General features: G+C 37.7%; 56 protein-coding genes (1 of these 56 only partly in view). 11 read left to right on the top strand and 45 right to left on the bottom strand.

From position 1 onward, the window contains the following. The 20 genes from rplF to OQZ33_RS10880 all read right to left on the bottom strand — a co-directional run. A protein-coding gene (gene rplF / locus OQZ33_RS10785; protein ID WP_265799050.1) for a 50S ribosomal protein L6 crosses the window boundary here: on the bottom strand, positions 1 to 504 show its 5' portion. It extends 54 nt beyond the left edge of the window; the window shows 504 of its 558 coding nt (coding positions 1-504); its start codon is at positions 502 to 504; its stop codon lies off the left edge, out of view. A gap of 18 nt (positions 505 to 522) precedes the next feature. Beyond that, entirely contained in the window at positions 523 to 924 is a 402-nt protein-coding gene (gene rpsH, locus OQZ33_RS10790; protein ID WP_235527300.1) for a 30S ribosomal protein S8, read from the bottom strand. 146 nt (positions 925 to 1,070) lie between these two features. Further along, positions 1,071 to 1,340 carry a 30S ribosomal protein S14 gene (rpsN, locus tag OQZ33_RS10795; protein ID WP_025145214.1) on the bottom strand — a complete coding sequence of 90 codons (270 nt, stop codon included), beginning with the start codon at positions 1,338 to 1,340 and terminating at the stop codon, positions 1,071 to 1,073. Further along, on the bottom strand, positions 1,340 to 1,906 hold the full coding sequence (rplE, locus tag OQZ33_RS10800; protein ID WP_086547740.1) for a 50S ribosomal protein L5: 567 nt from the start codon (positions 1,904 to 1,906) through the stop codon (positions 1,340 to 1,342). Before rplE ends, rpsN begins: the two co-directional genes overlap by 1 nt. Beyond that, positions 1,903 to 2,244, bottom strand: a complete 342-nt coding sequence (rplX, locus tag OQZ33_RS10805) for a 50S ribosomal protein L24 (RefSeq protein WP_265799051.1) — start codon at positions 2,242 to 2,244, stop codon at positions 1,903 to 1,905. The genes rplE and rplX overlap by 4 nt, the downstream gene beginning before the upstream one ends. A 1-nt stretch (position 2,245) precedes the next feature. After that, positions 2,246 to 2,614, bottom strand: coding sequence for a 50S ribosomal protein L14 (gene rplN / locus OQZ33_RS10810; RefSeq protein ID WP_010599900.1), 369 nt, complete (start codon positions 2,612 to 2,614; stop codon positions 2,246 to 2,248). A gap of 1 nt (position 2,615) precedes the next feature. Beyond that, positions 2,616 to 2,870 carry a 30S ribosomal protein S17 gene (gene rpsQ / locus OQZ33_RS10815; RefSeq protein ID WP_010599901.1) on the bottom strand — a complete coding sequence of 85 codons (255 nt, stop codon included), beginning with the start codon at positions 2,868 to 2,870 and terminating at the stop codon, positions 2,616 to 2,618. 13 nt (positions 2,871 to 2,883) lie between these two features. After that, positions 2,884 to 3,096, bottom strand: coding sequence for a 50S ribosomal protein L29 (gene rpmC / locus OQZ33_RS10820; protein ID WP_025145217.1), 213 nt, complete (start codon positions 3,094 to 3,096; stop codon positions 2,884 to 2,886). Positions 3,097 to 3,167: 71 nt separating this feature from the next. Beyond that, positions 3,168 to 3,590, bottom strand: coding sequence for a 50S ribosomal protein L16 (gene rplP, locus OQZ33_RS10825; protein ID WP_010599903.1), 423 nt, complete (start codon positions 3,588 to 3,590; stop codon positions 3,168 to 3,170). Between the two features lie 40 nt (positions 3,591 to 3,630). After that, a complete protein-coding gene (gene rpsC, locus OQZ33_RS10830; protein ID WP_056848530.1) occupies positions 3,631 to 4,476 on the bottom strand; it encodes a 30S ribosomal protein S3 in 846 nt (281 codons plus the stop codon). A gap of 9 nt (positions 4,477 to 4,485) precedes the next feature. Continuing rightward, complete coding sequence (gene rplV, locus OQZ33_RS10835; RefSeq protein WP_056848529.1) at positions 4,486 to 4,845, bottom strand: 50S ribosomal protein L22; 360 nt, start codon at positions 4,843 to 4,845, stop codon at positions 4,486 to 4,488. Positions 4,846 to 4,852: 7 nt separating this feature from the next. Then, positions 4,853 to 5,119, bottom strand: coding sequence for a 30S ribosomal protein S19 (rpsS, locus tag OQZ33_RS10840; RefSeq protein WP_010599906.1), 267 nt, complete (start codon positions 5,117 to 5,119; stop codon positions 4,853 to 4,855). Continuing rightward, complete coding sequence (gene rplB, locus OQZ33_RS10845; protein WP_056848528.1) at positions 5,119 to 5,943, bottom strand: 50S ribosomal protein L2; 825 nt, start codon at positions 5,941 to 5,943, stop codon at positions 5,119 to 5,121. The genes rpsS and rplB overlap by 1 nt, the downstream gene beginning before the upstream one ends. Positions 5,944 to 5,963: 20 nt before the next feature. Beyond that, positions 5,964 to 6,254 (bottom strand): 50S ribosomal protein L23, encoded by a 291-nt coding sequence (gene rplW, locus OQZ33_RS10850; protein ID WP_056848527.1) that lies wholly within the window; start codon positions 6,252 to 6,254, stop codon positions 5,964 to 5,966. A gap of 1 nt (position 6,255) precedes the next feature. Next, positions 6,256 to 6,885 carry a 50S ribosomal protein L4 gene (gene rplD / locus OQZ33_RS10855; RefSeq protein WP_010599909.1) on the bottom strand — a complete coding sequence of 210 codons (630 nt, stop codon included), beginning with the start codon at positions 6,883 to 6,885 and terminating at the stop codon, positions 6,256 to 6,258. A gap of 4 nt (positions 6,886 to 6,889) precedes the next feature. Continuing rightward, on the bottom strand, positions 6,890 to 7,507 hold the full coding sequence (gene rplC, locus OQZ33_RS10860) for a 50S ribosomal protein L3 (protein ID WP_056849254.1): 618 nt from the start codon (positions 7,505 to 7,507) through the stop codon (positions 6,890 to 6,892). A gap of 172 nt (positions 7,508 to 7,679) precedes the next feature. Beyond that, entirely contained in the window at positions 7,680 to 8,075 is a 396-nt protein-coding gene (locus OQZ33_RS10865; RefSeq protein WP_056848526.1) for a DUF1634 domain-containing protein, read from the bottom strand. A gap of 1 nt (position 8,076) precedes the next feature. Further along, a complete protein-coding gene (locus OQZ33_RS10870; protein ID WP_265799052.1) occupies positions 8,077 to 8,910 on the bottom strand; it encodes a sulfite exporter TauE/SafE family protein in 834 nt (277 codons plus the stop codon). Positions 8,911 to 9,157: 247 nt separating this feature from the next. Further along, positions 9,158 to 9,700, bottom strand: coding sequence for a hypothetical protein (locus OQZ33_RS10875; RefSeq protein WP_265799053.1), 543 nt, complete (start codon positions 9,698 to 9,700; stop codon positions 9,158 to 9,160). A gap of 38 nt (positions 9,701 to 9,738) precedes the next feature. Next, positions 9,739 to 10,995 (bottom strand): prephenate dehydrogenase, encoded by a 1,257-nt coding sequence (locus OQZ33_RS10880; protein ID WP_265799054.1) that lies wholly within the window; start codon positions 10,993 to 10,995, stop codon positions 9,739 to 9,741. Between the two features lie 173 nt (positions 10,996 to 11,168). On the opposite strand from OQZ33_RS10880, the gene OQZ33_RS10885 reads away from it, so the two are divergent. Continuing rightward, positions 11,169 to 11,780, top strand: coding sequence for a hypothetical protein (locus OQZ33_RS10885; RefSeq protein WP_265799055.1), 612 nt, complete (start codon positions 11,169 to 11,171; stop codon positions 11,778 to 11,780). 58 nt (positions 11,781 to 11,838) lie between these two features. Here OQZ33_RS10885 and OQZ33_RS10890 read toward each other — a convergent pair whose 3' ends face one another. Further along, positions 11,839 to 13,182, bottom strand: a complete 1,344-nt coding sequence (locus tag OQZ33_RS10890) for a deoxyguanosinetriphosphate triphosphohydrolase (protein ID WP_265799056.1) — start codon at positions 13,180 to 13,182, stop codon at positions 11,839 to 11,841. A 115-nt stretch (positions 13,183 to 13,297) separates the two neighbouring features. Between OQZ33_RS10890 and OQZ33_RS10895 the strand changes: the two genes are divergently transcribed. Further along, a complete protein-coding gene (locus OQZ33_RS10895; RefSeq protein WP_265799057.1) occupies positions 13,298 to 13,660 on the top strand; it encodes a hypothetical protein in 363 nt (120 codons plus the stop codon). Positions 13,661 to 13,670: 10 nt separating this feature from the next. Further along, on the top strand, positions 13,671 to 13,865 hold the full coding sequence (locus tag OQZ33_RS10900; RefSeq protein WP_265799058.1) for a YtxH domain-containing protein: 195 nt from the start codon (positions 13,671 to 13,673) through the stop codon (positions 13,863 to 13,865). Positions 13,866 to 14,128: 263 nt separating this feature from the next. On the opposite strand, the gene OQZ33_RS10905 is transcribed toward OQZ33_RS10900, so the two are convergent. Continuing rightward, positions 14,129 to 14,398 (bottom strand): hypothetical protein, encoded by a 270-nt coding sequence (locus OQZ33_RS10905; protein WP_265799059.1) that lies wholly within the window; start codon positions 14,396 to 14,398, stop codon positions 14,129 to 14,131. A gap of 307 nt (positions 14,399 to 14,705) precedes the next feature. Here OQZ33_RS10905 and OQZ33_RS10910 point away from each other — a divergent pair, with 307 nt between their 5' ends. Beyond that, the gene (locus tag OQZ33_RS10910) at positions 14,706 to 15,365 is read left to right on the top strand and encodes a response regulator transcription factor (protein ID WP_265799060.1); all 660 of its coding nucleotides are present in this window, start codon (positions 14,706 to 14,708) and stop codon (positions 15,363 to 15,365) included. 3 nt (positions 15,366 to 15,368) lie between these two features. Here OQZ33_RS10910 and OQZ33_RS10915 read toward each other — a convergent pair whose 3' ends face one another. The 10 genes from OQZ33_RS10915 to ahcY form a co-directional block, all read right to left on the bottom strand. After that, positions 15,369 to 15,614 (bottom strand): hypothetical protein, encoded by a 246-nt coding sequence (locus OQZ33_RS10915; protein ID WP_265799061.1) that lies wholly within the window; start codon positions 15,612 to 15,614, stop codon positions 15,369 to 15,371. Between the two features lie 229 nt (positions 15,615 to 15,843). Continuing rightward, positions 15,844 to 16,149, bottom strand: a complete 306-nt coding sequence (gene rpsJ, locus OQZ33_RS10920) for a 30S ribosomal protein S10 (protein WP_008244591.1) — start codon at positions 16,147 to 16,149, stop codon at positions 15,844 to 15,846. A 131-nt stretch (positions 16,150 to 16,280) separates the two neighbouring features. Beyond that, positions 16,281 to 18,395, bottom strand: a complete 2,115-nt coding sequence (gene fusA, locus OQZ33_RS10925) for an elongation factor G (protein WP_265799062.1) — start codon at positions 18,393 to 18,395, stop codon at positions 16,281 to 16,283. A 131-nt stretch (positions 18,396 to 18,526) separates the two neighbouring features. Then, positions 18,527 to 18,994, bottom strand: coding sequence for a 30S ribosomal protein S7 (gene rpsG, locus OQZ33_RS10930; RefSeq protein ID WP_056848515.1), 468 nt, complete (start codon positions 18,992 to 18,994; stop codon positions 18,527 to 18,529). A gap of 17 nt (positions 18,995 to 19,011) precedes the next feature. Beyond that, the gene (gene rpsL, locus OQZ33_RS10935) at positions 19,012 to 19,425 is read right to left on the bottom strand and encodes a 30S ribosomal protein S12 (protein ID WP_010599925.1); all 414 of its coding nucleotides are present in this window, start codon (positions 19,423 to 19,425) and stop codon (positions 19,012 to 19,014) included. Between the two features lie 191 nt (positions 19,426 to 19,616). Continuing rightward, a complete protein-coding gene (locus tag OQZ33_RS10940; protein WP_265799063.1) occupies positions 19,617 to 20,027 on the bottom strand; it encodes a RidA family protein in 411 nt (136 codons plus the stop codon). 400 nt (positions 20,028 to 20,427) lie between these two features. Then, complete coding sequence (locus tag OQZ33_RS10945; RefSeq protein WP_265799064.1) at positions 20,428 to 20,886, bottom strand: hypothetical protein; 459 nt, start codon at positions 20,884 to 20,886, stop codon at positions 20,428 to 20,430. A gap of 94 nt (positions 20,887 to 20,980) precedes the next feature. Next, positions 20,981 to 23,794, bottom strand: coding sequence for a TonB-dependent receptor (locus tag OQZ33_RS10950; RefSeq protein WP_265799065.1), 2,814 nt, complete (start codon positions 23,792 to 23,794; stop codon positions 20,981 to 20,983). 135 nt (positions 23,795 to 23,929) lie between these two features. Further along, the gene (locus tag OQZ33_RS10955; protein WP_265799066.1) at positions 23,930 to 24,265 is read right to left on the bottom strand and encodes a DUF6370 family protein; all 336 of its coding nucleotides are present in this window, start codon (positions 24,263 to 24,265) and stop codon (positions 23,930 to 23,932) included. 342 nt (positions 24,266 to 24,607) lie between these two features. Further along, positions 24,608 to 25,924 carry an adenosylhomocysteinase gene (ahcY, locus tag OQZ33_RS10960; RefSeq protein ID WP_265799067.1) on the bottom strand — a complete coding sequence of 439 codons (1,317 nt, stop codon included), beginning with the start codon at positions 25,922 to 25,924 and terminating at the stop codon, positions 24,608 to 24,610. 318 nt (positions 25,925 to 26,242) lie between these two features. Here ahcY and OQZ33_RS10965 point away from each other — a divergent pair, with 318 nt between their 5' ends. Next, on the top strand, positions 26,243 to 26,671 hold the full coding sequence (locus OQZ33_RS10965; protein ID WP_265799068.1) for a CBS domain-containing protein: 429 nt from the start codon (positions 26,243 to 26,245) through the stop codon (positions 26,669 to 26,671). A 140-nt stretch (positions 26,672 to 26,811) separates the two neighbouring features. Here OQZ33_RS10965 and OQZ33_RS10970 read toward each other — a convergent pair whose 3' ends face one another. The 3 genes from OQZ33_RS10970 to OQZ33_RS10980 form a co-directional block, all read right to left on the bottom strand. Continuing rightward, positions 26,812 to 28,260 (bottom strand): M20/M25/M40 family metallo-hydrolase, encoded by a 1,449-nt coding sequence (locus tag OQZ33_RS10970; RefSeq protein WP_265799069.1) that lies wholly within the window; start codon positions 28,258 to 28,260, stop codon positions 26,812 to 26,814. A 498-nt stretch (positions 28,261 to 28,758) separates the two neighbouring features. Next, positions 28,759 to 29,808, bottom strand: coding sequence for a TerC family protein (locus tag OQZ33_RS10975; RefSeq protein ID WP_265799070.1), 1,050 nt, complete (start codon positions 29,806 to 29,808; stop codon positions 28,759 to 28,761). Further along, a complete protein-coding gene (locus OQZ33_RS10980; RefSeq protein WP_265799071.1) occupies positions 29,808 to 30,779 on the bottom strand; it encodes a polyprenyl synthetase family protein in 972 nt (323 codons plus the stop codon). The genes OQZ33_RS10975 and OQZ33_RS10980 overlap by 1 nt, the downstream gene beginning before the upstream one ends. 282 nt (positions 30,780 to 31,061) lie before the next feature. Between OQZ33_RS10980 and OQZ33_RS10985 the strand changes: the two genes are divergently transcribed. After that, positions 31,062 to 32,093 (top strand): alpha/beta hydrolase, encoded by a 1,032-nt coding sequence (locus OQZ33_RS10985; RefSeq protein WP_265799072.1) that lies wholly within the window; start codon positions 31,062 to 31,064, stop codon positions 32,091 to 32,093. Positions 32,094 to 32,116: 23 nt separating this feature from the next. Next, positions 32,117 to 32,929, top strand: coding sequence for an alpha/beta hydrolase (locus tag OQZ33_RS10990; RefSeq protein ID WP_265799073.1), 813 nt, complete (start codon positions 32,117 to 32,119; stop codon positions 32,927 to 32,929). Here the strand turns inward: OQZ33_RS10990 and OQZ33_RS10995 are convergent. Both OQZ33_RS10995 and OQZ33_RS11000 read right to left on the bottom strand, forming a co-directional pair. Next, the gene (locus tag OQZ33_RS10995; protein ID WP_416338749.1) at positions 32,926 to 33,834 is read right to left on the bottom strand and encodes a YpdA family putative bacillithiol disulfide reductase; all 909 of its coding nucleotides are present in this window, start codon (positions 33,832 to 33,834) and stop codon (positions 32,926 to 32,928) included. The two genes, OQZ33_RS10990 and OQZ33_RS10995, sit on opposite strands and share 4 nt — an antisense overlap. Positions 33,835 to 34,105: 271 nt before the next feature. Further along, a complete protein-coding gene (locus OQZ33_RS11000) occupies positions 34,106 to 35,518 on the bottom strand; it encodes an MBL fold metallo-hydrolase (protein WP_265799075.1) in 1,413 nt (470 codons plus the stop codon). Between the two features lie 114 nt (positions 35,519 to 35,632). On the opposite strand from OQZ33_RS11000, the gene OQZ33_RS11005 reads away from it, so the two are divergent. Next, a complete protein-coding gene (locus tag OQZ33_RS11005; RefSeq protein WP_265799076.1) occupies positions 35,633 to 35,800 on the top strand; it encodes a hypothetical protein in 168 nt (55 codons plus the stop codon). A gap of 49 nt (positions 35,801 to 35,849) precedes the next feature. Here OQZ33_RS11005 and OQZ33_RS11010 read toward each other — a convergent pair whose 3' ends face one another. The 6 genes from OQZ33_RS11010 to OQZ33_RS11035 form a co-directional block, all read right to left on the bottom strand. Next, entirely contained in the window at positions 35,850 to 36,869 is a 1,020-nt protein-coding gene (locus OQZ33_RS11010) for an asparaginase (RefSeq protein WP_265799077.1), read from the bottom strand. A gap of 490 nt (positions 36,870 to 37,359) precedes the next feature. Beyond that, complete coding sequence (locus tag OQZ33_RS11015; protein WP_265799078.1) at positions 37,360 to 38,127, bottom strand: TatD family hydrolase; 768 nt, start codon at positions 38,125 to 38,127, stop codon at positions 37,360 to 37,362. 120 nt (positions 38,128 to 38,247) lie between these two features. After that, positions 38,248 to 41,175, bottom strand: coding sequence for an excinuclease ABC subunit UvrA (gene uvrA, locus OQZ33_RS11020; protein WP_265799079.1), 2,928 nt, complete (start codon positions 41,173 to 41,175; stop codon positions 38,248 to 38,250). A gap of 112 nt (positions 41,176 to 41,287) precedes the next feature. Beyond that, positions 41,288 to 42,196 carry a hypothetical protein gene (locus OQZ33_RS11025; protein ID WP_265799080.1) on the bottom strand — a complete coding sequence of 303 codons (909 nt, stop codon included), beginning with the start codon at positions 42,194 to 42,196 and terminating at the stop codon, positions 41,288 to 41,290. Between the two features lie 758 nt (positions 42,197 to 42,954). Beyond that, the gene (locus tag OQZ33_RS11030; RefSeq protein WP_265799081.1) at positions 42,955 to 43,998 is read right to left on the bottom strand and encodes a ferredoxin--NADP reductase; all 1,044 of its coding nucleotides are present in this window, start codon (positions 43,996 to 43,998) and stop codon (positions 42,955 to 42,957) included. Positions 43,999 to 44,305: 307 nt separating this feature from the next. Then, the gene (locus OQZ33_RS11035; protein ID WP_265799082.1) at positions 44,306 to 45,088 is read right to left on the bottom strand and encodes a lytic transglycosylase domain-containing protein; all 783 of its coding nucleotides are present in this window, start codon (positions 45,086 to 45,088) and stop codon (positions 44,306 to 44,308) included. Between the two features lie 265 nt (positions 45,089 to 45,353). Between OQZ33_RS11035 and OQZ33_RS11040 the strand changes: the two genes are divergently transcribed. The 3 genes from OQZ33_RS11040 (at position 45,354) to OQZ33_RS11050 (ending at position 48,689) form a co-directional block, all read left to right on the top strand. Beyond that, positions 45,354 to 46,943: a pseudouridine synthase gene (locus OQZ33_RS11040; protein WP_265799083.1), complete on the top strand. Its 1,590-nt coding sequence runs from the start codon at positions 45,354 to 45,356 to the stop codon at positions 46,941 to 46,943. A 138-nt stretch (positions 46,944 to 47,081) separates the two neighbouring features. After that, positions 47,082 to 48,191: a lactonase family protein gene (locus tag OQZ33_RS11045; protein ID WP_265799084.1), complete on the top strand. Its 1,110-nt coding sequence runs from the start codon at positions 47,082 to 47,084 to the stop codon at positions 48,189 to 48,191. 3 nt (positions 48,192 to 48,194) lie between these two features. Further along, positions 48,195 to 48,689 (top strand): SRPBCC family protein, encoded by a 495-nt coding sequence (locus OQZ33_RS11050; protein ID WP_265799085.1) that lies wholly within the window; start codon positions 48,195 to 48,197, stop codon positions 48,687 to 48,689. A gap of 191 nt (positions 48,690 to 48,880) precedes the next feature. Here the strand turns inward: OQZ33_RS11050 and OQZ33_RS11055 are convergent, their stop codons facing one another. Both OQZ33_RS11055 and OQZ33_RS11060 read right to left on the bottom strand, forming a co-directional pair. Next, positions 48,881 to 49,327, bottom strand: coding sequence for a KTSC domain-containing protein (locus tag OQZ33_RS11055; RefSeq protein WP_265799086.1), 447 nt, complete (start codon positions 49,325 to 49,327; stop codon positions 48,881 to 48,883). Between the two features lie 379 nt (positions 49,328 to 49,706). Continuing rightward, positions 49,707 to 50,486: group II intron maturase-specific domain-containing protein (locus tag OQZ33_RS11060; protein ID WP_265799087.1), on the bottom strand; the 780-nt coding region annotated here is incomplete at its 5' end.

Here is a 50,486-nt window from a genome sequence, read left to right on the forward strand (position 1 = left end):
CTTGATACCTTTACCTTTGTATGGCTCTGGTGCACGTAACGAACGGATTTTAGCTGCTACCTGACCTATCAATTGTTTGTCAATACTTTCTAAAATGATTTTAGGAGTTTGACCTTTTTCTGAAGATGTAGTTACTTTAATCTCTTCTGGTAATTGAAATACATAATGGTGAGAATAACCTAAAACTAGATCTAGTGTATTACCTTGGTTTGTAGCACGGTAACCAACACCTACTAATTCTTGAGTTAATTTATAACCATCTGTAACACCAACAACCATGTTGTTAAGCAGTGAGCGATATAAACCGTGTAATGCTTTATGTTTCTTTTGTTCTGATGGACGTTGAACTGTTAAAATTCCATCTTCTTGACTTACAGTGATATCTGAATCTACTGCTTGTGTTAATTCACCTTTAGGGCCTTTTACACTTACTACGTTATCTTTCGATACAGTAATGGTAACACCTGCAGGGATTGTAATTGGGGCTTTTCCTATTCTTGACATTGTGCTGTTCTCCTAATATTAATAAACGTGACACAATACCTCACCACCAATGTTTAATTTGGCTGCTTCTTTATCAGTCATTACACCTTTAGAAGTAGATAAGATTGCGATACCTAAACCGTTTAATACTCTTGGCATATTTTCAACACCAGCATAGTTTCTCAAACCTGGTTTACTTACTCGCACTAATGTACGAATAGCAGGAACTTTAGTAATTGGATTGTATTTCAAAGCAATTTTAATAATGCCTTGAACTGTTGTATCTTCAAACTTGTAGTTCGCGATGTAACCTTTATCGAAAAGAACTTTAGTAATTTCTTTTTTAAGGTTTGATGCAGGAATTTCTACAACACGGTGGTTGGCCTTAATGGCATTCCTTACTCTTGTTAAATAATCTGCTATTGGATCTGTATTCATTATTTATTGTTTTTGATAGTGGTTTCCTTCTGCTACTCAGCTGTGGGACCTGCTATCGGTTAAAATTCTTTTTTTAGTATATAGACAATAGTATAAAGTATAAAGATCAAATGATCTAAATACTTTATACTAATTACTTTATACTTTTATTACCAAGATGCCTTCTTAACACCTGGTATTTTACCGTCTAGTGCCATTTGGCGAAACGTTACCCTTGAAATTCCAAAGGTACGCATATAACCACGTGGACGACCAGTTAATTTACAACGGTTGTGTAAACGTACTGGAGATGAGTTTTTAGGTAATTTATCTAAACCCTCGAAATCTCCCGCAGCTTTTAATACCGCACGTTTTTCAGCGTATCTAGCTACCAATTTTTGGCGCTTAACTTCGCGTGCTTTTACACCTTCTTTTGCCATTATTCTGCTGTTTTTTGATTTTTAAATGGTAATCCGAATTGTTTCAATAACTCAAGAGCCTCAACGTCAGATTTTGCCGAAGTTACGAAAGTTATATCCATCCCTAAAATTTTATTGATTTTATCTATATTAATCTCTGGGAAGATGATTTGCTCAGTTACACCTAATGTGTAATTTCCTTTACCATCGAAACCTTTATCGTTAATACCTTTAAAATCACGGATACGTGGTAAAGCTACAGAAATCAAACGATCTAAGAACTCATACATATTATTATCACGTAATGTTACGCGTACACCTACTGGCATACCTTTACGTAATTTAAAGTTAGAGATATCTTTCTTAGAGTTAGCCGGAACCGCTTGCTGACCAGTAATAGTAGTCAACTCAACGATTGTGGTATCCATAATCTTTTTATCAGTAACAGAAAAACGACCAACACCCTGATTGATACAGATTTTTTCCAATTTAGGAACCTGCATTACAGTTTTGTACTGAAATTTCTCTTTTAATGCATTTACAACTTCTTCTTTGTATTTGCTTTTTAATCTAGGTGTAGCCATTATTTAATTTCCTCCCCTGAAACTTTAGCAACTCTAACGATTTTACCATCAGCGTTAAGTTTACGACCAACGCGAGTGGCTTTACCAGATTTTGGATCAACCAACATCAAGTTAGAAATGTGAAGAGCAGCTTCTTTTTTAATAATACCACCGTTCGGATTTGCAGCATTTGGTTTAGTGTGTTTAGACACTAAGTTAACGCCTTCCACAATGGCTCTGTTTTTATCTATTTGTACTGAAAGTACTTTTCCTTGTTGACCTTTTGAATCGCCAGCAATTACTTTAACTAAATCTCCAGTGCGGATTTTAAGTTTTGATGGTGTATTTACTTTGTTTCCCATTTTATAATACCTCCGGTGCTAATGATACAATTTTCATGAATTGTTTTTCACGTAGTTCTCTCGCAACCGGGCCAAAGATACGTGTACCTCTTGGCTCATCCTGTGCGTTCAATAATACAGCAGCATTATCGTCAAAACGGATATAAGAACCATCCTTACGACGGATTTCTTTTTTAGTTCTTACAACAACTGCTTTTGAAACTGTACCTTTTTTAATATTACCTGACGGTAATGCGCTTTTTACGGTAACAACTACTTTATCACCAATTGAAGCATAACGTTTGCCGGTTCCACCTAGCACGCGAATTACCAATACTTCTTTTGCGCCGCTGTTATCAGCAACGTTTAATCTCGATTCCTGTTGTACCATCTTATTTAGCTCTTTCTAAAATTTGTACCAATCTCCAGTTCTTGTTTTTACTCAAGGGACGAGTTTCCATAATCAATACTGTATCACCGATACCGCATTCGTTTTTCTCGTCGTGAGCCATAAATTTGGTAGTTTTCTTAACGAACTTACCATAAATCGGGTGCTTTACTTTACGTTCCACGCTCACTACAACAGATTTATCCATCTTGTTGCTTACCACTAATCCCGTTCTTGTTTTTCTTAATTGTCTTTCCATGTCGACTCTCAAATTATTTAGTTTCAGTAGCTGACTCAGTGTTTTTCACTTTAGTCAACTCAGTGTTTAAACGGGCTATGTCTTTCCTTACTTTCGCAATACGCGAAGGATTTTCGATAGCTGAAATAGTGTGTGCGAACTTCAATTTTGATAAGTTCTCTTTTTCTTCCGCAATCTTAGCTACTAATTCTTCTTTTGAAAGCCCTGTGATTTCTGAATTTTTCATTTTTCTTTTTTTTAAGTTGAGTGTAGCGGTTATAATAAACAAGTATTTACAACATTCACCTCAACATTTTACTATGCTTCTACGTAATCTCTACGTACTACGAATTTGGTTTGGATTGGTAATTTCTGAGCTGCTAAACGCAATGCTTCTTTAGCTACTTCTAAAGGCACACCTTCAGCTTCGAAAATTACGCGTCCAGGTCTTACAACTGCTACCCAATACTCAGGAGCACCTTTACCCTTACCCATACGTACTTCAGCAGGTTTTTTAGTTACTGGTTTGTCCGGGAAAATTCTGATCCATACCTGGCCTTCACGTTTCATGAAACGGGTTACCGCGATACGAGCAGCCTCTATCTGGCGACTTGTAATCCAAGTTGCTTCTAAAGATTTGATACCGAAAGATCCGAATGCTAATTCAGCTCCACGAGAAGCTAAACCCTTCATTCTGCCTTTTTGCATCTTCCTGAACTTCGTTCTTTTTGGCTGTAACATTTTATTTTGTTCTAATCGTTAAACGATGTTAATAAATCAATTATTTACGAGGACCTCTGTTAGCGCCTGCGCCACCACCTCTGTTTGCACCACCCTGGCCTGGACCACGACCGCCGCCTTGGTTTCCACCACGTCTGTCGTTACCACCGCCACGGTTATCTCTTCCACCACCACGGTTATCTCTTCCACCGAAAGCTGGTTTATCTGATGCGCCTTTTGGACCGTTGTTTGTCGAACCGATGTTTGGAGACAAATCACGTTTTCCATAAACCTCACCTTTACAGATCCACACTTTAACGCCGATTTTACCATAAGTGGTTAAAGCTTCAGCTAAAGCATAGTCAATATCAGCACGGAATGTATGCAAAGGCACTCTTCCTTCTTTGTACTGCTCAGTACGTGCCATCTCAGCACCACCTAAACGACCAGAAGTCATGATTTTGATACCTTCAGCACCCATACGCATGGTTGATGCGATAGAAGATTTCATTGCTCTACGGAATGAGATCCTTGCTTCTAATTGTTTTGCAACACCTTCTGCAACTAATTGTGCATCAAGCTCTGGGCGTTTAATCTCGAAAATGTTAATTTGAATTTCCTTTTTAGTCAATTTCTTTAACTCTTCTTTGATTTTATCAACCTCAGCACCTGCTTTACCGATTACGATACCTGGGCGAGCTGTGTGGATTGTTACCGTGATACGTTTTAACGTACGCTCGATAACCACTTTAGCAACACCACCTTTAGCGATACGAGCAGAAAGGTATTTTCTTATTTTCTCATCTTCAACTAATTTATCGGAGTAGTTGTTGCCACCGAACCAGTTAGAATCCCATCCTTTGATGATACCTAACCTGTTACCTATTGGATTTGCTTTTTGTCCCATTTCCTAAAATTAGTTTTGAGTTGTTTCTGTACTTTTACTATCTACAATCAGCGTAACGTGGTTTGAACGCTTACGAATTCTATATCCACGGCCTTGAGGTGCTGGACGTAAACGTTTAAGTTGACGACCACCATCTACCATAATGGTTTTAACAAATAACTCACTTCCATCAGAAGTTTTGCCATTTTTAGCTTCCCAGTTGTTGATAGCAGATAATAATAATTTCTCAACTCTTATTGCTGCTTCTTTATTGGTAAACTTTAAAACACTTAATGCTTTTTCTACACGTTCACCTCTGATAAGATCTACAACCAAACGCATCTTACGCGGCGAGGTTGGACAATTGTTTAATTTTGCTATTGCTTCCATTGTCTAATTATTTTTTCTTTTCAGCGTGTCCTCTGAATGTTCTGGTTGGAGCAAATTCTCCCAACTTGTGACCAACCATGTTTTCTGTAACATACACAGGGATAAATTTATTACCATTGTGTACTGCAAATGTATGATTAACGAAATCTGGTGAAATCATTGATCTACGAGACCAAGTTTTGATTACAGACTTTTTGCCTGAATCATTCATAGAGTTTACTTTTTTCTCTACGTTATGGTCAATATAAGGTCCTTTTTTTATCGAACGAGCCATTATTTCTTCCTTCTCTCTATGATGTAACGATTAGAATATTTTTTAAGTTCTCTGGTTTTGTAGCCTTTAGCTAAAACGCCATTTCTTGAACGTGGGTGACCACCTGATGATCTACCTTCACCACCACCCATTGGGTGATCGACAGGGTTCATCGCTACCGGTCTAGTTCTCGGACGACGGCCCAACCAACGTTTACGACCAGCTTTACCTAATACTTCATTTGCGTGATCTGAATTAGATACCGCACCTATAGTAGCAAGACAAGTAGTCAAGATTAAACGGGTTTCGCCTGAAGGCATTTTCAAAGTAGCATATTTACCATCGCGGGCAGCTAATTGTGCATAAGCACCTGCACTACGAGCTAATTGTGCTCCTTTTCCAGGGTGAATCTCCACGTTGTGGATGATAGAACCTAATGGAATGTTCGATAATTTTAAAGTGTTACCTACTTCTGGAGCTGCTGTTTCGCCCGATAATAATACCGAACCAACTTGCAAACCTTCTGGAGCAATAATGTAACGCTTCTCGCCATCTGCATAATGTAATAATGCGATGCGGGCAGTACGGTTTGGATCGTATTCAACAGTAGCTACTGTTGCAGGAATATCGAATTTATCGCGTTTGAAGTCGATTAAACGATATGATTTTTTATGACCACCACCCATGTAGCGCATAGTCATTTTACCTGTGTTGTTACGTCCACCAGACTTTTTTGATGATACAACCAATGATTTTTCGGGCTTGGTTGCTGTAATCTCCGTAAAACTAGCACCAACTCTGAAGCGGGTACCTGGAGTAACTGGTTTAAATTTTCTTAAGCCCATAGTTATAATTAATTATTAAATTAAAGAGTTGCGTAATAATCTATTGTTTCGCCGTCTTTTAACGTTACGATTGCTTTTTTGTATTTCGGGCTACGGCCAGAAACAAAACCTGCTTTAGTGTAACGAGATTTCGCTTTTCCATCAACAACCATGGTGTTCACTGCAACGATGGTAACACCGTACAATTTCTCAATAGCCGCTTTTATTTGGATTTTGTTAGCCTTGTGGTTAACAGCGAATGTGAAACGGTTAGATTTTTCAGTTAAAGCTGAAGCTTTTTCGGTTAATATTGGTTTTTTTAAAATTTCCATATTACTTGGCAAATGCCTCCTCCAAAGTTTTAACAGAATCTGCAGTTAACACAAGTACACCAGCGTTTAATACATCATAAGTATTTAAATCTGCTGCCGAGATTACTTTAGTTTTCTGAACGTTTCTGCTTGATAAATAGATATTATTATTTTGTGCAGGTAAAACCAATAAAGTTTTTTGAGTACCTACGTTTAACGCAGCCAATAAACTTGTGTAGTTTTTTGTTTTCGCTGTATCGAAGTTGAAATCTTCTAAAACTACCACGCTGTTATCTTTTGCTTTATAAGCTAAAGCAGATTTACGTGCTAATGATTTTAATTTCTTGTTCAATTTAAAGCTATAATCACGTGGTTGAGGACCGAAAACACGACCACCACCGTTAAATAACGGAGATTTAATGCTACCTGCTCTGGCACCACCTGTACCTTTTTGCTTGTATAGTTTACGAGTTGAACCAGCAATCTCATTACGTTGTTTAGATTTGTGAGTACCTTGACGTTGGTTAGCCAAATACTGTTTTACATCTAAATAAATCGCGTGGTCGTTAGGCTCGATACCAAATACCGATTCAGGAAGTTGCACCTTGGCACCTGTTTCTTTACCTGAAATGTTTAATACTTTAACTTCCATCTGATTACTTGTCTAAGATTACGTAAGAACCTTTAGCTCCTGGAATGGAACCACTAACTACTAATAGGTTTTGCTCAGCATAAACTTTCAAAACTTGTAAGTTTTGAACTTTTACTCTGTCTCCACCTGTTCTTCCTGCCATGCGCATTCCTTTGAATACACGTGAAGGAAATGATGATGCTCCCAATGAACCTGGGGCACGTAAACGGTTATGCTGACCGTGAGTCTGCATACCAACACCGGCAAATCCGTGGCGTTTTACAACACCTTGAAAACCTTTACCTTTTGAGGTACCGACAACATCAACAAAATCGCCTTCTGCGAATGCATCAACAGTTACGACATCACCTAAGTTAAGTGAAGTTGTAAACGAATCGAATTCAACAAGTTTGCGTTTCGGAGTTGTGTTTGCTTTCGCGAAATGGCCTTTTAACGGTTGAGTTGTGTTTTTCTCTTTTTTCTCATCGTAACCCAATTGGATTGATGAATACCCGTCTTTTTCTTCGGTTTTCACTTGTGTAACTACACAAGGCCCAGCCTCGATTACCGTACAAGGAATGTTTCTTCCTTCGGCATCAAAGATACTGGTCATTCCTACTTTTTTTCCAATAATTCCTGACATTTTATCTTTTCTTTTTAACACCCATCGAAGCAGTAGGGCTTCGTTCAAGGTGGTTGTACATCCCCCGAAAGGGACGGCAAAGATAGACAAGAATTATTAATTTTCAAATAGTTAGCCAAATATTTTTCCAAATAAATTGTTGATATGTTGGCTTTTAACTTTTAACCAGATGTTAATGTGCCAAACCACCATTTAAACTGATAGTTATGATGGCAAGGATGATAAATCCGATAAGAACATAGAGATAATCTTTCTCTATCAAAAAGCTAAATATGGCAAAAATGATGCGGGCGATTGGGGTAAAAATGAGCATTAGGATTCCGAACTGAACTATGGCATCACCATGAAAGCTCGATAAGCCTTTAAAAATCTCACCAATCGACGAAAATTTTGAAAGTTCTGGCTTAAAAACTTTATAATCGGTTATTACCCCTTTGTTATGAATAAGAAAAATGACACCACCAATCAGTACGATACTCATCGATATGATTACACCAGCACGCAAAAGCGTTCCTAATACAACCTGGATATCCTTATCATTAATATTTTCGTTTTTCTCTTCGTTCATTTTACAAGCCGCTGATTCCTTTGTAAATCATTTGTAGTGCTAAAAAAGTAACTACAACTGCAAAAACAATTTTTAGTTTGTCGGTGTTAGTTCGCAACAAAACTTTCGATCCAATCGAAGCGCCGGTTAAAACTCCAATACAAACGGGCATTGCAATTCCGGGATCTATCTGACCGCGGTGCAAATAAACAATCGCACTTGCAGCTGCCGTTACCCCCATCATAAAGTTACTCGTGGTTGTAGATACCTTAAAAGGCAAACGCATGATGTTATCCATCGCGATTACTTTTAGCGCACCACTGCCAATACCTAAAAGACCAGAAAGCGTCCCAGCAAAAAGCATCATCGCAAAGCCAGCAGGTACATTTTTAACTGCATAAGCATGATCTACGCCCTTATCAGGATAGCTACTGTTCAGTTTGAAAAATTTTGCCCATTTATCAGTCTTGTCTAAAGTGGTATGATCGATCTTTTTCTTCAACGTCATGATGGCGGAGAAAATTAAGATGCACCCAAAAATGATGGCAATATAATTTGCATTGAGATAAACGGCTACTACAGCGCCAGAAATGGCTCCTATCGTAGTGGCAATTTCAAGAAACATACCGATTCGAATATTTGTAATTCCTTCTTTTACATAAGCTGCCGCAGAACCTGATGAAGTTGCTATTACCGAAACAATTGATGCACCGATGGCATAATGTATATCAACCCCGAGCGCCAGTGTTAATAGCGGAATAATAATTACACCCCCACCCAAGCCTGTTAATGAACCTAATAAACCTGCCAAAAAAGCGCCTAACAAAACGATGATGGTAAATAACAAAACCGACATGCGGGCAAAGATAAGGGACAGTTTTTGGCTAAACGAAGGATTATGGAATAAAATAAAGTCTATATAATATATGGATGATATAAATTGGAACGTGGTAATTAAAATTTAATGGCATATTATAGGTTGTTAGCTACGCTCTACTTTCAAGCTCTCTTTTTTAACGAGCGTGTTAGCAGTACTTGTTTCAACAGTGCAATCTTATAATGACACGGCACTTCTCAGAACCAGGTGCGAGCTGAATATTAACTCAGGATTTATGATGAAGCTTACTCTCCCTATTAATATCCATATTTTTAAAAGTCTCGATGACTTCGTAAGCAATCTGTCTAACCGTCCCTGGTATTAGATTAATTGTATTTTTGTTTCCATTAGCATCAGTAAGCTTCCAACCTGATGTATCTATCATTATTTGATCATTCCCGGCTAGCGCTTTTATGATTTTAGCTCTCGTAAATGCAATTGAACTGGAATCAACCAGTATCTTTTTATTACTCCACCAGTTTTCTAACGATACTTTAATCAGACTAGATTGTTCAAGCTTCGGCAGATAATCCCAGCCTGCTCCTTTTCTATGCTCCAGCTTTAGCAAGCCAATAAAGTTGTTTACACTTTTTGATTGATAAGTTTCTGAACTACAGTTAAGCTGAATGTGATTAAGCTTCAATTGAGTAAGTAATGATTTGGATTGTTCGGCATTGTGAAATAGGATCAACACTCGTTTAGCAATTTGAGAAACCACCAGTTTATTTCCCAAATCATATTCCTGGCATAAACTTTCAACATCAGCCAAATGAGTTTGCAATTCGACAACTGATTCTGATTTTGCCACTACTTCCCTAACCTCCTAATCATTTCTGCACTGAGGTCTCTCCCATCATTCAATCGATTCGCAAAAAATGATTTTGCGGCCTCAAAATGTTCCTTATATCCTTTCAAATCACCATATCCTATTATCGATGCCCATTCATGAACAGCAGTATGAAATTCCAAATCGTCGCCGCGGATAGATTTGTCGTACAACGCGGTGTGGATAGATTCTTCCAACATCTCCTCGTTTTTGAAAAGATATTCTGCTATGCCAAGCCTCAATTTAAAAGGTGGGGTTTGACAAATTAGGTTATCATATGGATTTACGCCCATTTTATACCAGGCGTAAACCATACTTAGCAAACTTAAGTGCGAATTTGGCTTTTGCTTATGATCTGCGTCAGAAAGGCTAAATTCTTTCATGATGTTATCATCAAGGAGCAGAAGCGTTCTGCTTTCATGAAATACAAAATCGCGGGCAGCATAAATTTTCTCCCTAAATTCAACTTCATTTTCACAAATCATCAGCTTATATAATTCCGATTCTGCCTGAGCGTAATATTTTACCTGCTTCTGAGCGTAAGGATTCAATATTGCTAAGCCAGCATAAATATGTGATTTGTAGCTAAAAATTCTGAGCGTGGTCAAGATTTTCACATTATCGATTCCGCCAGCATAAGCTGGGTTATCCCATGGAAAGAAACCTGCATTTTTCCATGCTGAACCCATGCTCTCGAAGCCCATGTGGGTAACGGCTTGTGTATCCGCCACAATACGGTCATGCTCACGATAATCGTCCATTTCGATAATATTCGATTTAAGCGAACGGTAAACGGCTAAAGCTTTAGCATAAACTTCATCGGTAGCCCGATGGCGAACGACCACCAAAGTTTGCCCTTCGGGACTAAAAGCCGGCCCGTGTAAAGAGTGGCAGGTTACAATCTGTGTATCATTTGGAAGGTGTTTCTCAAAAGCTGCAATTTCCGGATGTTTAACAGAGGTTTGTCCGGATACAATTGCGCCAAACTTTGTAGAACGAGCAAACGTAGAAACTACTTCATCAATCTTTTCTGCTTCCACACAGTAAATAATAAAGTCTGATTTGCGGGCCACTTCATGACCATCAATTAATACCTCGATTCCTTTCGGCTCTAATTCATTTTTTAAATCCGAAAACCTTAAAGGCATATCTGCCCCGCATACTTTATAACCTTCGCTTGCAAACGACAGCGCATATAATTTGCCCATATCGCCCAAACCGATAATTCCTATTTGCATGAGGCAAATGTAATCTATCGATAAGTAAATTATAATAAAACGTAGATTAAATTGTTATTTAACAGATAACGAAAACACACAACAATTAAAACCTATAAAGCCATTAGTTAAAAATTATTAACTGGGAAATAGATAAAAATGTAGTTTTACACTCAAACACCTATATTTAAACTATGCAGAAAATTAAACACACCCTATTGTTTTTAGGCGCTATGCTATTTTTAAACATTGCTTTTGGTCAAACTTTGCCAGATACAACAAAAAACACCGATCCATCGCTAAATGGTCAATATCAGTTTATGTTAAAGAAATCTAAGAGTTTATATGGCGCAAGGCTGATTAACCCTTCAAGATTATCTGGAGTGTGGAAAAGTGTAAATGACACTTTGAGGAAAGAACGCAAACAACTGCAAGAGGCAAAACAAGAAATTACAACCCAGGCAAAAACCATTTCTACGTTGAAAGGTGAAGTTTCTGGAAAAGAAAACTCATTGGCAGATGCCACAGCTTCCGTTAATGAAATTAAATTTCTGGGGATATCTTTTAACAAAGGAACCTATAACACCATCGTTTGGGCAATTATTATTATTCTGGGCGCTGGCTTGGCAATAGTAATTTTTCAATCTGGTAAATATAGAAAGGAAGCGACTTACAGAACACAGCTTTACCAGGAAGTTGCAGATGAATTCCAGGCACACAAGGTTAAAGCGAAAGATAAAGAAATGAAGTTGGCACGTGAACTTCAGGACGAAAGAAATAGATGGGATGATTCCCGAGGAAGGTAATTGAGGTAGAGATCAAGGCTGAGCCAACAATCTCAACCTTGATCTTGGTCTTACCAAATTAGGTTTCAGATGGAAATGATATTCCCTTAATATTTCTATATAAATCTACAGCATAAAGATCAGTCATCCCCGAAACAAAGTCTAAAACACTTTGGGTGCGGGAGTAAATATCAGGCAAATCAGTATGGTATTGCTTTGGTATCAGTTTTACCAATTTTTTATAATAGTGCGTGTTATTATTTATCAAAGCTGGCACAAACTCCTCCAGTAAACCCGCCATAATTTTGTAACCTGCAACTTCTTTTTGAATCACTGAAGAGAAATTGTAAATGCGTTCAATAGAAACTTTCTCAATTTCTTTCCAAGCAGAGCGATATGGTTCTGGTATCAGATCTGTCAGGCTATTATTCAAAGTTCCCTGAAGCAAACTTTCTTGTTCGCGATAAAAAATGTCTGCGCAAATGTTGGTTAATGTATTTATCGCCTTCGCCCTGAGAAGACCAATTTTGGCATCATCATCCTCATAATCATTTTTAAGTCTATCTTCGATAGTTTTTGAATTAGCGAAAGGAAGCAAATAATTTTTCACCTCCTCATATGAAAGAATTTTTAAACGATGTGCGTCTTCCAAATCAATAATGCTATAACAAATATCGTCAGCAGCTTCTACCAGATAAACCAAAGGATGGCGCTTGTAAATTAAATATTCGCCTTCTTCTTTTTCAAGATGAAGTTCGTTGGCAATTTTTTTAAACGTTTCTTCTTCCGACTGGAAAAAACCATACTTTTTCCGATGCAACAAACCTTTTTGTTTGCCTGCAATAGAAGCACAAGGATATTTTGCAATTGAGGCCAGTGTAGAATAAGTGAGTGCATAGGCATCGTTACCTTTGCCCTTAAGTGGATGGGTAAGAATGCGGATCGCATTCGCATTACCTTCAAAATTAATCAAATCATGCCATTGCGATTCATTCATTTCATTTTGATAAACCTTGCCATCTCCATCAGTAAAATAACGTGAAATCGCAGCTTCTCCAGAATGCCCGAAGGCAGGATTTCCTAAATCGTGAGCGAGGGATGCAGCTGCAACAATATTTCCGACCTCATTTATAAGTGGAACATCTTTAATTAACTGAGGATTTTTTTCCTCCAAAGTATTCAGAAAAATATTCGCCATGGAACGAGCAACGCTTGCTACTTCCAAACTATGCGTTAAACGGTTATGAACAAAAACACTCCCTGGTAATGGAAACACCTGAGTTTTATTTTGCAAACGCCTAAAAGGCGATGAAAATATTAATCTATCGTAATCTCTTTGAAAATCCGATCTTGCTTTATCTCTATCACCCGTCCAGCTTTCCTGGCCAAATCGTTTATTTGAAAGTAAATTTTTCCACTCCATTTTTAAAATTTGGCGCAAGTTACTCAAAAGCAGAAAATCCCATCAATAATAATTTTGAGAAACTTGACTTTAAAACCATTTTTGCTTAAAGCTGTTCTTAATAAAAATTGCAATTATGAAAACGAGTATTTATAATAAGGAAGAGCATATTGAAGGTTATGTTGGCAATGGTGATGATAGCACAAAATCAAACCTTCAAAAGGAATACGAAAAAGGAAATGAGGGCAACGAAGTAACCAGTTATGGACAAGAAAGCGATGCAATAGGCGGCAATACGGCTGCTAAGGATGGCTATGATAACAGCGGAACACAGGGAAAGGATTCTTTAAGTGACGACGCTTATAACAGTAAAGATGAGCACCCGACAGTTAAAAGTGCTGCAAGTAAAACTGGAAGTTCTTCGGATGATTTTGATTCACCAAGCAAAAAAGAAATTAACCAAAGAGATGAAGACGATGTTTTAAATACTGGAATTTAAGAGGCTTATTATGGGATTACTAAAATATGTTGTAATTGGGGCGGTGGCCGTTTACGGTTTTAAATATGCCAGCAAAAAAAGAGAAATTGACGGAAAATCACTATTGGATGATTTAAAAGATGGTTTGAATGATGCTTTTTGTCAAGCCAAGGAATACAAAAACAGATTGGAGATGGACTATAATCAAACTACAAAACTTTACTGACACCAATAACTACTTTATACTACAAAATTTGATTTATATCAATTACTTTTAGGACTGAAAATTTGCTATAAGTTGGTTTAATTAGCAAATTTGCAAACATATTAGCACTCGCAGCCACATCTTAATCATCCTAAGGCTAAAACAAATTTATTGGGCTATAAAAATAGCTACTCTAAAAAATATCTAGCTGTTGAGTACTATCAGAACTATTCCTCTACCGGAAAAATCATTAACTATAAAGAGGGATTTTAACGAATCCTTCTTTATAAATCTTTCCCACCCAAACCTTTCTCATCAATACTATTTCTACTTCCAATATCTTCAGCTTGACTTAGATTCTCGTTCTTTAGATTGTCTATTGTATTGGATTCATTTTCTGTATTAGAAATATGATCTTTACTAGGCGTGTTTTTACGCTTAAACTCAGAGTCGCTAATGGTATGGCCATAAGTTGCCTCTCCATTATCCCATTCTATATTACGATCAGTATTTTCATTTTGATCATTTCTGTTATTATCAAGCTCCTTATTCATCACACCTAAATATTTAATCCGTTAATATGAATAACACCTAGATGGTTAATAAGGTTTAAACAATTTGCAAATACGTTAGATTACCTAATCTCACTAGCTAAAGTTTAGCGGAAAATTTTTCAGGTTTAATTGACTACACTATTTCAAGAAAAAATTTGCATCACCGCTCTGTTGTGATAAAGGTAGTTAACAATCGTCAGCGCCTCCACAAAAAAGGCGTATAAATACAGCGCTTTTACGTATTTAAACAGAGATCATTGACACTTGAATATATCGATATTTAATTGACTACCCAACAACCTCAAATTTGAAATTCCCAATAAAGGTAATAATAGCCGATAACCACCCCATTAGTAGAAACGGTATCAAATCGTTAGTTGAAACTCAAGATAATATCGAAGTCATTCTTGAAGCTTCAAAGGGCTTCGAGGTAATCGATTTTTTGGAGAAAGGTAATCTTCCAGATATACTTATAACAGATATTGAAATTCCAGACCTGGATGGAATTGAATTGACCAAATTTATCAAAAGTAACTATCCACAAATTAAAGGTTTAATATTAACATCTGTTGACCAAGAACAATTAATTACTAAATGCTTTGATGCTGGTGCCGATGGTTATTTATTAAAAAATGTAACCACATCAGAAATCGTATTCGCAGTTGAACAACTTAACGCAGGTTACAAATACCTTAGCACTTCAATTGGGATGAAATTTCTGGATCCAATTCAGAAAAAATATTCGGTGGAAGCAGGGAGCATGAAACGGAGTGTTCAGTTTTCGAAACGAGAATTGACAATACTAAATCTCATTGCCGAAGGCTTTACCAATACTGAAATTGCCGATAAACTATTTACCAGTAAAAGAACAATAGAAGGCAATCGACAAAATTTGCTACATAAAACAGGCAAAAAAAATACTGCTGAGTTAATCGGATTTGCAATTAGAAATGCAATTATTGATTAGCTTTCAATCCACTCCTTTACTTTGGTCTGATTTAGCAGGAACATCTGTATCCTTTATACTTGATCCATTCTCATCTCTATGTTTAGGTGGATTGTCCATTCTGCTCTCTTCCAATTCTGAAAAATCGCTTCCTTTCTGATTTCCAACTTCCCCATGCGAAGATGGTTTTTCCTTTAATTCTTCTTCAGGATTGGCAAAATCCTGACCTTCGATAGGAAGATTTTCTTCCTTTTCAGTGGGTTTATTCATATCATTTAAACGAATAAAAACCTAATTTGTTTAACGGCTAGTTTAAACATATTTGCCGCCAGAGAATCCGTGATTTATTACGGTAAGCTTCTCTTAAATGCTTATTGAACATCCCATAATGGCAACCAAAAACATCCAGGTCAGAAACTGCTATTCCATACGCCTCACAAAAAATAGGGCAAAAAAAAATCCTGACTTTCATCAGGATTTTTAATCTTTTTAAAATCAATTAAACTTTGATTTCAACTTCAACACCGCTAGGTAATTCAAGTTTCATTAAAGCATCAACTGTTTTAGAGTTAGAGCTATAAATATCTAATAAGCGTTTGTAAGCGCATAATTGAAATTGCTCCCTAGCTTTTTTGTTAACGTGTGGAGAACGTAAAACAGTAAAGATTTTTTTCTCTGTAGGAAGTGGAATTGGACCACTTACAACTGCACCCGTAGGTTTAACAGTTTTTACGATTTTCTCAGCAGATTTATCTACCAAGTTGTAATCGTAAGATTTTAATTTAATTCTGATTCTTTGGCTCATCTTATTTTTAATTATGATTTCCTGTTAGAGCTATTAACAACAGAAATCGGATTTATTTTTGAGATTTGAGAAATGAGATATAAGACGTGAGACAAATCTCAATACTCATATCTCAATGCTCACATCTAATATTAGTCTTCAGATTTTACTCTTCCTTTTGATTTAGCAATTACTTCATCTTGTACGTTTTTAGGCGCTGCTTCATAATGATCAAATTCCATTGTAGAAGTTGCACGACCTGAAGTGATAGTACGTAACTGCGTTACATAACCAAACATTTCAGAAAGAGGCACAGTTGCTTTAATTACTTGGGCACCGTTACGTGTATCCATACCTAATAACTGACCACGACGACGGTTCATATCACCGATTACATCACCCATGTTTTCTTCAGGGGTTAAGATTTCGATTTTCATGATTGGCTCCATCAAAGTTGGTTTACATTTAGGTAAAGCTTCACGATATGCCATTTTAGCTGCAAGCTCAAATGATAAAGCATCTGAATCGACTGCGTGGAATGAACCATCAATCAAACGTACTTTCATATCAGGAAGTGGATAACCTGCTAACACACCGTTAACCATCGCTGCGGCGAAACCTTTTTCTACTGAAGGAATAAACTCACGTGGAATTGAACCACCTGTAATTTCGTTTACGAATTGTAAACCACCTTTTTCAAAATCAGCATCGATTGGCGAGATAACAACTTGGATATCGGCAAATTTACCGCGACCACCAGATTGTTTCTTATAAGTTTCACGGTGTTGAGTAGTACCGAAAATAGCTTCTTTGTAAGCTACCTGTGGTGCACCTTGGTTAACTTCAACTTTAAATTCGCGTTTTAAACGGTCAATTAAAATATCTAAGTGTAACTCACCCATACCAGAGATAACCGTTTGACCAGTTTCTTGATCAGTTTGAACTCTAAAAGTAGGATCTTCTTCAGCCAATTTAGCTAAGCCCATACCCAATTTATCAACGTCAGCTTGAGTTTTAGGCTCAATAGCTAAGCCGATAACTGGCTCAGGGAAATCCATAGATTCTAAAACGATTGGGTGTTTCTCATCACATAGTGTATCACCAGTTTTGATATCTTTAAATCCAACTACAGCAGCAATATCACCAGCAGCCACGTTTGGCACTGGGTTTTGCTTGTTAGCATGCATTTGGAAGATACGAGAAATACGCTCTTTACTTTCAGAACGAGCATTGTATATGTAAGAACCAGCTTCTAAGTTACCCGAGTAAACACGGATAAAACATAAACGGCCTACAAATGGGTCAGTTGCAATTTTAAATGCTAAAGCTGCAAATGGCTCAGTAATGCTTGGTTTTAATAAAACTTCTTCGTTAGTATCTGGGTTAGTACCAATTACACCTTCGCTATCCATAGGTGAAGGCAATAATTCCATCACATAATCAAGCATAGTTTGTACACCTTTGTTTTTAAAAGATGAACCACAAACCATAGGAACAATTTTAGCATCTAAAACAGCCGCACGTAAAGCATCTAAAATTTCACGCTCAGTAATCGAGTTAGGATCTTCGAAGAATTTCTCCATCAAAGTCTCATCATAATCAGCTACTGATTCTAGTAATTTTTCTCTCCATTCAGCAACCTCATCTAACATATCATCAGGAATTGGTACTTCAGTAAAGGTCATACCTTTATCATGCTCATTCCAAACAATACCACGGTTGTTAATTAAATCAACCACACCTTTAAATGCATCTTCAGAACCGATAGGTAATTGCAATGGAACTGCATTACTACCTAACATATCTTTAACCTGCTTAACAACTTTTAAGAAGTCAGCTCCAGAACGGTCCATTTTGTTAACGAAACCAATACGAGGAACCGCATAGTTGTTGGCTAAACGCCAGTTGGTTTCTGATTGAGGCTCAACACCATCAACTGCAGAAAACAAGAATACCAAACCATCTAATACACGTAACGAACGGTTTACCTCTACGGTAAAATCCACGTGACCTGGTGTATCAATAACGTTTACATGATATTTTTGACCTCTGTAATTCCAATCAACAGTAGTTGCAGCAGAAGTAATGGTAATACCACGCTCTTGCTCTTGTGCCATCCAGTCCATTGTTGCAGCACCTTCGTGCACCTCACCAATTTTATGACTCACACCAGCATAATAAAGGATACGCTCTGTTGTTGTAGTTTTACCTGCATCAATGTGAGCTGCAATTCCAATATTTCTTGTAAATTTTAAATCTCTTGCCATCTTATGTTTTTGATTTATCTGATTTTAAATGATTACACCGATTATGTAAAAACAAATCGGTGTAATTTATCTAATCAGTATAATCTTCTAATTAAATCTGTGTAATCTTACTAATCTGTTAATCCTAATTACTAGAATCTGAAGTGAGAGAACGCTTTGTTAGCCTCAGCCATTTTGTGCGTATCTTCTTTCTTCTTAACAGCAGCACCTTCACCTTTAGCAGCAGCTACCATTTCACCAGCTAATTTCTCTTTCATGGTTTTTTCGCCACGTTTACGAGCGTATGAAATTAACCATTTCATACCTAAAGCCGTTTTACGTTCTGGTCTAACCTCAGTTGGAACCTGGAAGTTAGCACCACCAACACGACGAGATTTAACCTCTACAGCTGGCATAATGTTAGTTAAAGCACGTTTGAAGATCTCTAAACCGTTTTCGCCTGCTTTTTTCTCAGCAATTTCAACAGCATCGTAAAAAATAGAGTAGGCGATAGATTTTTTTCCATCGTACATCATATTGTTTACAAAACGAGTTACTTGAACATCGTTAAATTTTGGATCAGGAAGAATAATTCTCTTTTTTGGTTTTGACTTTCTCATTTCTTATTTCCTCCCGATTATTTTTTCTTTCCTTTAGCAGGAGCTGCAGCAGCTTGACCTGGTTTAGGACGTTTAGTACCATATTTCGAACGACGTTGGTTACGACCAGCAACGCCTGATGTATCTAATGCACCACGGATGATGTGGTAACGTACACCTGGTAAATCTTTCACACGACCACCACGAATCAAAACGATTGAGTGTTCTTGTAAGTTGTGACCTTCCCCAGGAATGTATGCATTCACCTCTTTACCGTTCGTTAAACGAACACGGGCTACTTTACGCATTGCTGAGTTTGGTTTTTTAGGGGTAGTGGTGTACACACGTGTACATACACCTCTTCGCTGTGGACAGCTGTCCAACGCTGGAGACTTACTCTTGAACTCCAGTGCTACTCTACCTTTTCTAACTAATTGTTGAATAGTTGGCATTGTGCTTTTTTAATTTTTTATTTAATTATTTACCGCTCCCCCGGCATCCTCGCAGATAGCCCATAAAACGGACTGCAAAAGTAGAACAATTCTTTTTATAAATCAAGGGGTTAGCGCAAAAAATTTAGCGGGTTGAGTTTTTAGTTTGGAGTTGAAGATTAAGGGGTTGCGAATTTAAGCGGAAACCAAATTTACCTGCCCACAGCGGTAACATCAATTTCTATCTGCATCCCATCTAATGCTAGTCTCGAAACTGGTATTAGAGTATTCACCGGAAACTTCAAATCAGGCCAAATTTTTTGAGACACAGCAATCAATACTTCATGCTTACTTGAATCATAGTCAACCACAAGTGTGGTCAACTTTACAACATCACTCCACAGCAATCCTTCACTTTTAAGTGCGATCTCGATATTTTCAAACACAATATCTACCTGTACCTTAAAATCATCACTTAAAACACCATCCATATTGCTACCACCTTGCCCTGCTATAAATACCATTTTACTATTGGAGTTAACGGTTGCCATATGAGAGTACCCATGAGGTTTTGGATCATATAATCCTTCAGGACTTTTTATTTCGAAATTCTCGTTTTTCATCTGCTATAATTAAAGGTGGAAGATAAACAGACTGGATTCCCTAATCGTCAGCGAAACGTAATAGCTGATTTGATGTAACAACGAATGTAAGACAGTTAACTTAGCACGAGGGATGAAAATTAATTCACCGTACTTCTCGGATCGAAAAACGAATGTCTTCTATCCTACAGTTTGTGCTCTAATTTTATGATTTCTAGTGGAGACGGTAGTAAAATTTTATTTTGAGATTCTTCACGATGCTCAATTGATAGTGTGAGCAATTCAAGTTCATCAGATTGCTTAGAGTCTAGCACAATATCATTTCCTACTAACGAATAGGCCTTTCTGAAGCTAACTCATACTCTTCCTGTATTTTAACTATTTTTAACATAGCTTATTTCCCTCTCATATTGAGTTTCATTTAATTACAATCCTTAAAACCATCTTTTAGAACTTTCAATTTAGCGGCTGCAGCCTCCAATTCTTTTGGTGGTTTGCCATAATCATAAGTGATTTTATGAGTTTTCCCATCTGCTGTTACCGAAATCCATTCCGCTCCGCCATCGGCACAATCTGGGCAACCAATCACTTCAGGCAAATTAGCAATCTGGCTCCCATTTAATAAATCTTTAATTGAATTCACTTCTTCATCAGAAATGTTTTTGGAACAAGTTTTTGTATCAGGTGTTTGTCCATGTTTGCTTTTTGTAAAAGTAAGTTTAGCATCACTAATTGAAATACTTTGAACACAATATCCACCGCACATTCCAAAAGAAGTACCATAACTAATACTATTTAAATTTTTGATTTTGCCCTTCTTACAGGTTGCGAAAAGTAAAACACTTAAAACACCCACCATAAAAATTAGATTCGCTTTCATACGCAAATTGGATTATATTTAAAGATAAGATTTATCCTTAATAAAAAATCGCAAAAACTTAGGTAGTCTTGCGGTTTAAATCTTTCATTATTTCCTAATTCACCGTACTTCTTGGATTACTTTTCTCACTCTTAACGCCAACCTTTGTAATCTTATAATTCAACGAAACATAAAAATATCTGGTGATTGAGTTAAAACGAATGTCTTCTATCCTACTGCCATTTACAGTTCTGTCGATATTGGTATTTTGATTTAAAATATCAAATCCTTTTAAGCTTAGTGTTATTCTACGCTGCATAAAATATTGATCTAAACCAGCATTGAGCAGAAATACATTGTTGTTAAAACCATCGGCTCTACCGGCAGCCCCATTGTGGTTTAATTCTGTATTGATCCTCGTATTTTTAATAAACTCATAGCTTAGGCTAGCACTATTTGAGAAATTAAAATATTTATTATCCAGCGCACTTGGCTGCGAATTATTTACCTTGCTATATTGTACTCCGATATAAATTCCGGCGTTTAATTTGTCATCAATATCATAATTAAAGTTTGCATTCGGTCCAAAATTATATCGATTGGTGATATTTTTCTCCTGGTTAATAAATGAAGTGTTGTGCGAAAGTGACAGATTGACTCCATACCCCATTCTTAATCCCTTTAACTTGGTTGGCTGCCCAAAATAAGTGCCGGTATTGATGTAATAGTTACCATCTACATTAACGGGCTGAACATATTGTACACCATCTACATAATTGATGCTGTTCCCAACATCATCCAGGGCATAATTCACTAAGAAGTAACCGTTCCAGTATTTATTATTGTCGGCACTGAACGTATTAAAATTAACTGACATGCGATGACTTTTCCTAGCCTCCAACTCTGGATTACCTATCCTTTGATAAAGAGGATTGCTGTTATTTTGAACAGGCTGCAAATCATTTACAGAAGGAAGATTCACGTTGGCGTTATAATTCAACTGCAACGTGTGCTTATTCTTATTCCTGAAATTGATATTTAACCTTGGCAGAATATTATAATACTTCTTATCAATGTTATTGGTGTTGATACCAGCACTGCTAAAAGTTGAAGCATCCAACCCTGTTTCCTGAAATCCTAAACCAAAATTATACGTCCATTCTGTACGGTTATAAATGAGCCCTAGCCTGGCGGTTTGTGTCCATGTTTTGTTCTCGAGTGTATTCGAAAAGTCATGGACAACAGCATCATAAGTGTTATTTAATGGATTGTAACTTAAGGTTAACTGCTGCGCATCTACTTTACCCTCGTTACGGATATAAGCTATATTGCTATTCAATTTCTTGTCTACAATCGGGCGAATGTAATTCACAGCAACACTATAGTTTTGAGATTTATTTTCCTGCTCTGCCTGCTGGTTTAAATCTGTTACATCAACAACCCCAGATCTATAATTGTTTATTAGCGATTTATTTAACCAATTGGAGTTGAAAGTATTTTGCGAACCATTCAAACCAATAATAATCGATCCTTTCTTTAATCGCCTTGTGGCAGAAAGCTCTCCAAAAAAAGCAGGGGTAGAATTTCTTTGATCCAGAAGCTGACTACCTTCATTAATTTTTCCGGTAAGATCAAATGCAGAATTGAAATTCCTATTATTGATATTGGTGGTGTAATTAAGAATTGCATTTGAGCGAAAAGTTAGATCGGTAAGCGAATCGGGATGGTATTCCACTTTGAAATTGAATCGATGCGCTTGGTTATCAGAATTGCGGTTTGAAACTTCGTCAGTTCTAAGTACATCATCTTGATTAATATCCTGAACAATCGAAAACCGATTACCTAAACCTTTGCTGAAATATGTGAAGTAGCTACTGCTTAAAGTCAATTTATCCTTTGCACCCCAGCTATTGCTAAAATTTAGTCCGCCACTGTGCGTAGTTACTTCGCCAATGGCACTATTATCAAAAACGCCTGAACCGCCAATGGTTGTTCGTCCGTTATTTACATTGATGGAAAATCCGCCACCTCCGGGAGGGGCAAAAAGGTTACCAATGTTTCCACTGGTAAAACTATTTAAATCTTCGTATTGAAAACTGGCATTACTGACATTATTGCTCATCCCTAAAATGGCAAACTGCATTTTTTTGGTGAAGTGGTTGGCGCTTAAATAACCGCTATAGCGATCGGTAGTGCCCCCAGATAAATTGGCATTACCAAACCAACCATTCTTTTTATCCTCTTTAATGGTTAGGTTGAGCACCTTTTCTCGTTGTCCATCATCAATTCCCGTGGCTTTTGCCTCCAAGGTTTTGGCATCTATTAACTGAACTTTTGCGATCACATCAGCAGGTAAATTTTTGGTGGCCGTTTTTGGGTCGGTACCAAAAAAATCTTTTCCATCAACGGTCAATCGAGTTACTTTTTGCCCTTGCACTAAAATGCTACCATCTTTATCAATGGTTACGCCAGGGAGTTTCTTTAACAAATCTTCAACTGCAGCGTTGGGTTGCGTTTTGTAAGCATCGGCATTAAACTCAACGGTATCTATTTTTACTGTTGCCGTAGCATATTTGCCTGCCACCGAAACATCTTTTAAAGCTATCGCATCCTCTTTTATTTTCAATACCCCTAAATCAATATTCTTTCCTGAAAAAGTGATGGTTTTTAAAATTGGATTATAGCCCATTGCGGATATTTTCAAGGTATAATCCCCCTTAGCAATATCTTTAAAAAAGAATTCCCCTGCTTTATTGCTAACCACACCAACTTTTTTATTTGAATCAATTTTGCTTGACAAAATAACACCTACATATTCAATTGGTAAGCTTGTTTTACTATCAACGATTTTTCCGGTGATGAAAGCATTCTCCTGTGCGAAGACTTTCGTAGATAAAAGGAATAGAAAAATCAATAAATAAGGTTTCATATCTGAATTTGTTTTTTGTTTGGTATTGAGAAGTTAAGCTCAATGTTCAGATATAAGACGCAAGAAAAATTAAAGTGTGACAGTCGACGATTTATTTTTAATAAAAAACAGTTAAAAGGTTAGCCTAACATCAACCTATTTACTGAGCAATTTGATATTGGTAGCTTTGAACCTATTCTTTATAATTTTACCAGAAACTTGTGCTTTGCTTACAGCGTTACAGAAACCGTGTTCGCCATGCGCATCGCCAAAATCATCGATGCCTTTTCCATCAACAAAATAAGACTTGCCATTTATTCTAATGGCTAGTTCACAATCTTTACCTTTCATTTTAAACTGGCACTCGCCACAAGCAATTTCTACGACTTGGTTAGTGATCAATTGATTTGATGCCTGTTTTTTAGAGCTAGTTTGGGCTTTTAAACCGAAACTGAATAGTGTAAAAAGAAAAAGGATAGCTACATTTTTCATTATGTCTATTTTTTCCAAATCTAGCTTTTGTTAGCAAAAGAATCACAAATCTATGTAAAATAAACCTGGTAGCAGCGAACACGGATCCCTATATTTCATCGGGAGGAGTAAAGCGTCAGCCTGCCGGAGGTGGGAATAAAAGAACTAATATTTCCCAAGAAGTACCGCAGTAGCGTTTTCGAAATATTTTTTGACACGGAAAAACAGAAAACACAGAAGTTTAATTCTTTCGCAAAGCTCAGGATGACATCCTAAAAAACAAAAAAGGGATATGCAAATTGCACATCCCTCTTAGCAGCTCATTAATGAGACTGCCTCGTTCCTCGCAATGACGAGGAGTGATTAATAACGATATTCGTCTGATTTGAATGGGCCTTCAACCGGAACGCCAATATAATCAGCCTGGTGTTGATCTAAAACATCTAATTCTACACCGATTTTTTCTAAGTGTAAACGAGCAACTTTCTCATCTAAATACTTAGGTAAAACGTAAACTTTGTTTTCGTATTTATCTGTGTTAGTCCAAAGCTCTAATTGTGCTAAAGTTTGGTTGGTAAATGAGTTACTCATTACGAAACTTGGGTGACCAGTTGCGCAACCTAAGTTCACCAAACGACCTTCGGCCAATAAGATGATATCTTTACCTTCGATAGTATATTTATCTACCTGAGGTTTGATTTCAACTTTACTTGAACCATATTTTTCGTTTAACCAGGCAACATCAATTTCGTTATCGAAGTGACCGATATTACAGACGATGGCTTTATCTTTCATGGTTAAGAAATGCTCGCCACGAACAATATCACGGTTACCAGTAGTGGTTACAATAATATCTGCTTCTTTAACGGCAGTAGCGAATTTTTTAACTTCGTAACCTTCCATTGCAGCTTGCAGAGCACAAATCGGGTCAATTTCAGTTACAATTACACGTACACCCTGTGAACTTAAAGATTCTGCAGAACCTTTACCCACATCGCCATAACCGCAAACAACAGCTACTTTACCAGCCATCATTACGTCAGTTGCACGACGAATTGCATCAACTAATGATTCGCGACATCCGTATTTGTTATCGAATTTTGATTTAGTAACAGAATCGTTGACGTTAATTGCAGGTAAGTGCAATGTTCCGTTTTTCATTCTTTCGTATAAACGGTGAACACCAGTGGTGGTTTCTTCTGATAAACCTTTAATGCCAGCAATTAATTCTTGGTATTTATCAAAAACCATATTGGTTAAATCGCCACCATCATCTAAAATCATGTTTAGTGGTTGTTGCTCCGGACCAAAGTGTAAAGTTTGCTCAATACACCAGTCGAATTCTTCTTCGTTTAAACCTTTCCAGGCATAAACCTGAATACCAGCAGCGGCAATTGCAGCAGCAGCATGATCTTGTGTTGAGAAAATATTGCAAGATGACCAGGTAACTTCAGCACCTAAAGCCACTAACGTTTCAATTAGAACAGCCGTTTGAATCGTCATATGCAGACAGCCTGCAATACGAGCACCTTTTAACGGTTGCATTGGGCCGAATTCTTTACGTAAACTCATTAAACCTGGCATTTCTGCTTCGGCTAATTCGATTTCTTTACGGCCCCATTCTGCCAGTGAAATGTCCTTAACTTTGTAAGGGATATAAGTTGTCTCTACTGATGACATATTTTATTTGTTTTAAATGTGGAACAAAGTTACGGCATAGCTTTGTGAAAGCCAAATAATTAAAAGAGCAAGGTGGTTTATAGAATGTAAAATAAAGGAGCGTTTCTAGAAAGATTTTGGAAAGTAAACTCAGCGTATTTTCGGCTACTTCAATCCCGCCATACACTGTAGCTCCGATAAAAAAATAGGAGGCTGCCGTTTCTGCCGGGTTTAAATTACCAACACCTGTATCACTTTTGTAAAACTGCACAATGTAAAACAAAACTTTGATTTTCAGTTTATTATTTCTTAAATTGATTCAACCAAATAAATCAATTTATGAAAACAGTAAAACACCTTCTCGATACCAAACAAGCAAGAGTGATATCAGTACCTGAGAATATTTCAGTATTAGATGCGCTCAAAATAATGACAGAGAAAAACATAAGTGCCATGCTGGTGATGGAAAACGAAAAACTTACAGGTATTTTTACAGAACGCGACTATGCCCGAAAGATCATCCTTCAGGGTAAATCTTCAAAGGACACCCTGATCAAAGAAGTAATGACTGCTGATCCCATCACCATTAATACCAGTGATTCCATTGACCATTGTATGCAACTCATGACCGAAGAGCACATTCGCCACTTACCTATTGTTGTAAACAGCGAAGTAAAAGGAATGATGTCAATCGGCGATGTGGTAAAATTCATAATTGCCGACCAAAAGCAAACGATATCGCAGTTGGAAAGTTATATTAGTGGGTAAATAGAAAATGAAACGTTGAAGTTGAAAAGTTTAAAGTTTGGAGCATAAACTTAAACCCTATCATTCCAACCAGCAAAATATAGCATTTTTGCTTTGCTTCGCTCAGAATGATAGGTTTAATCTTAAACTTTCATGCCAGACTATTTCCACCGCCATTCGCCAGCAATGGTAAGTGGCTCCTTTAAGTTTTGCGATTCTAGAAACGTTTTTAATTCTTCTTCGTTTTGTACGCCCACTGGAATTTTGGGCGTATTAGCTAAAGCATAAGTTAGCATAGCGCTATAACGAACGGTGTTTTTTAGTTCTTGCTCATCAACTAGTTCAAAAGAGTCCCCATCAGAATGATAAAAAGGTCCGGAGTTATTTGGCAACTTTCCGCCAAAGCCACCGCCTGTCGGAATTCCTTCTAACATAAATGGTTGGTGATCGCTATGCAAGCCGGCGCCCGCGTTGAACAGATTTTTGAAGCCGGAGTCAATTTTTACAATATTAGTACCCCAAGTCGTAAATAAATCTTTCATCTCAGCACGAGAGGTCGAAAATCCTTTGGGATCATTGGTCATGTCGTAATTCAGCATGAACTTAACCTGATTTAAGTTTTTATCTTTTTTCGCCTGATCGATATAGGCTTTGGAACCAAGTAACCCTTGCTCCTCGCCCATAAACAGCACAAATTCTACTGTTCGTTTCGTTTTTAAGTTTAACTTTTTAAAGGTACGGGCCATATCCATGATGGCAAACGAGCCGATCCCGTTATCAATGGCTCCAGTAGCTAAATCCCAGCTATCTAAATGCCCACCAATAACGATTTTATCTTTCGGCATTTCGGTTCCTTTGAAAGTAGCGATCACATTTCTTGCCTTAATTAAACCTGAAAAATTCGTCATGCCAATATGCGCCATTTGCGTTTGGCTTTTTAGTTTTTCTTTTAGCGCCATCCCATCTTCCAAACCAATACAAACCGCAGGAATTGGAATAAGTTTACCCGTAACAGATGCTGTGCCCGTTAACAAAACACCATCTTTTACGGTATTAATAATGATTACCCCAATGGCACCATATTTAGTAGCAATGGCAGTTTTTTCTGAACGATGCAATGATTTTGTTCCGGCTGGAGAACCTGGCAAAACACCAAGATAAATCAAGGCGATTTTTCCTTTAAATTTTGAAGGATTGTTTTGATAATCCATCTCCAACCCATTTCCGGCATCAACAATTTCTGCAGTTGTATTTGCACTAACAGGAGAATGTGCTAAAGTAACGGCCTTAACTTTCGCTAAACTATTCTTGTCCGCACCAATTTCTACATCAATTGTTTTCCTTGCCCAACTCTCCACTTCAAAAGGTTGGAACTTTACTTCGCAACCGTAAGATTTTAATAAGCCGTATGCATATTGCTCTGCCTTTGCTCCATTAGCTGAGCCCGTTAAACGGTGCCCGATATTTTCAGTTTCGTACTTAAGTGTTTGATATGCTTTGGAATTTTGTTGAACTTCGGTATTGATTTTAGCGAAAACGCCGCCGAATTGATCTTGAGCATTTGCTAACAAAGCACTACAAAGAAGTGCAGCTGATAAAAGGTATTTCATGAATATGATTTGCTGATTGATGGGTTGAAAGTACAAATTTTACGGTTAGCTATTAAGCTGTAACGTTTATTTTGCTTTTGGATTAATGTATTCTCTTGAAATTCTGCGAAAATCAGCGTGATCTGCGGGAGACCTTAGTGCAAATAGATATTACTGGTTTTAGCGAATAATATTTCCCGCAGATTTAATAGGATTTTCGCAGATTAAAAACGGTTACACAATTATCCTTTCGATTTTCAAGGATACTTAACGTAACCTTAAGGAGAACTGAATTATATAAACTGATTGAAATGGCAGCCCCCGATTTTCTCGGGGCTATAAATAAAAGCAGGACTAAGTTTCAAATGAAATACCGCCTTTGCTTTCCTAAACCTCTATAATCGTACAAGAAAATTTAGCTTCAGAGCAATGAGCTTTAAATAGCTCTCGCATTCTTGATTTGAATAAGCTGTACCATAAAAGAAATGTAAGGAGATATAAGATTTAGCGCTGGGAAAACTATTGATGGGTTGCATTCTTCTTCGGGAAAACCAATGATGCCACAATACTGATCACCAGAATACTCAAAATCACAATTAATGAATGTTGCGTGGTGAAACCCAATTTCTCTAAATAAACGTGACCCAACATTTTTACCCCAATAAATGCCAATAAAACAGCCAAACCTGCTTTTAAATAATGGAATTTATGGATAATGTTAACCAGTAAGAAAAACATTGACCGCAAACCCATAATGGCAAAAATATTAGAGAAAAACACAATATAAGGGTCTTTAGTCACCGCGAAAATTGCTGGAATAGAATCGACAGCAAATAATAAATCGGTAAATTCTACTATGAGTAAGACCAAAAATAATGGCGTAACGAATCTTTTATGGTTAATGGTGACGAAAAAGTTCTTGCCCTCGTATTTTGGATGGATAGAGAATATTTTCGATGCCCATTTCACCACCGGATGATTTTCTGGATCTATCTTTTCTTCTCCTTTGCTGAAGAACATTTTTATACCGGTAAAAACTAGAAACGCACCAAACAGATACAAGATCCATGCAAACTTTGCAATAAGCGCTGCACCAACAAAAATAAAGATAAAACGCATGATGATAGCGCCCAGGATACCCCAAAATAAAACGCGATGATAATACTTCTCTTCCACCGCAAATGCAGAAAATATCAATACAATAACAAAGATATTATCAACAGATAAGGCATACTCAATTACATAACCAGTTAAAAATTCCAATCCTAAATTTTGCCTGTACGTAGAGAGACTGGCCTGGAAATCATTAGCATTTAAGGTAATATGGTGTTGATGCTTGGTTACAATTTCTTGTAAATGGGCAAAATCCCTTATTCCATGCAGCTGATGACCTTCGGTAAGTAGAAGAAAGTAGAAACCGATGGCTAAACCAACCATGATAACACTCATGATACCTGCCTGTTTCAGACTGATTACATGTTCCTTTTTACTAAAAAGACCCAAATCTAAGGCCAGTACCAGCACAATAAATAAAAGGAAACCTAAACTGAAGAGTAATTCGCTGCTCATTATTTTTTACGTTCGGTAGTGTAAAGTACTAATTGTTCTAAGCCAGTTCTGGCTTCTCCTGCATCAAATTGATGCAAAATATCAAATGCAGCATTCTGGTATTCCAGCATTTTTTGGTTGGCATAATAAACACCTTGTTGTGCATTAACAAAATCGATAATCTGTTGAATCTTTAACGGGTCATCCTGATGGTTTTTCACCAGATTGATTATCCGTTTTCTATCTGCTTTGTCAGCCTTATTTAACGCGTATATTAATGGCAAAGTCACTTTTTTCTCTTTAATATCAATTCCTAATGGCTTGCCTACGTCATCCGTACCAAAATCAAAAGTGTCATCTTTAATTTGAAAAGCAATTCCAACTTTTTCGCCAAATAGGCGCATCTTTTCAATTATCTCATCACTTGCACCAGCAGAAGCTGCCCCGGCAGCACAACAGGATGCAATTAAAGATGCCGTTTTCTGCCTGATTACATCGAAATACAACTCTTCCGAAATATCCATTTTACGCACTTTTTCTACCTGCAACAACTCACCCTCGCTCATTTGCTTTACTGCCTCTGATACAATTTGTAACAATCTGTGTTCGTTATTGTTTACAGAAAGTAGCAAACCTTTGGCCAGCAAATAATCACCTACCAAAACCGCAATTTTATTCTTCCATAACGCATTAATAGAGAAAAAACCACGGCGCTCGTAAGCATTGTCAACCACATCATCATGCACCAGTGTTGCCGTGTGTAAAAGTTCAACCAGAGCAGCACCACGGTGGGTAGATTCTGTGATTCCGCCGCCCAGTTTCGCTGCAAAAAACACGAACATCGGTCGCATTTGTTTGCCCTTTTGCTTTACAATATAATGGGTAATCCTATCCAGCAATGGAGCATCGCTGTGCATAGAATCTTTAAAGGTTTTTTCAAACGCTTTAATATCGGCTGCTATAGGTTTTTTTATCTGATCGATTCCCGGCATTAAGTCGAAAAATTTTGATTGCAAACTTAAGCTAATTTCCCATAAAAAGTGAATCAATAACGTTAATATTAAGGATTTGAAAAGCATCGGAAGTGCCATAAACTGCTTCCGTCCTGCGCTCCGCTTTACTTCTCCCAATGAAGAATTGGGATTCGTGTTCGCTCCGATCAGGTTTAACAACATCAGTCTGTGCAATAAATCCCCTCGAAAGCCAAACCATTATTTAATATATTCTTTGTTATTTCGGCTAAACCGCTACATTTAATCCAGTAATTTGTTATAATGAAAAGGCGTTACAAAGTTCTATTCGGGGTTTCAGCACTGTTGGTTATTAGCTATTTGCTTGGCCCAAAACCAAAAAAACCATTGTATAACGCAGCGTTAATACAAGTTCCGGAATTGAATGAGCTGGAGGGCTATGTTCAAAATATTGAGCAACTTAATAAAATTAAGCCGGGCAATGAAGCAGAAATTATTTGGGCTAATGGCGCACACCAGCAAACCGAATATGCAGTAGTTTATTTACATGGATTTTCTGCATCAAAAACTGAAGGAAACCCGGTTCACTTGAATTTAGCAAAGGCGATTGGCGCCAACTTATACCTATCACGATTAGCCGATCACGGTATTGATACCATTGCACCTATGCAAAATTTTACTGCTAACCGATTGTGGGAAAGTAGTAAATTAGCCTATGCCATCGGCAAGAAACTGGGTAAAAAGGTAATTCTTATTGGCACTTCTACGGGTGGTACAGTTGCGTTAAAATTAGCGGCAACCTACCCAGAGATTAATAGTTTAATCTTACTTTCTCCGAATGTGGCCATAAACGATAAAAATGCCTGGTTGTTAAATAATCCATGGGGTTTACAAATTGCCAGAAAAGTGGTTGGAGGCGACGAAAGAAAAGTGGAGGGTAGAACTGACGAATATCGAAAATACTGGTACACCAATTACCGGATAGAATCTTTGGTAGAACTACAGGAATTTATTGAAGGAACGATGACCAGAAACACCTTCCAAAAAGTAAAACAACCTGTACTGATGTTATATTACTACAAAAGCTTAACAGAGCAAGATCCGGTTGTACGCGTAGATGCGATGTTAAAGATGTTTACTGAGTTAGGCACCCCAGATCATTTGAAGCAGAAAATAGCCATTCCAGGAGCCGGTAATCATGTTTTGGGTTCATATCTTACCTCAAAAGATTTACCAAGTGTAGAAACTGCTATCCATAACTTTGTAGAAAATATTTTAAAACTGCAGCTGAAACATCCTTTACCTATCGCTGAGGAAGAAATTAATCCTGTATAATTGACGCCTAAAGCCATAAAATAATGAGAGTTCTTTTTTCAATCCTTTTTCTTTTTACTGCGAATTTTGTTTCTGCACAAAACACAAAGCCCAATCAATCTTTCGAAATCGGTAAAATCGAAGAAATTCATTCAGCTATTTTAAATGAAACCAGAACATTAAATATTTATCTGCCGGCTGGATATTCGGCCGATACTTTGAAAACATGCCCTGTAATTTATCTTTTAGATGGATCTGCAAATGAAGATTTTATACACATCGCCGGCCTCGTTCAGTTCTTAACCATGATTGAGAAAATTCCTCCAACCATTGTTGTAGGCATTGCTAATGTAGATAGGAAGCGTGACTTCACCTTTCCAACAACCATTAAAAAAGATCTGCTGGATTTTCCAACCACAGGTTTTTCGACAAATTTCATTTCTTTTATTGAGGAAGAATTGCAACCCTTCATCCATTCTAAATACAGTACAAGTAGATCGAAAACCATTATAGGGCAATCGCTAGGCGGATTACTGGCTACAGAAATTTTATTAAAGAAACCGCAGCTTTTCTCCAATTACCTGATTGTAAGTCCGAGTCTTTGGTGGAATAATGAATCGTTGCTCCGCAACCCATTAACAGAAATAAATAAAACTGACAGCAGAAAAGTTTATATAGCTGTTGGCAAAGAAGGCCAAAAGATGGAAGCTGATGCTAAAAACCTCGCTGACTTGATTCGGTTGAATAAAAAAATATCATTGAAGTTCACTCCTTTACCAAAAGAGAACCACCTCACTATTTTGCACAACGGCGCCTATCAAGGTCTGGAATTCTTATTTGATGCTAAGGCAAATTAATTGATGATATTGCGGATAATCATCTCGGCATGTACTCTTGAATTTTCGATAAAGAGTTTGTGTGTATCCAATCCTCCACAAACCACACCGGCCAAATAGAGACCTTTGACATTGGTTTCCATGGTGTCTTGATTATAAATCGGACAGAGACTTTCCGGCAAATCAATTCCAAACCTTTTCAACATCGAAAAATTTGGCTGGTAACCTGTCATCGCGATTACAAAATCATTGGCAATTGTTTTAACACCATCAGGCGTTTTAATATCAACTTCGCCTTCTCTAATTTCGAGTAATTCTGAATGGAAATGAGCAGTGATTGCTCCTTCTTTAATTCTGTTTTCAATATCCGGACGAACCCAATATTTTACATGAGGACCCATTTCGCCGCTGCGAACCACCATTGTAACATTTGCCCCTTTACGGTAAGTTTCTAAGGCAGCATCAACGCCAGAATTATTTGCTCCAACTACTACCACATTTTGAAAGGCATACAAATGCGGATCTTTGTAATAATGAGTTACTTTGGGCAAATCTTCGCCAGGGATATTCATTAATAACGGAACGTCATAAAATCCTGTGGCTACCACTACATTTTTCGCAGTATAACTTGCCTTTGTCGTACTGACTTCAAAGTCCTCACCTTGTTTCAAAACCTGTTTAACTGTTTCAAAAAGGTTGATCTTTAAATCGAACTTTTCAGCAACTCTACGATAATATTCAACGGCTTCGTTGCGATTTGGTTTCGGGTTGATGGTAACAAAGGGCGTATCACCAATCTCCAGCTTTTGAGACGTGGAAAAGAATGTCATGAAAACCGGATAGTTAAAAAGGCTATTTACCAAAGCACCCTTTTCAATAATCAGGTAGCTCAAATTAGCCTTCTGCGCTTCAATTGCACAAGCCATTCCAATCGGCCCAGCGCCAATGATGATGATATCGTATTGATGTGATTTTGTCAATTTTTATGATTTAAAAGATAATAGAGATTTGGAAATGGGAAATAGATGAAGTTGCTTATTTCTATGGAAATAGGAAATAGATAAGTAATTATGTCAATTTACTTCTCAATAGGAATTTGTAAATAGGTATAAACAAATGTTATAATCAAACACATTAAATGAAATATATGCATTTCCCATATGCGTATATCTATTCTCTATTTCCCATTTCCCCATATTAAACTTTCATCGCCTTACTCGGGCAAGCGAAATCGGTTCTTTTTAAACCTGTATTCTTAATAGCCCCGTAACCACCAGCGATATCAATTACATGCTCTACGCCACGAGATTTTAGAATAGAGGCCGCGATCATCGATCGGTAACCGCCGGCACAATGAATATAATAAGTTTTATTTGGATCAATCTCTCCCATCCAATCGTTAATAAAATCCAGAGGGCGACTTAAAGTAAATTCCAAATGTTCCGATTCATATTCACCCGGCTTACGAACATCAAGAGCTATTATTTCTTGTTCTGTTACGGCTTTTTCAAAAATTTCTGCTGAAATGGTTTCGATAGTATCAATTTCTTTTCCGGCATCAGTCCACCGTTCAAAACCACCATCCAGATATCCAATTGTACTGTCATAGCCCACACGAGTTAAGCGGGTGATGGTTTCCTCCTCTTTTCCTTCATCTGTAATCAATAAAATAGGTTGATCTAAATCGGTAATTAATGCGCCAACCCAGGGTGCAAACTGTCCGTTTAAGCCAAAATTAATGGAATTAGGAATAAATCCTTTTGCAAAAACCTGTGGATCACGGGTATCGAGCATAATTGCTCCAGTTTGGTTAGCGGTATCTTCAAAAGCTTGCGGTGTTAAAGCATTTAAACCTTTTTCATAAATGCCGTCGATACTTTCTACACCGCCTTTATTTATCGCAGCATTTTTAGCAAAATACTGTGGAGGAGGCATAATACCATCCGTAACTTCTGATATAAATTGTTCTTTGGTTTGTGCCTTAAGGGCGTAATTTACTTCTTTTTGATGGCCTAAGGTATCAAAAGTTTCCTTGCTCATGCTTTTTCCGCAAGCAGAACCCGCACCATGGGCAGGATACACAATCACATCATCGGCCAAGGGCTTGATTTTTTCGTTTAATGAATCGTAAAGCATTCCTGCTAAATCCTCCATGGTTAAATTACCTTTCTGCGCCAAATCCGGGCGACCAACATCTCCTATAAACAGCGTATCGCCACTAAAAATGCAATGGTCTTTTCCATTTTCATCAGTCAACAAATAAGTGGTCGATTCTAAGGTATGACCAGGTGTATGCAAAGCCGTAATCGTTAAATCGCCTATTTGGAACTTCTCTCCATCTTTAGCAATGTGCGATTCGAACTCTGTTTTGGCTGTTGGTCCATAGATAATTTTAGCGCCAGATTTATCGGCTAGATCCACGTGGCCAGAAACAAAATCTGCATGAAAATGGGTTTCAAAAATATACTTAATTGTTGCGCCAGCTTTCTCCGCTTTCTTCAAATAAGTTCCAACTTCTCTCAGTGGATCTATAATCGCAGCTTCGCCATTGCTTTCAATGTAATAAGCGGCCTCCGCCAAACACCCAGTATATATTTGTTCTATTTTCATGATTTATCTGTTCCTCACCCTGAATTTATTTCAGGTTCTTATTGAATAGATGCTGAATCAAGTTCAGCATGACGAATTTATTAACAAAAATAGTGCTAAATACGAACAACCGAAATGATGGTGCTCATAATTGCAGAAGTTTTACTTACCGATTTTTTTGATGAACGCTTATTTGATGTTTTTTGCAGTAATTGGCCACCTAAGCCCGATAGTAGTGAAATACTTTTTGTAGATCAACCGATGGGAGTTGCGGACACATTGACAAAAAGATTAAACGGATAGCGGGAGTTGCATTAAAAAATGCACCCGCAATTGCCTTTCAAACCAATAATTAATCTTTTGTTAATTCACCACGTAATGATTCATCCATTAACTTCCGGCTTTCTTCTAAAGGTAAGCCGAGGCCTAAAACATACATTAGTTTAGTTACCGCAGCTTCAAAAGTAAGGTCGTAACCACTAATGATGCCCATTTTTAATAACTCGCGACTGGTTTCGTACCTACCTAAGTGCACCGATCCTTTTTTACATTGAGAAATATCGATGATGATTTTGCCATTTAAAATAGCTTTGCGAAGACTATCTAAAAACCATTGGGCAGTAGTGGTATTGCCAGATCCAAAAGCTTCTAAAATGATGGCGTCGACCTTAGAATCCGTGATCGCTGACACAGCCTGAGGCGTGATGCCTGGATATAACTTCAACACACCAATGTTAGAATTAAAATTGGTATTGAGTTTAAGTTTCCCGTCTGGCGCTTTCATTACATAATTGGTGTTAAATTGCAAATGCACTCCAGCTTCGGCCAAAACAGGATAATTTGGTGAACGAAAAGCCTCAAACTTTTCGCTATTGTATTTTATAGAACGATTACCTCTAAATAATTGGGCGTCGAAATAAATGCAAACCTCTGGAAACAGTGATTTTCCATCCTCTTTTGTTGCCGCTATTTCCAACGCAGTGATGAGATTTTCCTTTGCATCTGTCCTGATTTCGCCGATGGGTAGCTGAGAACCTGTTAAAACAACAGCTTTACCTAAATTTTCGAGCATAAAACTGAGTGCCGAAGCAGTAAACGCCATCGTATCTGATCCATGCAAAATAACAAATCCGTCATAAAGATCATATTTGGTGTTAATCAACTCTGCCAAAGTTTTCCAAATCTCTGGATCCATGTTAGAAGAATCTAATACCGGAGTGAACGAGTGAACATCTAAATGATAATCTAAACGACTTAATTCCGGAACATTTTCTTTAATCTGTTCGAAATTGAAAGGAATTAACATTCCGTTTACGGGATCGTTTACCATACCGATGGTACCACCGGTATAAATTATTAGAATCTTTGTCATTTGGTTGGTTTTGGTTGCTCAACGCAAAGAAACTAAAAATTTAGAGATGAATATAGTTATTTTTAATATTGATAATTATTTAGACAAACTTCGCATATTAATTATCAGATTGATTATTAAACTAAACAAAATTGAAATATTAATTATAACTGTTAATACAACGAATATAATTTGCAGTGCTTTCATCCAATAGATGCTGAAATGAATTCAGCAGGACCAGCTGGCTAGGATGAATTGTTATAATAAGCAATCTACCCGAAGAACTCTGGATGAACGATCGTCATCCTGAATTTATTTCAGGATCTTAATGGTTATGCTAAAAACGTAGAAAGGAAAAATCAGTATAAGCTGAGGAAAAAATCAACAATCGAAGCTATTCATGCTAAAAAATCTGCGAAATTTGCGGCATCAGCGGAAAAAATCAAATCAACTTAATTCCATACAAAGATCTCGTGCAGATTAAGGTGATTTATCTAGAAACTACAGCGATTTAAACACCAAAAATCTTTTTTGAATTTTCAGTAGTTACATCGGCGATCGCTTCCACCGAAACACCATAAATATCAGCTAATTTTTGAGCGACATAAATTAGATAGCTACTTTCATTTGGTTTTCCACGAAAAGGAACAGGCGCTAAATATGGCGAATCAGTTTCGAGAACTAGATTCTCCAATGGGATTTCTGCTAAAACAAGATCTAGTCCTGCTTTTTTATAGGTTACTACGCCTCCAATGCCCAAATAGAAATTTAGATCGATGGCTTGTTTGGCTTGCGCTACATTGCCAGTAAAGCAATGAAATATTCCACGCAGCCTTTCGTCACGCTCACTTTCTAATACCTCAAAAACTTCATCGAAAGCCTCACGACAGTGAATTACGATTGGTAACCCGAGTTTTTTCGCCCAAGCAATTTGTTTGCGGAAGGCATCTTGCTGGATAGTTAAGGTGGTTTTATCCCAATATAAATCAATTCCTATTTCACCGATGGCATAAATTTTTCTACCAGCAATGCTTTCGAAAATTTCATCCAAAACTGACTGATAATCTTCCTTAACATCACATGGATGAAGACCAGCCATTGCAAAACAATTCTCAGGATATTTGCTTACTAAATCATCAATCATTGCAATCGATTTGACATCAACATTGGGAAGAAAAAGTCTATTTACATCATTTTCAAGGCAACGTTCCATCAGCTGGCTTTGCTTTTCGGTCTCTTGCTCGTAATATAAATGGGTATGGGTATCGGTAAAAATCATTTCTTTAGTGTAAAATGGATGATGTATGAACTGGCCGTTATTGCGAGGAACGAAGCAATCCTAATTCCCTATTGGCACCTTACGCCTTAAGATTGCTTCGTGCCTCGCAAAGACAAAAGCCTAATCTTTTTGCTTAACTTTTTTGATGACCTTCTTTTGTTTGACTTCGGACTTTGGACTCACGACTTCAGACTGCTTTTCAAACTCCCACTCCATTTCCTTTTTCAAAAATTTTCCGGTCAAGCTAATCGGGTTTTGGATCAAACCTTCAGGCGTACCCTCGAAAAGGATTCTTCCTCCTCCGGCTCCGCCTTCTTCTCCTAAATCGATTACCCAATCGGCCACCTTAACCACATCCAGGTTATGTTCAATTACTAAAATGGTATTGCCTTTATCTACAAGCTCTTGAAGCACTCCCAAAAGCACATTGATATCTTCAAAATGAAGTCCGGTAGTTGGTTCATCCAGAATATAAAATGTTTTCCCAGTGTCTTTTTTCGAAAGTTCAGTAGCCAATTTAACCCGCTGTGCTTCACCACCAGATAAAGTAACCGATGATTGTCCTAAAGTGATATAACCCAAGCCAACATCCTTAAGGGTTTTGATTTTACGATAAATGATCGGAATATTTTCGAAAAACACGCAGGCGTCTTCAATACTCATGTCCAACACATCACTAATGGATTTTCCACGGAAACGAACCTCTAATGTTTCTCTATTGTAGCGTTTTCCTCCACATTCTTCGCAAGGAACCTGAACATCTGGCAAAAAGTTCATCTCGATTACCTTCAATCCAGCGCCCTGGCAGGTTTCGCATCTTCCTCCTTTTACGTTAAAAGAGAAACGGCCAGGTTTATAACCCCGAATTTTAGCTTCAGGAAGTTGTACAAACAGATTTCTGATATCCGAAAAAACACCAGTATAAGTGGATGGATTTGAACGTGGCGTCCTCCCGATTGGGGCCTGATCAATTTCAATCACCTTATCTATTTCTTTCAATCCAGTAATTTTTTCGTATGGAAGCGGTGTTTTCTTCGCTCTAAAAAAATGGTGATTTAGAATAGGATACAACGTTTCTGTAATCAAACTCGACTTCCCTGATCCTGAAACCCCGGTTACAGCAATAAATTTACCCAAAGGAAAATCTACGGAAACTTCTTTCAGGTTATGGCCTGTAGCTTTAATAATGGAAAGTTTGTGTCCATTCCCTTTTCTACGAACCTTCGGCGTCTCAATTTTTTTCTCGCCATTTAAGTATGCGGCGGTTAAGGTTTTCGATTTTAAAATTTCTTTCGCAGTTCCTTCAGCAACTACTGTTCCGCCATGAATTCCTGCTCCTGGCCCAACATCAATCACCCAATCGGCTTCCAAAATCATATCCTTGTCGTGTTCAACAACCAAAACGGTATTTCCCAAATCACGAAGATTTTTTAAAGCATTAATCAGGCGCTCGTTATCTCGCTGGTGTAAACCGATACTTGGCTCATCCAGAATGTACATTACATTCATTAGTTGCGAACCGATTTGAGTAGCCAAACGGATACGCTGTGCTTCTCCACCAGAAAGCGTACGGGCAGTACGATCTAACGTTAGATAAGTTAGACCAACATCGGTTAAGAAACCAATTCGTGCTTTTATCTCTTTTAAAATTTCTTTTGCGATAATATTCTGACGATCAGAAAGACGTTCATCAACATGCTCAAACCAGGCATGAAGATTATTAATATCCATTGAAGCAAGCTCGAAAATATTTTTGCCATCAACCTTGAAATGTAAACTTTCCTTTTTCAAACGAGCACCATGGCACTCCGGACAAGTTTTTAATTTCCGGAAAGCATCCATATCATCAGATGCAGATTCGCTTCGCTTCTCGTTCTGCTCCTCTAACATTTTAATTATACCATCGAAAGTGATGTTATAATTCTGAACATTCCATTTGTTATATTCTACTTCAACTTTGATCAGATCATGAGAACCATTTAAAATAATACTGATCACCTCATCACTCAGTTTATCAATCGGTGTAGATAAAGAGAAACTGTATTTTTTTGCTAAGGCTTTTAATACCTGGAACATCCAGATATCGCGATATTCGCCGAGTGGAGCCAAACCACCATTTAAAATGCTCAATTTTGGATTTGGCATAACCGATTCCTTATCCACCACGAAGATATATCCCAAACCATCACAACGTTCGCAAGCACCATAAGGCGAGTTAAACGAAAAACTATTCGGCTGAGGCTCATCATAAGAAATCCCAGTAGTTGGGCACATCAGGAATTTGCTGAAGTGAGCGACATTATTATCCTTATCACTGATTTTAATGACGCCTTTACCCATTTTCATGGCCGTTTGAACCGAATCCAAAAGACGCTTCTTGTCTTTATCATCAACAATTAAACGATCAATGACCACTTCAATATCGTGGATTTTATAACGATCGACTTGCATTTTCGCCGTAATATCTTTGATTTCTCCATCAACGCGAACTTTAACATAACCTTGTTTACGGATTTGTTCAAAAAGCTCACGGTAATGGCCTTTTCTACCCTTAACCACAGGCGCCAGAATGTTTACGGCACTCCCATCAAATTTATTGAAGATGTTTTGCAGAATCTGATCTTCGCTCATGCGTTCCATTTTCTCACCTGTATTGTAAGAGTAAGCATCGGCTACACGGGCGTACAGCAAACGCATAAAATCATAAATCTCAGTGATAGTTCCAACGGTAGAGCGTGGATTTTTACTAGTAGTTTTTTGTTCAATGGCAATCACCGGACTTAAACCAGATACCTTGTCTACATCAGGGCGTTCCATACCACCCATAAACTGGCGACTGTAAGCACTAAATGTTTCCATGTAGCGGCGCTGTCCTTCTGCGTAAATGGTATCAAAAGCTAAGGATGATTTCCCGCTTCCACTTAAACCGGTAATCACTACCAATTGGTTTCGGGGGAAACTTACATCTATATTTTTTAAATTATGTACCCTCGCACCATATACTTCTACATCTTTTTGCTCGCCGAGGTCGACAGATTTATTGCTCATATTTTGTTCAAAAGTTGGGATGAAATTCAGGCTTAAAAGACACTAAATTTCAATCCGCAAAAATGCTAAAAATTTTATCAAAAAGAAAGTCTAAACCAATCTGTATTAAGGATTAATTGTCATAATGTTTACTCCTGTTTCGCAAAAAACCTGACGAAAAACCGAAACGCAAATAGCCATAGTGATCCTGGAAGTAAATGTTATAATTATCTTCTCCATAATAACCAACGGCAGCCATCAGAAACACATTATTCATAAACGGAAAACTGTAATTGAAGTTAACCTCACCATTTAACCGCTTTTGTAAATTCATTAAACTTTTCGATGGAATTTTATTCACTGCGTAAGAAATCTCACTATTTAAACGCCAGGTTTCCTTCTCGGTTTTAACATTCGCTTTGTTTCTGGATTTTTTTTCAATGTCATCGTATTTCCGTAGGGAGAAATTGTAGATAATCCTTGTAAAGCCAAAACCCAAATCCAGAGCAGGTTCATATCTAAAGAATTTATGCCATTGCAAGCCTACGCGATGGTTAATGGAATAATAACTTTCATCGGTGCGGCCTGGAATAAGATGACCAAATCGATATGATGCGGTTAAATAGTTGGCATTAAAATTCCCGGTGAGGGTGTTGACCGTTCCATCTGGACTGATCGCCTCTTGATCTTGCCCATTAGAATGGTGGGTAAACGCCATCTCTGCATACTTGTAATTTCCAGGATTGGTATTTAAGCGAGCATAAGCAGCAAACCCTAATCGATAACTCGGCGTTCGAACCCCCGCAGAAAATTCATTCCTAACCCTTACGGTAAAATCGGGAATAATTGCGAACGCTATTGGCGATTTATAACTGCCCAAAAGCATATAAGTTGTAGTTAACCTGCCATTGATTACATATTTTGATGGTGCACCGAGTTCGCCTGCAGGAGAAGTGTAGGAAAAATCGGCGTTTTCTTTGTATAGATTTACGTATTGTTTATTTGCAACTTCTCTTTTGATGGAGAGGGAATCTTTATCCATACTTTGCGCAAAAGCAAATAGGCAGGAAAGATTAAAAAAAATAAAATAAAGAAAATGTTTTTTCATCAATCAATAAACGTCGGTTTTTGACTCTTGGTTTTTGGGCAACGGGTTTTAAAGGAGTTAATAGTTGAGTCAAACTCTTATATTCGCTTAAAGATGTTTAAAACGAAATGGGTTGCGTAAAGCTAGCGGTTGACTGCAACTTTACCAACAAGCTAACTATAACCAATGACAACTAAGGAGATAATTATAGTGCTGGTAATCCATGTCATTCTCCCGTTAATAGTACTTTTATATTTTTTGATGCTAACTAGGCAGATAAAAAATGAAGAGATATTGAATGCCCCGATACCAGAACTACTTATAGTTTTTGTAACTTATGGAGGACTTTTACTTGTTGTACCTACGACATTACTTTGGAAATGGTCAGGAATGGCTTCTGTAGGGAGTTTGTATTTAACTCTTGTAGCACCAATTTTTATGGGGCTAATTGCTTATAGACATCGGCAGACAAGGACAATCTCCAAGTATCATAATTGGACATACATCTCAGGGCTTTTATATTTTATAATTGCACCTCTGACATTCGGACTACTATTTCTTGCAAGAAAAAACTGAACAGCGTAATAAAACTATAGGTAACAATGATTTGATAAAGTCCGAAAATCTTTTCTTCAAGCTCTCCATGCTTCTAGTAATTTAACTCACTCCCACACCTCCGAGCATTATAACGTTACATTAAGAAAGTCCCATCCCTACCACTCTATCGTCGTTCCATTTTCTGTCGGTCGACCGGTACACACCAAAACCCTACCCTGCTCAATCTCTTCATCAGTTAGCACTTCGTTGTAATCCATACGAACATTGCCTTTGGTGCAGTTGGCTACGCAAGTACTGCAAACGCCGCCGCGACAACTGTAAGGTAGTTTAATTTTATTTTCCAGGGCCACATCTAAAATTCGCTTTGGCCATGGAATATCGAGGTTGTAACGTGTACCCTGAAAATTTAAAATCACAGAGTAGGTATTTTTATCAACCACTTTCTCTGTACTATCATCTTCATCTACTTCATCTTCCGGCAATACAAAAGTTTCTCTTTTAATCTGCTTGAAATCAAAACCCATCCCTAACAAAGTAATTCTACACAAGTCCATATAAATAATTGGCCCGCAAGTATAGAATAAAGCATCCTCTCTTTTGAAGTGCAAATGTTCTTTGAGTAACTTTTCGATATAAAATTTGTTCAAACGGGCAGTCATCAGGTTTTTGCTATTGCTAAATACCCAAACAATTTTTAATCTTTCGGGATATTTTTGCTGCCACTCGTTAAGTTCATCGTAAAATAGCGCATCTTCTTTTGATCGGTTACTATATATTAAAGTAATCAAGGAATTCTTCTCTCTTACCAAAGCGGTTTTTAAGATGGAGAAAAGTGGCGTAATGCCAACTCCGGCTGCAAAAAGAAACAGATCTCTTTTTAATTGCTCCTCAGGCAAATAACTAAACAAACCCTGGGGTTCTTGTGCATAAAGAATATCATTCAGCGCTGTTTTATGGTGCAAAAACCTGGAAATCTCTCCATTCTCTACCCGCTTAACGGTAATGGCAAGCGGCTCATCTACATCTGGTGAGCTGTTGAATGAATACGACCGACGTACTTCTCTGTTTTTACCTTCAAAAATCAAGGACACAAACTGACCAGCAAGATATTTCGGATAACTGCCTTCTACATCCTCAAATTGGAATGTAATGTTATCTCCGGGTTGATTGATGATATTGTTAATGCGAAGTTTGAACATAGTTAGGATCAAAGATAAAGGAACAAGGATTAAAGAACAAGGAGCAAAGATTAATACCCTAAGAATGGGCGCAAGATCTCCCATCATTAATTAAAAAAGAATCTGTTAATCTGCGGCCAAAAAACAACTGGATGAAATTTAAAAGCACAGAGACTAAAGCTGGAAGACTTAGAAAAAAAATGATCATCGCCTATTTAAGAAAGAATTCTATTAATGTATAGCCAAAAATGAAATCATTTGCATAAAAAAAGCGTCCAGAATTAAATCCGGACGCCTTACCAAATGCTTTGTTTTTACCTTAATAATGTTATTCGCCGTTGTAGGCCAATAATACTCGCTCTTTTTTGTATCCGTAGCGTTTCGGATGTTCCATAATCTGCTTCATCGAAATTACTTTATAAACGTAGCCACCGGTTTCGCGGTTTAACTTCATTTTGTAATAATTGTCTTGATTTTGATTATTGATCTGCTTACGCAAGCGGCCATCGCCTACGTTATAGGCTGCAGCAACTAAAGTCCAGCTCTCTAAACCTCTATACATTTCTTTAATGTATTTACAGGCAGCAACTGTAGATTTTCGCAAATTGTAGCGTTCATCAACACTGCTGTTTACCTTTAGGCCGTAAGTACGGGCTGTACCAGGCATAAATTGCCAAATACCGGCAGCACCTTTTGGCGAAACGCCCATAGCCGTTCCAGATTCAACCAGCGCTAAATACTTGAAATCGTTAGGGATTCCGTAAGCAGCAAGAATTGGTTCAATTACCGGGAACCATTTGGCTGCTTTTTGATGCAAAACATTTGTTTGCATATGCTTGAAATTGTGTGCGGCAAGAATTTTTTTCATTTTTCTCTCTACCTTTTTATCGCCTAATGGCAAGGTTTCATCCGCGAAGTTTAACTGAGCCATTAACGACTGAGGTTTGGCTACCTCTACAACTTTTACGCTGTCAGTTTTTGTTATTGTAGTGTTTAAATTTGCTTCTTTTGAAAGACTTTTTGGTACTAAGGGCATTTGGTAAGTGAACACTTTTGCCAAGATAAATAGTGTTGCCACTACCGCAAATGGTACGCTGTGTTTCTTTAACATCTTCCTCCTTTTTTTGGTGAACTTATATAAAAACGTCGGCAAAGCTAAAAAATAATAACCACATTATCAAATAGTTACAGAAATACTACCCAAAATCTGCGCCTAAAGTGCTTTAAACGTGGATTTTAAATTTTGATTTTTCGATGCTTTTTTCTATTTTAGAGGCTATTTTTTGATCAAAATTTTCGCTGCTCAACAATTGTAATGTTCATCAATTTTTCATAAATTTGCAGCCCGCATTTTAGGATGCGGCTAAAAGCGTATCATGATAAATAAAGACAACAGGAACAGTCGGGATGACAAGTCCAAATCGGGAAACCGGAGAACAGAAGGCAGAAGCAATGACGCCGGATCTGATAGAAGAAAGTCAGACGACAAAGACAGTAAATTCAAAAAATCATCCGATTCAAGAGATAACTTCAGACCTAGAAGCTCAGACAATAAAGATTTCAAATCAAAATCATTCGGAGACAAAAAAGATTTCAAACCTAGATCAGGAAGCCGCGATTTCAAATCGAAAGATTCGGAACCACAAAGTTTTAAATTCGGCGATCGTGAATTCAAATCGAAAGATTCTGGAGCAAGATCAGAAGAACGTAGCTATAAATCAAAAGATGGTGGGTCGAGGGATTACAAATCAAGAAGCGGCGATCGCGACTTCAAGCCGAGAGAAGGTGGATCAAGAGATTACAAACCAAGAACTGGAGATAGAGATTTTAAATCAAGAGAAGGTGGCTCAAGAGATTATAAACCAAGAACAGGAGAGCGTGATTTCAAATCTAAGGATGGAGATTCGAGAGATTTTAAACCGAGAACTGGCGACCGTGACTTCAAACCAAGAGAAGGCGGACCGAGAGATTATAAACCAAGAACCGGTGAACGCGATTTCAAATCGAAAGATGTTGGATCAAGAGATTTCAAACCAAGAGAAGGTGGTTACAAGGATTTCAAATCCAAAGGCAAATCTGATGGATTCAGACCAAGTGCTGGAAGTTCAAGAGATGTAAAACCAAGGGAAGCAAGAGAAGGCGATTCTCGTCCGTTTAGAAAACGCGAAGAACCGCAACCTAGAGATACAGAGTTCAACCGTCCGGAAAGAACGGTGATTGCACCTGCACGCAAAACAAACGAAGACAAAGGCCTTATTCGCCTTAATAGATATATTTCAAACGCAGGCATTTGCTCTCGCCGTAAAGCTGATGAGTTAATTGCTGCAGGCGTAGTAACAGTAAATGGCGAAGCAGTTACAGAATTAGGCCATAAAGTTGATCCGGCAAAAGATTTAATTCGTTACAATGGCGAATTACTTAAGCGGGAGAAAAAAGTTTATGTGTTGTTAAACAAGCCGAAGGATTACATCACAACAACCGATGATCCTCAGGAGCGCCGTACCGTAATGCAATTAGTTGATAAAGCTAGTCGTGAGCGCATTTACCCAGTTGGCCGCTTAGATCGTAACACAACTGGTTTATTGTTGATGACAAATGATGGTGATTTAGCGGATAAATTATCGCACCCGAAAAATGGCATCACCAAAATTTACAATGTTGAGTTAGACAAATCATTATCTCAGGGAGATTTGAATAAAATCGCTTTCGGTTTAGAGCTTGAGGATGGTTTGATTAAACCAGACAATATCTCGTACGTTGCTGGTGGAACCAAAAAAGAAATCGGTATTCAAATTCACAGCGGTAAAAACAGAATTGTTCGTCGTATTTTCGAACACCTGGGTTATAGCGTTGAGAAATTAGATCGCGTAGTTTATGGCAACTTAACTAAAAAAGATTTACCTCGGGGAAGATGGAGATACCTGGAAGATCATGAGTTAATCCAGATCAAACATTTAATCAAATAACATTCAAAGGCAATCGAAAGATTGCCTTTTTGTTTGAGTAAAACTCGTTACTGAGGATTTTTTAAATCACTAACCCCCTTGCTTAAAATTGCAGCAAACTTTTTTTTCGCCATATTTGTTTCTATAACAGTTATCATCATGAAACAAAACATCATCATATTTTTAATGTCACTTCTATCAACCATTGCTTTTGCACAGAAAACCAATTACAATCTGCTGGTCGGCACATACACTGCTCCCGGCAAAAGCGAAGGGATTTATACCTACAACTTTAATACTGCTACCGCAGCATCGAATTTAAAGCTGATTGCAAAAGGGATTGCCAATCCAAGCTATCTGGCAGTTTCGCCCGATAATAATTTCGTTTACGCCGTAAATGAAACTGGAAATACCAGCACGGTTAGCGCATTTAGTTATGATCAAAAAACCGGATTATTAAGTTTTTTAAATAAAGTTGATAGTCATGGTGCCGATCCTTGTTTCGTTACTGTTGATAATAAAAATGTAATTGTAGCAAATTATAGTGGCGGTAGTTTAGCGGTTTTTCCACGCAATGCTGATGGCTCTTTAAACGAAGCCAGCCATGTGATTCAGCATACCGGAAAAAGCATCGATCCGAAAGGCAGACAAAAAAGTGCTCATGTTCACATGGTGAAATTTACGCCTGACAAAAAACATCTTGTCGTTAATGACTTGGGAGAAGACCAGATTTATATTTACAATTATAATCCGACAGGCAAAGATAAAACCCTTACCGAAAAAAAGGTGTTAAAAACAAATGCCGGAACCGGGCCAAGACACATCACTTTTACTCCTAATGGAAAGTTTGCCTACCTCGTACATGAGTTTAATGGAAGCATAACTGCTTTTAGCTATTTGAACGGAAACCTAACTAAGCTACAGGAAATCGGAACCACGCCTAAAAACTTTTCAGGGTCAGTCGATGCGGCTGATATCCACGTTTCTGCAGATGGAAAATTCCTTTACGAAACTAACCGTGGCGATGCAAACAGCATTTCTGCATTTTCAATCCTCCCAACAGGTAAACTCAAATTTATAGAGACAGTGAGTACATTAGGTAAAGGACCACGAAATTTCACCATAGATCCAAGTGGCAAGTACTTATTAATTGGCCATCAATACACCAATAACATTGTCGTTTTTAACCGGAATAAAACCACTGGAAAGCTTACCGATAGTGGTAAACGAATTGACGTGGGTGCGCCTGTTTGTCTTGTCTTTAATTAAAAAATGGAAAATTTCTACTGGACCAGCTTTACTTTGAAGATCGCTATCAAAGGAAAGTTGGAGGGTATCTATGACGCCTGGACCAAGGCAGAAGAAATTGAAAAATGGTTCTTAAGCAGTTCGCAATTTTCTGACGAGAACCATGTGCAGTTGAGCAAATCGCAAAACGTACTTAAGGGTGATTTGTACCAATGGATCTGGTATTTGTATGATGATGTTGAGCATGGACGAATAACTCAAGCAAATGGTAAAAATCATTTTCAATTCACCTTTGCTGGCGATTGTGTAGTAGATGTTCTCCTACGGGAGGAGCACGAATACGTAATAGTTGAACTCACCCAAAAAAATATCCCAACCGATGATCAATCAAAGCGAAATATTCGGATTGGCTGCCACGGCGGCTGGAGTTTTTACTTAGTAAATTTGAAATCGGTTTACGAGGGTGGCTTAGATCTGCGCAATAAAGACAATCGCTTTAAACCAATGCTGAATAATTAGATTTCTAATCATTTCCGTAAATAAATTCGTCATTGCGAGTCACGAAGCAATCTATTACGAAAGAGATTGCTTCGTGACTCGCAATGACGACCGTTTTAGAAAACGACGGAATAGCAGTTTTTGTGAAAATTTGCTACAAACAAAAAAAAAGACCTGCCAAGCAAGTCTTTCATTTATATTTTTATTTAAAATTACGCAGGTTCTGCTACCCTTGCAACATTACGATAAGGGTATTCATTAAAAATATGTCTACGGGCAAAGCGACCTGGAGAATCTGCGTTAACTAATTTAACATAGATTGCTTTTGGCACATCAAAATATTCGTAAGCACTGCCATCGTAAAACTGAATGTTTAATACTTGTTGCTTGTATTCAAAACCCTGAATGTTTGATAAAGTTGTAGTTTGCGTATAGGTTTCTATATTTTGCTCACGGGTTTCTGGTGCAATACTTACTAAAAAGTGGTAAGCTTCGATAATCTCCTTACTTCTTGCTTCTGCATCTAATTTCTCTTCTTCTTGCTGAAATTTGTCTGGGTGACAATCTTTCATTAACGTACGGTATATCGATTTAAGATCCTTTAATTCAGCCTCTTTATCTACGTTCAAAAGCTTTCTGTAATCAACTATTTTTTTCATTTATGCTAACCTATTTTTAGTTTTTCAAGAAATCAATGTTCATTTTTGTGTGATCGATGATTTCGAAGGCGCAAAGATACAATTTATAATCGTTTGATTTTGAGAAAGTTTAATTTAATTAAGTCCAGTCAGTTGGAAAGGAAAGACAGGCAGCAAAACTCCGTAAGTCGGTCAACTACCGAAGTCTTAAAGGCCTGTAGCGCAGAAAAACTTCAACAGTTTTCCCAAAAAATCAATAAGACTAACGAAGTTTTGCAAGCCCAAATTTCGCCTAAACCTCATAAGTCGAAACCTGATAAAATCGAGTAAGAAGCAGGGAATTAGTTTCCCTGCTGTCTCCTCACACCACCGTACGTACCGTTCGGTATACGGCGGTTTGTTAGAATAACTTCGTTTGGTGTGTCGTTTTCCAATAGTAATAATTGGTAAATCCATCAAGTCCATGCCTCAAAAAGAACTTCTTGTCAAGGGTTGTAAGTAATATCGGGCTGTTTGCAGTCCTACAGTACCCCTTACGGGTATTGGCCAATTGATAGGCCCTTGATTTTACCAACCCCATCTTCATTAAATTCCGCGCTCTGCCCGTTATACTCTTCCATTGCTTCCAAAGAACAATCCGCAGTCTGGTCCTCATCAACTCGTCCAGTCTGGTCATATGACTCTTTGCTTCTGCAATAGAGAAATAATTAACCCAACCATGAATGATTTCCTTAAGCGTCAATATTCTTTCCTGGAATGGAACTGGTTGGCTACGTTTAGTTTGCTCCCGGATTTTCTCCTTGATCGCTCTTAGAGATTTGGATGAAATTCGCATCTTCCATCCCGCTTTGCTACCATAGAATGAAAACCCGAGCAGACTACTTTGGCTTGGCCTGCTAACCTTACTTTTCTCCCTGTTAACCTTCAGTTTCAGGCAGTCTTCCAGATATACTGAAATACTTCTCATTACCCGGTGTGCTGATTTCCTGCTTCTTAGATAGATACTGCAATCATCAGCATATCGCACGAACCTGTGCCCACGCTCTTCGAGCTTAACATCGAGTTCGTGAAGGATAACATTTAATAGTAACGGACTTAATGGACTGCCTTGTGGCGTTCCTTCTTTTCTTGGGCTGACCAATCCATTCTCCATGATCCCCACACTCAAATAAAGACGAAT

Origin of the sequence: Pedobacter sp. MC2016-05, assembly GCF_026239735.1 — a bacterium.
Taxonomy (GTDB): Bacteria; Bacteroidota; Bacteroidia; order Sphingobacteriales; family Sphingobacteriaceae; genus Pedobacter.

What these genes read in the sequence shown, in the direction of transcription:
- OQZ33_RS11035 (WP_265799082.1), bottom strand. Translation starts at nt 45,088, where the DNA reads ATGTTAAAGAAACACAGCGTACCATTTGCGGTAGTGGCAACACTATTT.
- OQZ33_RS10880 (WP_265799054.1), bottom strand. Translation starts at nt 10,995, where the DNA reads ATGCAAATAGGAATTATCGGTTTGGGCGATATGGGCAAATTATATGCG.
- rplB (WP_056848528.1), bottom strand. Translation starts at nt 5,943, where the DNA reads ATGGGCTTAAGAAAATTTAAACCAGTTACTCCAGGTACCCGCTTCAGA.
- rplV (WP_056848529.1), bottom strand. Translation starts at nt 4,845, where the DNA reads ATGGAAGCAATAGCAAAATTAAACAATTGTCCAACCTCGCCGCGTAAG.
- OQZ33_RS10950 (WP_265799065.1), bottom strand. Translation starts at nt 23,794, where the DNA reads ATGAAACCTTATTTATTGATTTTTCTATTCCTTTTATCTACGAAAGTC.
- fusA (WP_265799062.1), bottom strand. Translation starts at nt 18,395, where the DNA reads ATGGCAAGAGATTTAAAATTTACAAGAAATATTGGAATTGCAGCTCAC.
- rplP (WP_010599903.1), bottom strand. Translation starts at nt 3,590, where the DNA reads ATGTTACAGCCAAAAAGAACGAAGTTCAGGAAGATGCAAAAAGGCAGA.
- OQZ33_RS10985 (WP_265799072.1), top strand. Translation starts at nt 31,062, where the DNA reads ATGAAAAGGCGTTACAAAGTTCTATTCGGGGTTTCAGCACTGTTGGTT.
- OQZ33_RS10940 (WP_265799063.1), bottom strand. Translation starts at nt 20,027, where the DNA reads ATGAAAAACGAGAATTTCGAAATAAAAAGTCCTGAAGGATTATATGAT.
- rpsS (WP_010599906.1), bottom strand. Translation starts at nt 5,119, where the DNA reads ATGGCTCGTTCGATAAAAAAAGGACCTTATATTGACCATAACGTAGAG.
- OQZ33_RS11010 (WP_265799077.1), bottom strand. Translation starts at nt 36,869, where the DNA reads ATGACAAAGATTCTAATAATTTATACCGGTGGTACCATCGGTATGGTA.
- rpsL (WP_010599925.1), bottom strand. Translation starts at nt 19,425, where the DNA reads ATGCCAACTATTCAACAATTAGTTAGAAAAGGTAGAGTAGCACTGGAG.
- OQZ33_RS11015 (WP_265799078.1), bottom strand. Translation starts at nt 38,127, where the DNA reads ATGATTTTTACCGATACCCATACCCATTTATATTACGAGCAAGAGACC.
- OQZ33_RS10895 (WP_265799057.1), top strand. Translation starts at nt 13,298, where the DNA reads ATGAAAACGAGTATTTATAATAAGGAAGAGCATATTGAAGGTTATGTT.
- rpsQ (WP_010599901.1), bottom strand. Translation starts at nt 2,870, where the DNA reads ATGGAAAGACAATTAAGAAAAACAAGAACGGGATTAGTGGTAAGCAAC.
- OQZ33_RS10945 (WP_265799064.1), bottom strand. Translation starts at nt 20,886, where the DNA reads ATGAAAGCGAATCTAATTTTTATGGTGGGTGTTTTAAGTGTTTTACTT.
- OQZ33_RS10955 (WP_265799066.1), bottom strand. Translation starts at nt 24,265, where the DNA reads ATGAAAAATGTAGCTATCCTTTTTCTTTTTACACTATTCAGTTTCGGT.
- rpsC (WP_056848530.1), bottom strand. Translation starts at nt 4,476, where the DNA reads ATGGGACAAAAAGCAAATCCAATAGGTAACAGGTTAGGTATCATCAAA.
- OQZ33_RS11030 (WP_265799081.1), bottom strand. Translation starts at nt 43,998, where the DNA reads ATGTTCAAACTTCGCATTAACAATATCATCAATCAACCCGGAGATAAC.
- OQZ33_RS10915 (WP_265799061.1), bottom strand. Translation starts at nt 15,614, where the DNA reads ATGAATAAACCCACTGAAAAGGAAGAAAATCTTCCTATCGAAGGTCAG.
- ahcY (WP_265799067.1), bottom strand. Translation starts at nt 25,924, where the DNA reads ATGTCATCAGTAGAGACAACTTATATCCCTTACAAAGTTAAGGACATT.
- OQZ33_RS11025 (WP_265799080.1), bottom strand. Translation starts at nt 42,196, where the DNA reads ATGGATAAAGATTCCCTCTCCATCAAAAGAGAAGTTGCAAATAAACAA.
- OQZ33_RS11040 (WP_265799083.1), top strand. Translation starts at nt 45,354, where the DNA reads ATGATAAATAAAGACAACAGGAACAGTCGGGATGACAAGTCCAAATCG.
- rpsJ (WP_008244591.1), bottom strand. Translation starts at nt 16,149, where the DNA reads ATGAGCCAAAGAATCAGAATTAAATTAAAATCTTACGATTACAACTTG.
- OQZ33_RS11045 (WP_265799084.1), top strand. Translation starts at nt 47,082, where the DNA reads ATGAAACAAAACATCATCATATTTTTAATGTCACTTCTATCAACCATT.
- OQZ33_RS10890 (WP_265799056.1), bottom strand. Translation starts at nt 13,182, where the DNA reads ATGGAGTGGAAAAATTTACTTTCAAATAAACGATTTGGCCAGGAAAGC.
- OQZ33_RS11050 (WP_265799085.1), top strand. Translation starts at nt 48,195, where the DNA reads ATGGAAAATTTCTACTGGACCAGCTTTACTTTGAAGATCGCTATCAAA.
- rplC (WP_056849254.1), bottom strand. Translation starts at nt 7,507, where the DNA reads ATGTCAGGAATTATTGGAAAAAAAGTAGGAATGACCAGTATCTTTGAT.
- rpmC (WP_025145217.1), bottom strand. Translation starts at nt 3,096, where the DNA reads ATGAAAAATTCAGAAATCACAGGGCTTTCAAAAGAAGAATTAGTAGCT.
- rplD (WP_010599909.1), bottom strand. Translation starts at nt 6,885, where the DNA reads ATGGAAGTTAAAGTATTAAACATTTCAGGTAAAGAAACAGGTGCCAAG.
- OQZ33_RS11055 (WP_265799086.1), bottom strand. Translation starts at nt 49,327, where the DNA reads ATGAAAAAAATAGTTGATTACAGAAAGCTTTTGAACGTAGATAAAGAG.
- rpsG (WP_056848515.1), bottom strand. Translation starts at nt 18,994, where the DNA reads ATGAGAAAGTCAAAACCAAAAAAGAGAATTATTCTTCCTGATCCAAAA.
- OQZ33_RS10990 (WP_265799073.1), top strand. Translation starts at nt 32,117, where the DNA reads ATGAGAGTTCTTTTTTCAATCCTTTTTCTTTTTACTGCGAATTTTGTT.
- OQZ33_RS10970 (WP_265799069.1), bottom strand. Translation starts at nt 28,260, where the DNA reads ATGAAATACCTTTTATCAGCTGCACTTCTTTGTAGTGCTTTGTTAGCA.
- OQZ33_RS10900 (WP_265799058.1), top strand. Translation starts at nt 13,671, where the DNA reads ATGGGATTACTAAAATATGTTGTAATTGGGGCGGTGGCCGTTTACGGT.
- rplN (WP_010599900.1), bottom strand. Translation starts at nt 2,614, where the DNA reads ATGGTACAACAGGAATCGAGATTAAACGTTGCTGATAACAGCGGCGCA.
- rplW (WP_056848527.1), bottom strand. Translation starts at nt 6,254, where the DNA reads ATGGAAATTTTAAAAAAACCAATATTAACCGAAAAAGCTTCAGCTTTA.
- uvrA (WP_265799079.1), bottom strand. Translation starts at nt 41,175, where the DNA reads ATGAGCAATAAATCTGTCGACCTCGGCGAGCAAAAAGATGTAGAAGTA.
- OQZ33_RS10865 (WP_056848526.1), bottom strand. Translation starts at nt 8,075, where the DNA reads ATGAACGAAGAGAAAAACGAAAATATTAATGATAAGGATATCCAGGTT.
- OQZ33_RS10905 (WP_265799059.1), bottom strand. Translation starts at nt 14,398, where the DNA reads ATGAATAAGGAGCTTGATAATAACAGAAATGATCAAAATGAAAATACT.
- OQZ33_RS10870 (WP_265799052.1), bottom strand. Translation starts at nt 8,910, where the DNA reads ATGTCGGTTTTGTTATTTACCATCATCGTTTTGTTAGGCGCTTTTTTG.
- rpsN (WP_025145214.1), bottom strand. Translation starts at nt 1,340, where the DNA reads ATGGCAAAAGAAGGTGTAAAAGCACGCGAAGTTAAGCGCCAAAAATTG.
- OQZ33_RS11005 (WP_265799076.1), top strand. Translation starts at nt 35,633, where the DNA reads ATGATGGTGCTCATAATTGCAGAAGTTTTACTTACCGATTTTTTTGAT.
- OQZ33_RS10995 (WP_416338749.1), bottom strand. Translation starts at nt 33,834, where the DNA reads ATGGCTTGTGCAATTGAAGCGCAGAAGGCTAATTTGAGCTACCTGATT.
- OQZ33_RS10980 (WP_265799071.1), bottom strand. Translation starts at nt 30,779, where the DNA reads ATGCCGGGAATCGATCAGATAAAAAAACCTATAGCAGCCGATATTAAA.
- OQZ33_RS10965 (WP_265799068.1), top strand. Translation starts at nt 26,243, where the DNA reads ATGAAAACAGTAAAACACCTTCTCGATACCAAACAAGCAAGAGTGATA.
- OQZ33_RS10885 (WP_265799055.1), top strand. Translation starts at nt 11,169, where the DNA reads ATGCAGAAAATTAAACACACCCTATTGTTTTTAGGCGCTATGCTATTT.
- OQZ33_RS11000 (WP_265799075.1), bottom strand. Translation starts at nt 35,518, where the DNA reads ATGAAAATAGAACAAATATATACTGGGTGTTTGGCGGAGGCCGCTTAT.
- OQZ33_RS10975 (WP_265799070.1), bottom strand. Translation starts at nt 29,808, where the DNA reads ATGAGCAGCGAATTACTCTTCAGTTTAGGTTTCCTTTTATTTATTGTG.
- rplX (WP_265799051.1), bottom strand. Translation starts at nt 2,244, where the DNA reads ATGGGAAACAAAGTAAATACACCATCAAAACTTAAAATCCGCACTGGA.